We start from the raw sequence: 47,428 nt of genomic DNA on the forward strand, positions 1-47,428 counted from the left end.
ATGCTGCCCGCCCTCCCTTCTCGACTGTCGCTCTTCCTCGCCGCAGCCATCGCGCTGCTGGCCCCCGCCTGGGCCCAGGCCGCCCCCCAGGCGCCCCTGCCGATCCGCATCGGCGTGTACGGCCCCTTCACCGGCGGCTCCAGCCCCATGGGCCTGTCCATGCGCGACGGCATCCGCCTGGCGACGGCGGAGATCAACGCCGGCGGCGGCCTCCTGGGGCGCCCCCTGCAACTGGTGGAGCGGGACGACGAGGCCAACAACCAGCGGGGCAGCCGCATCGCCCAGGAGCTGGTGCAGATGAAGGTGACCGCCGCCGTGGGCATCGTCAATACCGGGGTGGCCCTGGCCAGCCAGCATTACTTCCAGGATGCCCGCATTCCGGTACTCACCGCCGTGGCCACCGGCTCCATCATCACCAAGCAGTTCCTGCAGCCCCACTACGCCGAGAACTATGTCTTCCGCGTCTCCAACAGCGACGCCATCCAGGCGGCCATGATCGTCGAGGAGGCGGTGGAGCGGCGCCGCTTCAAGCGCCTGGCCATCATCCACGACACCACCAACTACGGCCAGCTGGGCCGGGAGGACCTGGAGAAGGCCCTCACCGCCAAGGGCCTGAAGCCGGTCAGCATCGAGCATTTCAACCTGGGCGAGATCGATCTGACCCGCCAGCTGCAGCGGGCCCGGGAGGCGGGCGCCGAAGCCATCCTGGCCTACGGCATCGGTCCGGAACTGGCGGCCCTGGCCAACGGCCGCGCCAAGCTGCACTGGGAGGCGCCCCTCATCGGCGGCTGGACCCTTTCCATGTCCTCCTTCATCGACAACGCCGGCCCCAATGCGGAAGGGGCACGCATGCCCCTCACCTTCATCGACGAGGGCACCTCCCTGAAGCGACGCCAGTTCCTCGACGCCTACCTGAAGGCCAGCGGCGCCCCCCGCATCCCGGTGCCTTCGGCCGCGGCCCAGGGCTACGACGCCATGCTGCTGCTGGCTGCCGCCATCCGCCAGGCCGGCAGCACCGACGGCCCGCGCCTGAAGGCGGCCCTGGAGAACCTGCGGGACAAGGTGGAAGGGGTGGTGCAGATCTACGAGCGCCCCTTCAGCCCCAACGACCACGAAGCCATTGACCGGCTCGACACCCCGGTCATGGGCGAGGTCCGCGGCGGCCGGGTGGTCCATGCCTACGGCGTACGCCTGCGCCACGTGCCCTGAGCCACCCTCACCGGGGCCACCAGCCCGCCGAGGAGACTGCCAGGCCCCCCAGGCCCAGTCCTGCTCTATGTTGCAGTGCAATGTTGCACAATACGAACTGTGTTTTTACAATGTGGAAATTCGCTAGGCGAAGCTATCGTTTCGGTCTAAGCTAGGTGTTGCCGCCCCACCCGGTGCGCAACAAAAAAACGTCCTTCCAAATAGGAGACAAACCATGGCAGCACTGCCCGAAGTTCCCCAATCGGTTGATGCCGATCCCCAGGAAACCAAGGAATGGGTCGACGCCCTCGAAGGCGTGATCGAGAAGGAAGGCCCGGACCGGGCCCACTACCTGATCGAGAAGCTCATCGGACAGGCCCGTGAGGAAGGCGTGGACATTCCCTACAGCGCCACCACCGAATACATCAACACCATCCCCGCCGAGAAGCAGCCCAACTACCCGGGCAACCCGGACCTGGAAGAGCGCATCCGCTCCTACATCCGCTGGAACGCCATGGCCATGGTGGTACGGGCCAACAAGCACACCAACGTGGGCGGCCACATCGCCTCCTTCGCCTCCTCCGCCGTACTCTACGACGTGGGCTTCAACTGGTTCTGGAACGCCGCCTCCGACGACCATGGCGGCGACCTGATCTTCTTCCAGGGCCACTCCGTGCCCGGCGTCTACGCCCGTGCCTTCATGCTCGGCCGCCTGACCGAGGACCAGATGGACAACTTCCGCCAGGAAGTGGACGGCAAGGGCATCTCCTCCTACCCCCACCCCTGGCTGATGCCGGATTTCTGGCAGTTCCCCACCGTCTCCATGGGCCTGGGCCCCCTGCAGGCCATCTACCAGGCCCGCTTCATGAAGTACCTGCAGTGCCGCAACCTGGTGCAGACCGAAGGCCGCAAGGTGTGGGCCTTCCTCGGCGACGGCGAGGTGGACGAGGTGGAATCCCTCGGCGCCATCGGCATGGCCGCCCGGGAAAAGCTGGACAACCTGATTTTCGTCATCAACTGCAACCTGCAGCGCCTGGACGGCCCGGTGCGCGGCAACGGCAAGATCATCCAGGAACTGGAAGGCGACTTCCGCGGCGCCGGCTGGAACGTCATCAAGCTGATCTGGGGCACCCACTGGGACGCCCTCTTCGCCCGCGACAAGAAGGGCATCCTGAAGAAGCGCATGATGGAATGCGTGGACGGCGAGTACCAGACCTTCAAGGCCAAGGACGGCGCCTACGTGCGCGAGTACTTCTTCAACACGCCGGAACTGAAGGAACTGGTGGCCGACTGGACCGACGACGAAGTGTGGGCCCTGAACCGGGGTGGCCACGACATGTTCAAGATCTTCACCGCCTTCAAGGCCGCCACCGAACACAAGGGCAAGCCCACCCTGATCCTGGCCAAGACCATCAAGGGCTTCGGCATGGGCGAGGCCGGCGAGGCCCAGAACACCACCCACCAGACCAAGAAGATGGGCCACGAGGCCCTGCGTCGCATGCGCGACCGCTTCAACCTGCCGGTGCCGGACGACAAGATCGACGAGGTGCCCTACCTGAAGTTTGAGGAAGGCTCCCCCGAACTGACCTACATGCGGGAACGCCGCCTGGCCCTGGGCGGCTACCTGCCCCAGCGCCGCGAAAAGGCAGCCCCCCTGGCGGTGCCCGAGCTGGCCGCCTTCGAGGGCCTGCTCAAGGCCACCGGCGAAGGTCGGGAAATCTCCACCACCATGGCCATCGTGCGAGTCCTGTCCACCCTGCTCAAGGACAAGAACATCGGCCGCCACATCGTGCCCATCGTGCCGGATGAGTCCCGCACCTTCGGCATGGAAGGCATGTTCCGCCAGGTCGGCATCTGGAACCAGGAAGGCCAGAAGTACGTGCCCCAGGACCACGACCAGCTGATGTTCTACAAGGAATCCCAGGACGGCCAGATTCTGCAGGAAGGCATCAACGAGGCCGGCGCCATGGCCGACTGGATCGCCGCCGCCACCGCCTACAGCACCCACGGCGTGCAGATGGTGCCCTTCTACATCTGCTACTCCATGTTCGGCCTGCAGCGCACCATGGACCTCTGCTGGGCTGCCGGCGACCAGCGCGCCCGGGGCTTCCTGGTGGGCGGCACCGCCGGCCGCACCACCCTGAACGGCGAAGGCCTGCAGCATGAGGACGGCCATTCCCTGATCCTCTCCGGCCTGATCCCCAACTGCGTCTCCTACGACCCCACCTTCGCCTACGAAGTGGCCGTGATCATGCAGGACGGCCTGCGCCGCATGTTCAAGGAGCAGGAGGACGTCTATTACTACCTGACGGTGATGAACGAGAACTACGAGCACCCCGAAATGCCGGCCGGTGCCGAAGCCAACATCGTCAAGGGCATGTACCAGTTCAAGAAGGGCGCCGCCTCCGACGCTCCCCGCGTGCAGCTGCTGGGCTCCGGCACCATCTTCCGCGAAGTGATGGCCGCCGCCGAGCTGCTGAAGAACGACTGGGGCGTGGAAGCCGACCTGTGGTCCTGCCCCAGCTTCAACGAACTGGCCCGCAACGGCCAGGACACGGCCCGCTGGAACCTGCTGCACCCCCTGGAAAAGCCGAAGAAGAGCCACGTGGAAGAATGCCTGGACGACACCCGCGGTCCGGTCATCGCCTCCACCGACTACGTGCGCCTTTACTCCGAGCAGATCCGTCCCTTCATCAACCGCCGCTACGTCACCCTGGGCACCGACGGCTTCGGCCGCTCCGACACCCGGGAGAAGCTGCGCCACTTCTTCGAGGTGGATCGCCACTGGGTCGTCCTGGCCTCCCTCAAGGCCCTGGCCGACGATGGCCAGATCGAGCGCGAGAAGGTGGCTGCGGCCCTGGTCAAGTACGGCCTGGACCCCGAAAAGCTGAATCCCCAGACCTGCTAATCGCCTGACGGAGAAGAACAATGAGCCAAACCATTGAAGTGAAGGTCCCGGACATCGGCGATTTCAAGGATGTGCCGGTCATCGAAATTTTCGTCAAGCCGGGCGACACCGTGAAGGTGGAAGACCCCCTGTGCTCCCTGGAGTCCGACAAGGCCACCATGGACGTGCCCTCCTCCGCCGCCGGCGTGGTCAAGGAAGTGCGCGTCAAGGTCGGCGACAAGGTTTCCGAAGGCAGTGTGGTGGTGGTGCTGGAAGGCGCCACCGGTGCCGTGGCCGCCGTGGCTGCAGCCCCTGCGGCTGCCGCACCGGCACCGGCCGCCCCCGCGGTCATCCCGCCGGAGCTGGACGGCCCCGCGCCCACCAAGCCCTTCACCCCGGCCCCCACTGCCGCGCCCTACGGCCTGGCCCTGGGCGGCAAGGTGCACGCCTCTCCCTCGGTACGCGCCTTTGCCCGGGAACTGGGCGTGGATCTCTCCAAGGTCACCGCCACCGGCCCCAAGAGCCGCATCCAGGCCGAAGACGTGAAGGCCTACATCAAGGGCGTCATGTCCGGCCAGACCGTGGCCCCCACCCAGGTGGGCGGCGGCGGCATCACCGGCGGCGGCTCCCTGGACCTGCTGCCCTGGCCCAAGGTGGACTTCGCCAAGTTCGGCCCCATCGAAGCCAAGCCCCTCTCCCGCATCAAGAAGATTTCCGGCGCCAACCTGGCGCGCAACTGGGTGATGATCCCCGCCGTGACCTACCACGAGGACGCGGACATCACCGACCTGGAAGCCTTCCGGGTGCAGTTGAACAAGGAAAACGAAAAGAGCGGCCAGAAGCTGACCATGCTGGCCTTCATCATCAAGGCCTGCGTCAAGGTGCTGCAGCAGTTCCCCGAACTGAACACCTCCCTGGATGGCGACAACCTGGTGTACAAGAAGTACTACCACATCGGTTTCGCCGCCGACACGCCCAACGGCCTGGTGGTGCCGGTACTGAAGGACGCCGACAAGAAGGGCGTGCTGGAGATCGCCAAGGAAACCGGCGAACTGGCCAAGCTGGCCCGGGACGGCAAGCTGAAGCCCGCCGACATGCAGGGCGCCACCTTCACCATTTCTTCCGTCGGCGGCATCGGCGGCACGGCCTTCAGCCCCATCGTCAATGCGCCGGAAGTGGCCATCCTGGGCGTTTCCAAGTCCAGCATGAAGCCGGTGTGGAACGGCAAGGAATTCGTGCCGCGCCTGATCGTGCCCCTGTCCCTCTCCGCCGACCACCGCGTCATCGACGGCGCCCTGGCGACCCGCTTCAACGCCGAACTGGCCAAGCTGCTGGCGGATTTCCGCCGGGTCATGCTGTAAGGGAGAGAGAACATGAGCCAACTGGTTGAAGTGAAAGTACCGGATATCGGCGACTTCAAGGACGTGCCCGTCATTGAAGTGTTCGTCAAGGTCGGCGACACGGTGAAGGTGGAAGACCCCCTGGTCTCCCTGGAGTCGGACAAGGCCACCATGGACGTGCCCTCGTCGGCTGCCGGCGTGGTCAAGGAAATCAAGGTCAAGCTGGGCGACAAGGTGGCCGAAGGCACGGTGATCGTGGTGGTGGAAGCCGGCGCGGCTGCCGCAGCCCCGGCACCCCAGCCCGCCGCCCCGGCGGCAGCGCCCGCTCCTGCAGCAACTCCTGCCCCCGTGGCTGGAAGCCACAGCGGCGGTGCCGACGTCGAATGCGACATGCTGGTGCTGGGCGCCGGCCCCGGCGGCTACTCCGCCGCCTTCCGCTCTGCCGACCTGGGCCTCAAGACCGTGCTGGTGGAACGCTACCCGACCCTGGGCGGCGTCTGCCTCAACGTCGGCTGCATTCCCTCCAAGGCCCTGTTGCATGTGGCCGCGGTACTGGAAGAAGCCCAGCACCTGGCCGACTGCGGCGTCACCTTCGCCGCCCCCCAGGTGGATGTGGACAAGCTGCGCGCCCACAAGGAAAAGGTCGTCGGCAAGCTCACCGGCGGTCTCGCCGGCATGGCCAAGGGCCGCAAGGTGCAGCACGTGCAGGGCGTCGGGGCTTTCATCGACCCGCACCACATCGAAGTCACCGCGGCCGACGGCAAGAAGCAGGTGGTGAAGTTCAAGAACGCCATCATCGCCGCCGGCTCCCAGCCCGTGGCCCTGCCCTTCATGCCCAAGGACGATCCCCGGGTCATCGACTCCACCGGCGCCCTGGAACTGCGCTCGGTGCCGAAGAAGATGCTGGTCATCGGCGGCGGCATCATCGGCCTGGAAATGGCCACGGTGTACAGCGCCCTGGGCGCCCGCATCACCGTGGTGGAACTGGGCCCGGGTCTGATGCCCGGCGCCGACCGGGATCTGGTCAAGGTCTGGGAGAAGAAGAACGCCCAGCGCTTCGACCGCATCCTGCTGGCCACCGGCGTCACCGCCGCCGAAGCAAAGGCCGAAGGTATCGAGGTCACCTACTCCACCGGCGAGAAGGAAGCCTTCGACCTGGTGCTGGTGGCGGTCGGCCGTACTCCCAACGGCAAGAAGATCGCCGCCGACAAGGCCGGCGTCGCCGTCACCGACCGGGGCTTCATCAATGTCGATGCCCAGATGCGCACCAACGTGCCCCACATCTTCGCCATCGGCGACATCGTCGGCCAGCCCATGCTGGCCCACAAGGCAGTGCATGAAGCCCACGTCGCCGCCGAAGTCGCCGCCGGCGAGAAGGCTGCCTTCGACGCCCTGCAGATTCCCAGCGTGGCCTACACCCATCCGGAAATCGCCTGGGCCGGCAAGACCGAAGACCAGCTCAAGAACGATGGCATAAAGTTTGAAAAAGCCGTGTTCCCCTGGGCGGCCAGCGGCCGGGCCATCGCCAACGGCGCCGAGGAAGGCTTCACCAAGCTCTTGTTCGACGCCGAAAGCCATCGCCTGCTGGGCGGCGGCATCGTCGGCATGAACGCCGGCGACCTCATCGGCGAAGTCTGCCTGGCCGTGGAAATGGGCTGCGATGCAGTGGATATCGGCAAGACCATCCACCCCCATCCGACCCTCTGCGAATCCATCGGCATGGCGGCGGAAGTGGCCCACGGCAGCTGCACCGACCTGCCGCCGATGAAAAAGAAATAAGCCGGCCGCCACCTGCCGGCAAGCATCACCCCGCAAGGCCGCCCACCCCGGGCGGCCTTTTACTTTTTGCGCAAAACCGGGGGGAACCCCGAGACTCCTTAATTTTCAAAGAAAAAAGGAATAGACTCCTCCCCTTATTGCACCTGCGTGACAGACCATCATGCTTAACTGGATCACTTCCCGATTCAAGAACTCCGGCAGCGACCACCCCCTGGGCAGCGACAAGGGCATCGACGAGTATCTGGCCCAGATACCCCGCGCCAATCCCCAAAGTGCCCTACAGGATGTGGATCAGTGGCTGGAGCAGGTTGAGCAACTCACCATCGAGATATCCCCCGAGGGCGCCGCCCATGCCATTGAGCGGCTGGACGAATCCATCCGCTCATCTCGAGACGAGGCGTGGGACAACTATTTCAACGACAACCGTCAAGACTACCTGGCGGACCGGCTGCTGAAAGCCCTGGAGCTGCACTACCGCCACCTGCACCGGGCCTACCGCCAATCCCTCGCAGCACTGCTCCAGCAGGCAGCCCAATCCGGCAAGGAAGGCGACCGGGTCCAGCTGACCCGGCTGGCGGTACGCGCCATGCAAGCCCTGGTGCTGGGTAAAAAAATCGGCCAGTTCAATTATGTCGGGCCGGATGCCCAGTGGTGGCAGACCTGCCACGAGCTGCTTTTCATGGCGCGAAACCAAGGCATCCTCCATGGCAAGGTCAATGCCTATCCCGACAGCCCCGAAGCCACCAGCGTCTGGCGGGAGTACCTGGTCGGCGTACTGTTCGAGGCCATTCCCCTGTCCAACCTGACGCCGCCCCAAATGGAGGCCATCGAGCGCACCATCCGCAAGGTGGAAAGCCATTGCCTGTTCATCGACACCTTCACCTCCCAGACACCATTCCGCATCAACCTGGAGGCCACTGATGGCCCCAGCCGCTGCGCTCCCGGTCAGGAGACAGGCCCGTCCTGGCGATATTTCGGTCCCGGACCAGCCCAGATGCAGTTGATGAAATTACGGGCCAGCATTCAGAGTACCGGTCGCATTCCCGAGTGGCTGGCTAACTGCCCCTGCAATGCCCGCACCCTTCTGGATTTGCTGCACCTGCTGATCCAGCATTGGTCCCTGACGCCCCCGTCACGGCAGCAGGAACGCATCCCGCTCGCCAGCAACCTGCTGGTAGTCAGTGGGCTGACCCTGGCCCGACGCGCTGTCGCTGCAGCCGAATTTGCCCGCTCCGGCCGCAGTCTGGACTACAAGGGGCATGTGCGCATCCTGGATCTGTACCGGGTCGAAGGCGGTGCCCGCCCGGAAGACGCGGAGGCGCCCGCCGCCCCCAAAACGCCCCTGGAAACCCTAGCAGCCCTGGAAAGCACCGGCATCCAGCAGGTCGCTGACACCTGGGAAGGCCTGGACATCAGTGCAGCCGGCCTGGGCGCACGGCTGCCCTTCCGCCGTCCCTGGCACAGCATCGGCGCCCTGCTGGGCTACCGTATCGAGAACGAAATCGACTGGAGGGTTGGCATCATCCGCCGTCTCGGCCGCAGTCATGGCCGGCCCAATGCCGGCCTGACCGTCTTCCCGGGCATTCCGGCCTGCGCCCAGGTGCAGCTGGCAGACAAGAATGCCGAATGCCCCTGGGGCGAGCAGATCCCCGAAGCCATGGGCCTGGGGCTGCTCGATGCCATCTTGGTGTCCCGGGAGGAGCGCCTGTTGCTGGTGCCCCCAGACACCTACACCCCGGACCGCCGGGCCGACCTCATCATCGGCGGCAAGCGCCAGCCCATCCGCCTGGCCGGCATCCAGGAGAGCGGCCCCGACTACCAGCTCATCCTCTACCGGGAAAATGAGGCCTGAGTCCGCCGGCGGCCAATCCCTCCGGTAAAATAGGGCTTTTCCAGCCCCCCCACCGGATTCCCCCATGACCCAGGACGAACTCAAGCAGGCAGTGGCCCGTGCCGCTGCCGATTACGTGGCCAGCCGCGTCGCCGAAGATGCCATCATCGGCGTCGGCACCGGCTCCACCGCCAACTGTTTCATCGACGCCCTGGCCGCCATGAAGGGCCGCTTCCGGGGCGCCGTGGCCAGCTCCGAAGCCACGGCCGCCCGCCTCAAGGGCCACGGTATCCCGGTGCTGGACCTCAACGACGTCAGTACCATGCCCGTGTATGTGGATGGTGCCGACGAGGTGACGCCCAAGCTGCACATGATCAAGGGTGGCGGTGGCGCCCTGACCCGGGAGAAGATCGTGGCCGCCGTGGCCGAAACCTTCATCTGCATCGCCGACGGCTCCAAGCTGGTCCAGGCCCTGGGCAAGTTCCCCCTGCCGGTGGAAGTGATCCCCATGGCCCGGGCCCAGGTGGCGCGGGAGCTGGCCAAGCTGGGGGGCACGCCGAAGCTGCGCGAGGGCTTCCTCACCGACAACGGCAACATCATTCTCGATGTACACGGCCTCTCCATCGCCGATCCGGTGGATCTGGAAAGCCGCATCAACCAGATCGTCGGCGTCGTGACCAACGGCCTCTTTGCCCGTCGCGGTGCCGACATCCTGCTGCTGGGGACCCCGGAAGGGGTCAAGACACTTAGCGCTTGACCGGAACGGCGGGGGCACTGAAACTTCCCTGTCACATTAGCCTGCTAACGTTGCCGGTTCTGACCCCAACAGGACCGCGACCATGGAAGCCATGAGCGAACATACCTACAAGCAATTCGATATCGAGCTGGAAAGCCTGCGCACCCGTGTGCTGCAGATGGGCGGACTGGTCGAGCAACAGGTGAAGAAGGCCATGCAGGGCCTCTACGCTGCCGATACCAGCCTGCTCGAAGCGGTGGTCCGGGAGGATGCCCGGGTGAACCAGCTGGAAATCGAACTGGACGAAGCCTGCAACCAGGTCATTGCCAAGCGCCAGCCCACCGCCATCGACCTGCGCATGATCACCACCGTGATCAAGGCCATTTCCGATCTGGAGCGCATCGGCGACAAGGCCCACAAGATCGGCCGCCTGGGCCTGGCCCTCAACGCCCAGCACACCTCCTTCACCCCGGACGTGGAACTGCGGCACATGGCCGACCTGTCCCTGGAGATGCTGCACACGGCCCTGGACGCCTTTGCCCGCCTCAACGTCACGGCTGCCGCCGAAGTGGTGCACCAGGACGAGGCGGTGAACGTGGAATACAGCTCCGTGGTGCGCCAGCTCATCACCTACATGATGGAAGACCCCCGCACCATCTCCCGCTCCCTGGACATCATGTCCATCGCCAAGGCCATCGAGCGGGTCGGCGACCACGCCAAGAACATCGCCGAATACGTGATCTACATGGTCAAGGGCCTCAACGTGCGCCACGCCACCCTGGAAGAGATCGACCGGGAAATCGCCAACAGCTAATTCCTTACTCCCCGGCCATGCCCCGGCCAACAAAAAGGCCGCAGATCGAAGGATCTGCGGCCTTTTTGTTGGGGGTGCTGCCGGGAATCAGGCGGCCGGCGGCACGTAGCCCTGCACCTGTTCGGCGCCTTCGCCGAAGAAGTGCTTTTCCAGCTGCTCGGCCAGGTACTGGCGATGGCGCTGGTCGGCCAGGTTGAGACGGTTCTCGTTGATAATCATGGTCTGCAGGCGAATCCACTGCTGCCAGGCTTCCTTGGAGACGTTCTCGAAAATGCGTTTGCCCAGTTCGCCCGGATAGGGGGCGAAATCCAGGCCTTCGGCCTCCCGGCCCAGCTTGATGCAGTTGACGGTTCTTGCCATGGTGCTTCCTCCAGAAATTGGTTGGGGATGATTATATCGCGAGGCCGCCGCCGTACCGCCAAAGCCCCCAGTCACTGTGGGGCCATGGGGCGCGAGGTCTACTTGCCCAGACTCTTCATCAGCACCTTGGAGCGGCGCTGCAGGTTGTACATGTGGCGCTTTTCTTCCGGCAGCTCGTCCACCGAGGCCAGGGCAAAGCCCCGTTCGATGAACCAGTGGGTAGTGCGGGTGGTGAGCACGAACAGCCGCTTCACCCCGGCCGCCTTGGCCTTGACCTCGATGTGCTGCATCAGGCGTTCGCCGTAGCCCCAGCGGCGATGTTCCGGCGAGACTGCCAGGCAGGCCAGCTCCGCCGTCTTTGCCTTCTGCCCGTCTTCCGCGTAGGGGTAGAGGGCGGCGCAGCCGACGATGACGCCATCGTGCTCCACCACCGAGAAGCGGCCGATTTCCCGCTCCAGCAGCTCCCGGGGCCGGTGCACCAGGGTGCCGTCCTCTTCCAGGGGGGCGATCAGGCCCACCAGGCCGCCGATGTCGTCGGGCTTGGCATCCCGCAGGGTATCCAGGGGGTCCCGGGTGACCACGGTACCGACGCCGTCGTGGGTGAACAACTCGTGCAGGACGGCGCCGTCCAGTTCATAGCCGATGATATGCACCCGGCCCACGCCCCGCCGGCTGGCGCGCACGGCACAGGGCAGGTAGCGCTTCAGGTCCGGCGACAGCCATTCGCCGACCCGGGCCAGCTGTTCCGCCGCATCGGCAGTCAGCTCGTCCAGCAGATTGCCCTCCGCATCGGTGGCGCCCTGGCTGTCGGTGAGGAAAATCAGCTTGTCCGCCCCCAGGGCCTTGGCCGCCTCCTCCGCCACTTCCTCCATGGAAAGGTTGAAGATTTCGCCGGTGGGACTGGCCCCCAGGTTGGAGAGCAGGACGATGTTGCCCAGGCCCAGCTGGGCCTTCAGCCCTTCCGCGTCGATCTTGCGCACGGCGCCGGTGTATTGCAGGTCCACCCCGTCCAGCACCCCCATGGGGCGGGCGGTGATGAAGTTGCCGCCCACCACCCGGATGGTGTTGCCGGCCATGGGCGTGTTGGGCAGCCCCTGGGAAAGGAGGGCCTCCACTTCCAGGTACACGCTGCCGACGGCATCGATGACGCAGTCCAGGGTATCCGCATCGGTGATGCGCTGGCCGGCGTGGAAGCGGCTTTCCAGGCCCTTCTCCTGCAACTCTTCCTCGATCTGGGGGCGGGAGCCATGCACCAGCACCAGGCGCACCCCCAGGTTGGCCAGCAGGCTGACGTCGTAGGCGAAGGTGCGGGCCAGGGGGCCGGAGATGGACTTGCCGCCGAAAGCGACGACGAAGGTCTTGCCGCGGAAGGCATTGACGTAGGGCGCGACGGAACGGAACCAGGCGACGAACTGGGCGGCGTTGGGCAGGGCGTTATCGGTCATGGGCGGGCTGTTCTGAGGGCAAGCGCACGATGGGCAAGGGGAGACTTTACGACAGTCTCATTTCTTTTTCCCGCTCTTGGCAGGGTCTTTTTTCAACGACCTTTCCAGATGCTCGCACAGCGTGCGCAAGACATGGATGCGGGCGTAGTTCTTGTCGTTGGCCGGCACCAGGGTCCAGGGGGCGATTTCGGTGCTGGTGCGGTCCACCATGTCGCACACCGCCTGCTCGTAGTCGTCCCACTTTTCCCGGTTGCGCCAGTCTTCGTCGGTGATCTTGAAGCGCTTGAAGCGGGTGTCCTCCCGCTCCTTGAAGCGGCGGTACTGCTCGTCCTTGCTGATGGCCAGCCAGAACTTGGCGACCACGGCACCGTCCCGCACCAGCTGGTCCTCGAAGTCGTTGATCTCGGCGTAGGCCCGCATCCAGTCGGCCTCGCCGCAAAAGCCCTCGACCCGCTCCACCAGCACCCGGCCGTACCAGGAACGGTCGAAGATGGTGACCCGGCCGTGACGCGGCACCTGGCGCCAGAAGCGCCACAGGTAGGGCTGGGCCCGCTCTTCCTCGGTGGGAGCGGCGATGGGCACGATGCGGTACTGGCGGGCATCCAGGGCGCTGGTGATGCGGCGGATGGTGCCGCCCTTGCCGGCGGCGTCGTTGCCCTCGAAGACGGCGATGAGGGAACGGCCCTGGAAGCGCTCGTCCCGGCACAGGGCGTTGAGCCGGCCCTGCCACTCGGCCAGCTCGCTTTCGTACTTCTTCTTGGCCAGGGCCTTGGACATGTCCAGGGCGGTGAGCAGATTCTCCCCGGGCACCGGCCGCTGAAAGGGGGCGGCGGCGATGCGCAGGTTGCTGTCCGGCCGGGCCAGGCGGCGGCGCATGGCATCCAGCACGATGCGGCCCACGGCCAGGGAACGGTAGCGCTCGTCGAAGCCGTCCACCACCACCCAGGGGGCATTGCCGGTGCTGCTGTGGCGCAGGGCGTGTTCGGAGACTTCCCGGTATTCGTCGTAATGCTCGTAGCGCCACCAGTCCTGCTCGCTCACCCGCCAGCTCTGCTTGGGGTCCTTGGAGAGGGCCTTGAGACGCTTTTTCTGGTCGTTCTTGGAAAGGTGGAACCAGAACTTGATGAGCAGGGCGCCTTCGTCGGTGAGCATCTTCTCGAAGCGGACGATCTCCTCCAGGCGCTGGTCCAGCTCGGAAGCCTTGAAGGTGCCGTTCACCCGGCCCTGGATGGGGTCGGTGTACCAGTTGCCGAACATGATGCCGACCCGGCCCTTGGGCGGCAGGGAACGCCAGAAGCGCCACATGGGCGGCCGCTCCCGCTCCTCGTCGGAGGGTGGCGGGAAGGCGTGGGTATCGATGTGACGCGGGTCCATCCAGGAGTTGAGCAGATTCACCGTCTCGCCCTTGCCGGCCCCGTCCACGCCGTTCACCAGGATGATCACCGGGAAGCGCTTGGCCTGCAGCACGTCGTACTGGGCATCCAGCAGGTCTGCCCGCAGCTGGGGCACCTGGGCGTCGAAATCCTTCTTGTCGACCCGGTGTTCCAGTTCCGCCGATTCAAACATGACTCAACCTCCCCTGAAATCGCCCCACAGGGCCTGAATCGCTGCCAGGGCCGCCAGGCCCGCCGTTTCGGTACGCAACACCCGGGGGCCCAGGCTCACCGGAGTGAAGCCGGCGGCCACCGCCGCCTCCGCCTCCTCCGGCGCCAAGCCGCCTTCGGCCCCCACCAGCAGGGACACGGGACCATCCGGCGGCGCCATGGCCGCCAGGGACACGGCGGCGCCGGGCAGCAGCACCAAGCGCCGGGAAGCGCTCTCCGCCTGGCCCAGGGCCCGCTCCAAAGGCAATAGGGGCGCCACTTCCGGCAGCCGGTTGCGGCCGCACTGTTCACAGGCGGAAACAGCGACGCCACGCCAGTGCTCCAGGCGCTTGGCCGCCCGCTCGCCATCCAGGCGCACCACGCTGCGCCGGCTGGAGACCGGCTGGAAGCGGCTGACGCCCAGCTCCACCGCCTTCTGCAGGGTGAAGTCCATCTTGTCCCCGCCCTGCAGGGCCTGGATCAGGGTCAGGGCCAGGGGCGACTCGCATTCCCGGGGCTGGTGCTCGCCCAGGCGCACCCGCACCCGGTCCTTGGCCACGGCCTCGATGCAGGCGCCGTACTCGCCGCCCCGGCCGTCGAAGAGGATGAGGCCGTCGCCGGCCTGCAGGCGCAATACCCGGGCGGCATGACGGGCCGGACCTTCGGGCAGGTCCACGGAGGCCCCGGGACTCAGGCTGAGGGCCTCGGGGGAGCAGAAAAAGCGGGGATCGGTCATCGTGCTATTATAGGCGCGCGCGCCCTTACGTCGCCCATTCCCGTGCATCCACGGGGCTTGCGGGCCAGTTCCAGAGAATCGGGGCCGCTCTGCCATACCCTGACAGAAAGCGAGTTTCCCCATGGTCAGCCTCACCACGCCGCTCTGCGACTTCGGTTGGCAAGCGCCGGATTTCCTCCTCCCCGGCACCGACGGCCGCCAGCACGGCCCGGCCAGCGCCCGGGGTCCCCGGGGCCTGCTGGTGATGTTCATCTGCAACCACTGCCCCTACGTCAAAGCCATTCTCGAGCGCCTGGTGCGGGACTGCCGGGAACTGCGCGACCACCACGGCATCGGCAGCATTGCCGTCATGAGCAACGACACGGCGGCCTACCCGGAAGACGGCTTTGCCCAGATGCAGGCCCTGGCCAGCCAGTGGGACCTGCCCTTCCCCTATGTGCTGGACGACAGCCAGGCCGTGGCCCGGGCCTACGGCGCCGTGTGCACCCCGGATTTCTTCGGCTTCAACGCCGACCTGCAACTGCAGTACCGGGGCCGTCTGGACGACACGGGCCGCAATGCCCCCCGCCCCGATGCCCGCCGGGAGCTGTTCGAGGCCATGACCCTGGTGGCCGCCGGCGGCCGCGGCCCGGCGGAGCAGACGCCGAGCATCGGCTGTTCCCTGAAATGGCGTGACACCTGAGCCGGAGCCGTTCCATGCGCTACGCCGACAACGCCAACCGGCACACGGTTGAAACGGTCATCGCAGCCGTACACCAGGTGGCCCGGGAAGCCATCGTGCCCCGTTTTATGAAGGCCATCCACCACCGCAAGGATGACGGCACCCTGCTCTCGGAAGCGGACCTGGCGTGCCAGAGCTTTCTCCTGCAGCGCCTGCCGGAAATCGTGCCCTGCCCGGTGATCGGCGAGGAAATGAGCCGGGCCGAACAGGAAGCCGCCCTGGAGGCAGGCAACGGGGACGTGTGGTGCATCGATCCCATCGACGGCACCACCAACTTCGTCAATGGCCTGCCCGTCTTCGCCGTCTCCATCGCCCTGCTGCGGGAGCGCAAGCCCCGCCTGGGCATCACTTACAACCCCATCACCAACGAACTGTTCTATGCCTGGGAGGGCGGTGGCGCCTACGTGAACGGCAAGCGCCTGCCCCTGCGCCGGGTGGCCGGCAGCCTGGACCAGGCGGTGGCCAATGTGGACCTGAAACGCCTGCCCCGAGAACTGGCCGTCCGCATCGCCACGGCACCGCCCTTCTTCTCCCAGCGTAATTTCGGCAGCAGCGCCCTGGAGTGGTGCCAGGTGGCCGCGGGCCGCATCGACGTGGCGGTGCACGGCGGCCAGATGCTGTGGGATTACGCCGCCGGCTGTCTGATCCTGAAGGAAGCGGGCGGCCAAATGTGCACCCTGGAGCAGGACGACTTCCACGCCGACGACCTGTGGCGCCGGCGCATCGTCGCCGCCCTGGACCCCGGCGTCTTCGCCGCCTGGCGGGACTGGCTGCGGGCCGGCCTCTAGGCCGCCGGCCCGCCCCGTGCTCAGGCGGGCTTGCGGATTTCCCGGTCGGGACGACCGATGTAATAGCCCTGGGCCATGTCCATGCCCATGCGCTTCAACTCGTCCAGTACCTCGCCGGTCTCGACGAATTCGGCAATGACCTGGATGCCCAGTTCGTGGGCCAGGGACTGCATGCTCTGGACGAAGGCCCGATCCTTGGTGCTGTGCAGGATATTGACCACGAAGTCCCCCTCCACCTTGAGGAAATCCACCGGGAAGCGGCGCAGGTAGTGGAAGGAGGAGAAGCCTGAACCGAAGTCGTCGATGGCCAGCTTGAAGCCGTCGAACTTCAGGTCGTTGAGGAAGCGCTCCATCAGGGCCAGGTTCTTCACCGTATCCCGCTCGGTGATCTCGAAGACGATGCGCTCCGGCGGAATACCGGAATCGGCCACGATCTGGCGCAGGGAGCGGGCGAACTCGTTGAGCACCATGGCCCGGGGCGAGAGGTTGAGGAAGATGTAGCCCTCGTGCCCTTCCGCCGCCAGCTTCTGCAGGGCCAGTTCGATCACCAGGCAGTCGAGGCGGTGGATGACACCGATTTTCTCGGCGATCTCGACGAACTCGTCGGCCCGCATGATTTCCCCGTCCACCTCGATGCGGGACAGCACTTCGTAGCCCACCACCACGCCGGCCTGGACATCCAGGATGGGCTGGAAGAAGGGAATCAGCCGCCGTTCGTCGATGGCCTTGAGGATGGTGACGCTCTTCTGGGAGATGTCGCGGAACACTTCCATGACGTCGTCCGCCGTGGGAATGGCGACCCGCTCCTTACCCTCCGCCTTGGCCTTGTACATCATGTTGTCGGCGAAGAGGAAGAGGTCCTTGGGCTCGGTGGCGTGGTCCGGATACACGGCCAGGCCGATGGAAGCAGTGCCGTGCACCACGTCGCCGTTGAAGGCGGTGACGCTGCTCTGCCGGGAGGCCTCGAGAATGCGCTGGGCGATGACGGAGGTCTGCTCCAGGTCGGCCTCGGGCAGGATCACCACGAACTCGTCGCCGCCGTAGCGGGCGAAGATGTCGCCGCTGCGCAGCACCTGCCGCACCTCCCGGGCGAAGGCCTGGAGGAATTTGTCGCCCACCGCATGGCCGTAGTTGTCGTTGACCAGCTTGAAGTTGTCCAGGTCGATCAGCAGCAGGCCGAAATGCTCGTCGTGGCGGGAGGAACGGTCGATCTCGTAGCCGATCATTTCCCAGAACACCCGCTGGTTGAAGAGGTCCGTCAGGGGGTCCCGGGTGGCGTAGTACTCCAGGTCCTTGGTGTACTTGTAGATGGCCTTCACCGACCCCACCACATTGAGCAGGGTGGACAGCACGGAATCGAGCACCAGGTGGCGGGTATCGTCCTCCAGTTCGTCAGCCTGGACGCCGATACCGACGATGCCGCCGATCTTCGGCGTATCGACGAAGAAGGACTTAACCCGCAGCTGCACCTCCTCCTCCGCCAGCTCCACCTTCTCGCCACCGGGCTTGGCCACGTGGTGGTTGATGGTGAAGGAGGTGATGACGGAGAAGCGGGGATTCTGCTTCAGCACTTCCCGGATGTGGCTCTCCACCCGCTGCTTGGTGGCGGCGGAGGGCTCCCGATACCAGAAAATCTCCAGGTCGAAGAGCTCGTCGTCGATCTGGAAGATGGAGAAAAGCACGTGGGCGTTCATCACCTTGTTGATGTCCACCACCAGGTGATTCACGTACTCGGTCCAGTCGCGGATGATGTCCGAGGTGATGACGAACTTCTCCAGCAGGCCGATCTCGAACTTGAGCATGTCCTTGTCCACCGCCACGGCCCGCAGCTTTGCCACCAGCTCCTCGACGGCGCAGACGATGCGGGTCAGCTCGGCGAAGCCGGGGCGGCTGCCGCGCAGTTCCAGCTTGCGCAGGTCCGATACCGCATTGACGCCGGCCACGCCCTCCTCCACATGGCGCAGGGCGCCTTCCAGCCGGTGGTTCACCCACCACACGGCTAGCAGCGCCAGCAGCAGGCCCAGGGGCATGAGAATGGCCAGGGACCAGGAAAATTCGGCCCGGGCCTGGTCCACCAGGCCGCCCACGTTCTGCCGCACTTCTATCAGGCCCAGCACGTCGCCCACGGCGGCGTTGTCGTGACAGCGCAGACAGCGGTTTTCCGCCTGCAGGGGATAGATGAAGCGGATGAAGGAGCCCTGCATGGACTCCTGGGGCTTGCCGGCGGAAAAACCCTGGCGCAGCAGTTCATCCAGGGGCGGCTGCTCGATGGCGCCGAAGAGGGCCTCGACCTTGGGGCCCCGATAGATTTCCACGGTGGCGTTGGAACCCCGGGTGGCGTCGCGCATGCCCTGGAGGAATTTTTCCACCTGGTCGCGGCGCCAGCCGGTGCTCATCAACTCGTACATGGAGACGAATGCCATGCGCGCCATGGTGTTGGCGCCTTCCCGGGCATGATCCCGTACGGTGCTGTCGAAGGAGCGGCTGACGGCCCAATAGCTGCCGCCAAAAAAGAGCAACCCAACCAGGATGGAGGTCGCCAGGACGAACGTTCGGATTTTCATGGGGTTCCCTGAGCCAAGCTTTATATTTGTATGACATCGAAGGAGGCACCCCCGTACCTCCCTATGCTGTCGGCAAATTACTATACCCCCCCGCCAGGAGCAAGCCGGAAAGCGCAAATCCGGCCCATGGAATCTGGGATAATGGCGCCTGTCCCCCCTGCCAGCACCCCGGCCCCAGCCATGTCCCTGCGCCGCGAAACCCACCTTCAGGCGACCGTTGTCGTCGTCTTCTTTTCCCTGGCCGTCAGCCTGGGGCTGGCCAACATCTATCTATCCCACAGCGAGGAGGCGGCGGTACGCGTCCGCACCTTCCAGGAACTGCGGGCCGTGGCCGACCTCAAGGCCCAGCAGGTGGCCGCCTGGCGCAGCGAACGGCAGGCCCAGGCAAAATCGTGGCAGGACAGCCTGCACCTGGAGCGCCTGCTCGAGGCCCCGGGCAAGGCGGCCGAGCTCCAGGCCAACCTGCAGAAGAGTCTGGGCCCCCTGGCCGAATTGCCGGAGAACCGGGCCTACCTGCTGCTCGACGACGACGGACGGGTGCGCTTCAGCACCGCCGCCCCACCCCAGGACAGCAGCGTCAGCGAAGCCACCCGGGACCTGCTGAAGGTCGCCGAATACAGCGACCAGCCCCAGCTAAGCGACCTGCAGCTGGACCCCCAGGGCCATGCCTTCATCGACCTGGCCGCCGTCATCCGCAGCCCCCGCAGCGGCCAGCGTCTGGCCTTCCTGGTGCAGCGGATCGACCCCGGCGCCGTCCTCTTTCCCCTCATCCAGGCCCGTCCGGTGCCCAGCGCCACCGCCGAGACCCTTCTGCTGCGCCAGGACGAAAGCGACTTCCTGGTGCTCAACGAACTGCGCCACCGCCAGGACACGGCCCTCAAGCTGCACCTGCGGCGGGAGGAAAGCATGCTCGGCGCCCCGGCCACGGCCGCGCCCCAGCAGGAGGGTGTCGACTACCGCCGCCAGCTGACCCTGGCCACCAGCCAGCAGGTGGCGGATACCCCCTGGATCCTGGTGACCAAGGTGGATGCGGAGGAAATCCTCTCCCCGGTGCGCCAGCGCAATTTCCTCACCTACGGCGTCTCCCTGCTGTTGCTGGCCGGGGGTGGCGCCTTCACCCTGTACCTGCTGCGCCAGCAGCGCAAGTTCTTCGCCGAGCGCCACGAACGGGAACAACTGGCGGCGGAGGAACTGCAGCGCACCCAGGACCGCCTGCTGGAAGCCCAGCGCATCGGCCACATCGGCAGCTGGGAGCGGGACCTGCGCAGTGGCCGCCTCTGGTGTTCCGAGGAAGCCTACCGCCTGGTGGGCCTGGACCCGAGCGAGCCCCTGACCTACGCCCACTTCCTGGAACTGGTGCACCCGGAGGACCGGGACAAGGTGCAACAGGCCACCGACCACAACGCGGCCAAGGAGGAAACCTTCGCCGTCGAGTACCGGGTGCTGCTGCAGGACGGTCGCCTGCGCCACTTCATCAACCGGGGCCGGCTCTTCTGGGACGCCCGGGGCCAGCCCCTGCGGGCCAGTGGCACCACCCAGGACATTACCGAACGCAAGCTGGCGGAAGAAGAATACCGGCGCCAGTCCACCCAGCTGCGGGCGGTGCTGCAGAACATGCCCCAGGGCATCAGCGTCTTCGACGAGCATCTGCGCCTGCAATTGTGGAACGAAGGCATGCGGGAAGTCCTGGGCCTGCCCGCCGAAGCCCTCTACCGCGGGGTGCCCTTCGAGGACCTGGTGCGCTATCCGGCCCAGCGGGGCGAGTACGGCCCCGGCGATCCGGAACAGCACGTGCAGGAACGGAAGGCCCTGGCCATGCAGTTCAAGCCCCACCGTTTCGAGCGTACCCGCCTGGACGGGCGCACCACCCTGGTCCAGGGAGAACCCCTCTTCGACGACGGCCAGCTCACCGGCTTCATCACCACCTACACCGACATCAGCGAAAGCAAGCGCAACGAACAGGCCCTGCGCAACCAGAACGCCATCCTGCAGAACATCCTGGAGAACCTGCCGGACGGCGTCAGCCTGTACGACCCGGAGCAGCGCATGATCGCCTGCAACGAGCGCTTCCGCACCCTGCTGGACCTGCCCGACACCCTCTTCGCCCAGGGCTACCCGACCCTGGAGGACATGGTCCGCTTCAACGCCCGCCGCGGCGAATACGGTCCGGGGGACGAAGAACGGCGCACCCGGGGCGTGCTGCGGGCCCTGCAGCGGCCCAACAACACCGCCGTCCTGCGGGAGCGGCCCGACGGCACGGTGCTGGAGATCCGCCAGGTCAACCTGGGGGACGGCAGCACCATCATCATCTACACCGACATCACCGCCCGCCACCGGGCCGAAGCCGAGCTGAAACTGGCGGAAAAGGTCTTCGCCAACAGCCCGGAAGCCATCATGATCTGCGACCAGGGCAACCGCATCATCTCGGTGAACCGGGCCTTCTGCGACATCACCGGCTACGCCCAGGAGGAAGTGCTGGGCCAGGATCCGCGCATGCTGGCCTCGGGCCGCCACGACAAGGACTTCTACCGGCAGATGTGGGAAATCCTGCGGGACACCGGCGCCTGGGCCGGGGAAATCTGGGACCGGCGCAAGAACGGTGAGATCTACCCAAAGTGGATGACCATCAACGCCGTGCACGACACCCAGAGCGGCGCCCTCACCCACTACATCACCCTCTTCTCCGACATCACCGAGCGCAAGGAGACCGAGGCCCGCATCCACCACCTGGCCCACCACGACCCCCTCACCGGCCTGCCCAACCGCTTCACCCTGGAAGCCCGCCTGGAGCAGTCCCTGGCCGATGCCCGGCGCCATGGCCACAAGGTGGCGGTGATGTTCATGGACCTGGACCGCTTCAAGACCATCAACGACTCCCTCGGCCACGCCGTGGGCGACTCCCTGCTCATGGAAATCGCCCACCGCCTGCGCTCCGCCGTGCGGGAATCGGACACGGTGGCCCGCCTCGGCGGCGACGAGTTCGTGGTGGTGCTGCCCGACGTGGAAGGGGCCAACGATGCGGCCCACGTGGCCGGCAAGATCATCGAGGACGTGGCCCGCAGCCTGCGGGTCGGCGCCCACGAGCTGCACACCTCCGCCTCCATCGGCATCAGCCTCTATCCGGACGACGGCGAAACGGTGCCGACGGTGATGCAGAACGCCGACACCGCCATGTACCACGCCAAGGCCATCGGCCGGAACAACTTCCAGTTCTTCGCCTCGGCCATGAACCGGGCCGCCACCGAGCGCCTGGAGCTGGAACGCAAGCTGCGCCAGGCCATGGTCAATGACGAACTGGAACTGCACTTCCAGCCCCAGTTCGCCCTCGCCGCCGACCGGGTCACCGGGGTGGAGGCCCTACTGCGCTGGCGCCATCCGGAGGACGGCCTGATCCCGCCGGACCGCTTCATCCCCATCGCCGAGGAAACCGGCCTCATCGTCGGCATCGGCGACTGGGTGCTGCAGGCCGCCTGCCGCCAGCTCAAGGCCTGGCTCGACCAGGGCCTGCCGCCCCTGCGCATGGCGGTGAACCTGTCCACCCGGCAACTGAAGGAAAAGGAGTTCCCCAGCCGGGTGGCCGCCATCCTCCAGGAAACGGGCCTGCCAGCCGTGCTGCTGGAGCTGGAGATCACCGAGAGCGGCGTCATGGAACGGCCGGAGGAGGCCATCACCACCCTGCAGGCCCTCAACGACATGGGCGTCACCCTGGCCATCGACGACTTCGGCACCGGCTACTCGTCCCTTTCCTACCTCAAGCTGTTCCCCATCGACCGGCTCAAGATCGACCGCTCCTTCGTGCGCGACATCGAGCGGGACCCGGATGACGCCGCCATCGCCCGCGGCACCATTGCCCTGGCCCACAGTCTGGGCCTGGAAGTGGTGGCCGAAGGGGTGGAAACCTCGGCCCAGCTCGACATGCTGGCGGCCGACGGCTGCGACGAGGTGCAGGGCTACTTCTTCAGCCGCCCCCTGCCGCTGGCGGCCGCCACCGCCTTCCTCGCCCAGCAGGCCGGTAGGGCGGGGTAGAATACCCCTCCGTATCGTCCCCGCCGGGGACCTCACCCATTTTCGCTGCAACCCGCTGCAAGGAATTCCATGTCCCGTACCACCCTTTCCCGCTACCTGATCGAAGCCCAGCGCGACAACCACATCAACGCCGACCTGCGCTTCCTCATCGAAGTCGTCGCCCGGGCCTGCAAGGCCATTTCCATCTCCATCGGCAAGGGCGCCCTCTCCGGCGTGCTGGGGGAGGCCGGCAGCGACAACGTGCAGGGCGAGGCCCAGAAGAAGCTGGATGTCATCTCCAATGAAATCCTGCTGGAAGCCAACGAATGGGGCGGCCACCTGGCGGCCATGGCCTCCGAGGAAATGGACCATCCCCATCCCATTCCCCACCGCTACCCCAAGGGCGAATACCTGCTGATGTTCGACCCCCTGGACGGCTCCTCCAACATCGACATCAACGTCTCCGTCGGCACCATCTTCTCCGTGCTGCGCTGCCCCGAGGGCATGGAGCCCACCGAACAGGCCTTCCTCCAGCCCGGCACCCAGCAGCTGGCTGCCGGCTACGCCCTCTACGGCCCCAACACCCTCCTGGTGCTGACCATCGGCCAGGGCGTGCATTGCTTCACCCTGGACCGGGAAGTGGGCTCCTTCGTCCTGACCCAGGAGAACCTCCGCATCCCCGAGGACACCAAGGAATTCGCCATCAACATGTCCAACCAGCGCTTCTGGGAAGCCCCGGTACAGCGCTACGTGGGCGAACTGCTGCAGGGCAAGGAAGGCGTGCGCGGCAAGGACTTCAACATGCGCTGGGTCGCCTCCATGGTGGCCGACGTGCACCGCATCCTCACCCGCGGCGGCCTCTTCATGTATCCCCTGGACAGCAAAACCGTGGAGAAGGGCGGCAAGCTGCGCCTGCTCTACGAAGCCAATCCCATGAGCCTCATCGTCGAACAGGCCGGCGGCGCCGCCACCACCGGCCGCCAGCGCATCCTGGACCTGCAGCCCACCCAGCTGCACCAGCGGGTGCCGGTGGTCCTGGGTTCGAAGAACGAGGTGGAACGGGTCACCGCCTACCACCTGGAATCCTGAGATATCAGGAGAGGAGGAGCATGTCGGCCAAACACCCCATCATCGCCGTCACCGGCTCCTCCGGCGCCGGCACCACCACGGTCCGGAAAACCTTCGAATCCATTTTCCGCCGGGAAAAGATCAACGGCGCCATTGTCGAAGGCGACGCCTTCCACCGCTACACCCGGACGGAAATGGGCCAGAACATCGAGGCCGCCGAGCGTGAGGGACGCAAGCCGCCCTCCCACTTCGGCCCCGAGGCCAATCTGCTGGCCGAGCTGGAAACCCTCTTCCGCGAATACGGCGAACACGGCACCGGCAAGATCCGCCAGTACATCCACGGTGCCGCCGAGGCCCGCCGCTGGGGTCTGCCCGAGGGCTATTTCACCCCCTGGGAAGCCATCGCCCCGGGCACCGACCTGCTCTTCTACGAAGGCCTGCACGGCGCCTATCAGGACAAGCAGATCGACGTGGGCCGCCATGCGGACCTGCTCATCGGCGTGGTGCCCATCATCAACCTGGAATGGATCCAGAAAATCCACCGGGACACCCGCAGCCGGGGCTATTCCCTGGAAGCGGTGACCCACACCATCCTGCGGCGCATGCCCGATTACGTGCATCACATCACGCCCCAGTTCTCCCGCACCCACATCAACTTCCAGCGGGTGCCGGTGGTGGATACCTCCAACCCCTTCATCGCCCGGGACATCCCGAGCAACGACGAGTCCTTCGTCGTCATCCGCTTCCGCGACCCCCGGGGCGTGGATTTCCCCTACCTGCTCAACATGATCGGCGACGCCTTCATGTCCCGCCCCAACACCATCGTGGTCCCCGGCGGCAAGCAGGACCTGGCCATGCAGCTGATCCTGACGCCCCTCATCTGGCAACTGGTGGAAGACCGCAGCCGGGGCGCCTGAGCCCGGCAGCTTTCCCGTGAAAAAGGCCGCCGCAACCCCGGACGGGCCGGGACCGGCTGCCGCCATTGCCCTATCCCAGCGGAATTACCCCACCGCGGCAGCCCTTGTGCTGCGGTGAATCTGGAAAAACCCCAGCATTTGGCGGATAATTCCGCCTCTTTCCCGCCTCCCCCCTTCCGGTGACCATGCAATTCAATCCCCTCACCAGCGCCATCCGTGCCCTCGCCATGGATGCGGTCCAGAAAGCCAATTCCGGTCACCCCGGCATGCCCATGGGCATGGCCGAAATCGCCGAAGTCCTGTGGCGGCGCCACATGAAGCACAATCCGGCCAACCCCCGGTGGGCCGACCGGGATCGCTTCGTGCTATCCAACGGCCACGGTTCCATGCTGCTCTACAGCCTGCTGCACCTGACCGGCTACGACGTCTCCATCGACGACCTGAAGAACTTCCGCCAGCTGCACAGCAAGACCCCTGGCCACCCGGAAGTGGGCTACACCCCCGGCATCGAGACCACCACCGGCCCCCTGGGCCAAGGCATCACCAACGCCGTGGGCCTGGCCCTGGCGGAAAAGATTCTGGCGGCTGAATTCAACCAGCCCGGCCACGACATCGTGGACCACCACACCTACGTCTTCCTCGGCGACGGCTGTCTCATGGAAGGCGTCTCCCACGAAGCCTGTTCCCTGGCCGGCACCCTGGGCCTGGGCAAGCTGATCGCCTTCTACGACGACAACGGCATCTCCATCGACGGCCACGTCGAAGGCTGGTTCACCGACGACACCCCGAAGCGCTTCGAAGCCTACGGCTGGCAGGTCATCCCCAACGTGGACGGCCACAACGCCACCGCCATCGAGGCCGCCCTGCTGCAGGCCAAGGCCGAAGGCAACAAGCCCACCCTGATCTGCTGCAAGACCAAGATCGGCATGGGCTCCCCCAACAAGGCCGACAGCCACGACGTGCACGGCGCCCCCCTGGGCGATGCGGAAATCGCCGCCACCCGGGCTGCCATCGGCTGGAACCACGCCCCCTTCGAAATCCCAGCCGACGTGTACACCGCCTGGGACGGCAAGGCCAAGGGCCAGACCGCCGAAGGCCAGTGGAACGAACGCTTCGCCGCCTACGCTGCCGCTTTCCCGGCCCAGGCCGCCGAATTCCAGCGCCGCATGGCCGGCAAGCTGCCCGCCAACTGGCAGCAGGTGGTGGATGCCTACATCGCCGACACTGCAGCCAAGGCCGAGAACATCGCCACCCGCAAGGCCAGCCAGAACGCCATCGCCGCCCTGGTGCCCAACCTGCCGGAAGTGGTGGGCGGCTCCGCCGACCTGGCCGGTTCCAACCTGACCCTGTGGAAGGCCGCCAAGGGCGTCACCCGCAAGGACGGTGGCAACTACGTCTATTACGGCGTGCGCGAATTCGGCATGACCGCCATCGCCAACGGCCTGGCCCTGCACGGTGGCCTGATCCCCTACACTGCCACCTTCCTGGTGTTCTCCGACTACGCCCGCAACGCCATCCGCATGGCGGCGCTGATGAAGCAGCGCCAGATCATGGTCTACACCCATGACTCCATCGGCCTGGGCGAGGACGGCCCGACCCACCAGCCGGTGGAACACGTGCCTTCCCTGCGCCTGATCCCCAACCTGGACGTGTGGCGTCCCGCCGACTCCACCGAGACCGCCGTGGCCTGGGCCAATGCCGTGGAACGCCATGACGGTCCTTCCGTCCTGGCCCTGTCCCGCCAGAACCTGCCCAATGTCACCGCCGGCATCAGCGCCGAGACCATCCGCCGCGGCGGCTACGTGCTGTCCGAGGCCAAGGGCGAAGCCCAGGTGGTGCTGATCGCCACCGGCTCCGAGATCAAGCTGGCCCTGGATGCCCAGAAGGCCCTGGGCGACGAGGGCATCGCCGCCCGTGTCGTCTCCATGCCCTGCGTCGAAGCCTTCGAACGCCAGGACGCCGCCTACCGGGAACAGGTGCTGGGCACCTGCCGCAAGCGCGTCGCCATCGAAGCCGCCCACTCCGGCCTGTGGCACAAGTACGTGGGCCGTCACGGCGCCGTGGTCAGCATCGACCGCTTCGGCGAGTCCGCCCCCGCCGGCAAGCTGTTCGAGATGTTCGGCTTTACCGTGGCCAACGTGGTGAAGACCGTCAAGGAAGTGCTGGAATAAAAGGAAGGGGTGCCCCGGCCACGGGGCGCGTCAGGTTTTTTAGATAGAGGAGAGAAGTGCCATGGCTATCAAGGTTGCCATCAACGGTTTCGGTCGTATCGGTCGCTGCACCCTGCGGGCGATCTACGAGCAGGGTCTGCAGAATGAGTTCGACGTGGTTGCCATCAACGCCTCCGGCGACCTGGCCACCAACGCCCACCTGCTGAAGTACGACACCACCCACGGCCGCTTCGGCACCTCCGTGGAGACCGAGGGCGAGAACTGCATCATCATCGATGGCAAGAAGATCCCCTTCTACTCCACCAAGAACCCCAAGGACATCGACTGGTCCAAGCACGGCGTGGAAGTGCTGCTGGAATGCACCGGCGCCTACACCACCAAGGAAAAGGCCCAGGCCCTGCTGCAGCAGGGTGCCAAGCGGGTGCTGATCTCCGCCCCCGGCGGCGACGACGTGGACACCACCATCGTCATGGGCGTTAACGAAGGCGTGCTCAAGGCCGACATGACCGTGGTCTCCAACGCCTCCTGCACCACCAACTGCCTGGCCCCCGTGGCCAAGGTGCTGGCCGAGAGCGTCGGCATCAAGCAGGCCCTGATGACCACCGTGCACGCCTACACCAATGACCAGGTGACCGTGGACGTGCGCCACAAGGATCTGCGCCGCGCCCGTGCCGCCGCCGCCAACATCATCCCCACCAAGACCGGCGCCGCCAAGGCCGTCGGCCTGGTGCTGCCCCAGCTGGCCGGCAAGTTCGACGGCTTCTCCCTGCGCGTGCCCACCATCAACGTCTCCCTGGTGGACCTGACCTTCACCGCCGAGCGCGCCACCACCAAGGAAGAGATCAACGAGCTGATGACCGCCGCTGCCAATGGCCCCCTGAAGGGCATCATGGCGGTGAACAACGAGCCCCTGGTTTCCTCCGACTTCAACCACACCACCGTCTCCTCCACCTTCGATGCCACCCAGACCCGGGTCATCAAGGGTGCCGACGGCTCCGTGCTGGTGAAGGTGCTGGCCTGGTACGACAACGAGTGGGGCTACTCCTGCCGCATGCTGGACGCCGCCCGCGCCTGGATGGCTGCCAAGTAAGCGCAATCCTACCCAAGGCAAAAAAAGCCGCCGGTTCCCGCAAGGGGCCGGCGGCTTTTTCATTGGACCCCCACCCGCTAATCAATAGAAATAGGGGACCGCTCTTAGGTCGACGTACGCTGGTTGATGGTGGCCCGCAGCAGTTCGAAATCAGGCATACCGGCCGGAGAAACACCCCCCTCCTGAACTTGGGCCTGATATTGGCTCACAGCTCGAGCAGCCCGAATCTGGCCCATCTGTTCCTGGGAAGCTGGATTTTCCTCTTCCTTCTTCGCCAGTAAGCGCTCCCTCATGCGCTGTGCGATTTCCGACTCCAGGGCCTCCCGTTTCTCTGCCGGCATGGCGGCCAGGTCATCTTCGGTCAGGCCCATCTCCTTCAATATCGCATCCCGCATATGCTCTGCCGGAGACTTGCTCAGGTAATCATCCAGTTCCTTGCGCAGGGAATCCCGCTCTGCTTTGGCCGCAGCCGCCTTTTCTTCAGCCTTCTGGGCCGCACTTTTGGGAGCCTCTTGGGTCCCGGCCACACTGCCGGAGGAAGCACCGCTGGCAGCCACGTCGTCGATGCTAGTCTTGCCGCCTCCTGCCTCCACGGAATTACGATTGGCGCCGAGGCGCCCCACGTTTTGCACGTGGCTGAAGATGCTGCCGATCTGCATGATAGGCTCTCCCAAAAAGTAACGACCTCGCCATGCAAACGGCGTACCAGAATGTAAATTCCCTTTGAGAACAACGGACTTTGCCGATCTGGCGAATATTTGCCGCCTGCCCAGGGCAAAAAAATGACGGCAAGGTTGGCCGCCAGCGGCCATCCTTGCCGGGCAAAACCCTGTCCGCCTCTCGGATTTAGGGCCGCAACCCTGTAAAATCACGGCCTTCATCCATTTCCTCCCTGGCCCCCCGTGTCCGGCTCCCTCCCCCCCCTTCGTCTCGCCATCAACGGCTACGGCCGCATTGGTCGCTGCTTTCTGCGGGCCCTGCATGAACGGGGACTGGCAGAGCGTTTCCAGGTGGTAGCCATCAACGAGCCGGCCAACAGCGAGAGCATCGCCTACCTGACCCGTTTCGACTCCACCCACGGCCGCTTCCCTGCCCCGGTAGAACTGCAGGACGGCACCCTGGTCATCGACGGCCGCAGCATCCAGCTGACCCACGCCGACACCCCCGAGGGAGTGGACTGGCGCAGCCTGAAGGTGGATCTGCTGGTGGAATGCTCCGGCCAGTACAGCAACCGGGCCGGCCTGCGCCGCTTTCTCGAGGCCGGCTGCCCCCGGGTGCTGCTCTCCCACCCGGCCAACAGCGCCGCCGACGTGGATGCGACGGTGGTCTACGGCCTCAACCACGGCCGCCTCAACGGCGACGAGCGCATCGTCTCCAACGCCTCCTGCACCACCAACGCGGTGGTGCCTGTGCTGGAGCTGCTGGACCGGGAGCTGGGCCTGGAACAGGTGCTGCTGACCACCCTGCATTCGGTGATGAACGACCAGCCCCTGGTGGATGGCTACCACCACAGCGACCTGCGCCGCACCCGCTCCGCCATGCAGTCCATGATCCCGGTCTCCACCGGCCTGGCCCGGGGCGTGGAGCGCCTGCTGCCGGGCCTCAAGGGCAAGGTGCTGGCCAAGGCCATCCGGGTGCCCACCCTCAACGTCTCGGCCATCGACCTCACCGTGACCCTGGCCCAGGATGCAGACGTGGCGGGCCTCAACGCCCTGCTGCAGATCGCTTCCAACGGCCCCTGGAAGGGCGTGCTGACCACCTCCGCCGCCCCCCACGCCTCCATCGATTTCAACCACGACCCCCATTCCGCCATCGTGGACCTGAGCCAGACCCGGGCCGGCGGCGCCCGCCTGTTCAACCTCTTCATCTGGTTCGACAACGAATGGGGCTTCGTCAATCGCATGGTGGACGTGGCCCAGCGCTGGCACGCCGGCTGGTCCCAGTCCTGAACACCCCATTCACCGCACCGCGCCTCATCACCAAATTCAACGCAAGGAGACTTCCATGAACGTTCTCAAACTCGCCGACCTGGATGTGAAGGGCAAGCGCGTCTTCATCCGCGCCGACCTCAACGTACCCCAGGACGAGACCGGCCGCATCACCGACGACACCCGCATCCGCGCTTCCGTGCCGGCCATCCAGATGGCCCTGGAAAAGGGCGCCGCGGTCATGGTCACCTCCCACCTGGGCCGTCCCACCGAAGGCGAGATGAAGCCCGAGGACAGCCTGGCCCCCATCGCCCACCGCCTGGCCGAGCTGCTGGGCCGCAAGGTGCCGGTGATCGACAACTGGGTGGACGGCGGCTTCGAAGTGAAGCCCGGCGACGTGGTGCTGCTGGAAAACTGCCGCGTGAACAAGGGCGAGAAGAAGAACAACGACGAGCTGGCCCAGAAAATGGCCAAGCTGTGCGACGTCTATGTGAACGACGCCTTCGGCACCGCCCACCGGGCCGAGGCCACCACCCACGGCATCGCCAAGTACGCTCCCGTGGCCTGTGCCGGCCCCCTGCTGGGCGCCGAGCTGGACGCCCTGGGCCGGGCCCTGGAAAACCCCAAGCGCCCCCTGGTGGCCATCGTCGCCGGCTCCAAGGTCTCCACCAAGCTGACCATCCTCAAGTCCCTCGCCGGCAAGGTGGACCAGCTCATCGTCGGCGGCGGCATCGCCAACACCTTCATGGTGGCCGACGACCTGCCCATCGGCGAATCCCTGGCCGAGCTGGACCTGGTGGAAGAAGCCCGCAACATCATGGACATGATGGACGAGCGCGGCGCCTCCGTGCCCATCCCCGAAGACGTGGTGGTGGCCAACGAACTGTCCGTCCATGCCCGCGCCAACCGGGTGGACGCCAACGACGTGCAGCCCGACGACATGATCCTGGACATCGGCCCCAAGACCTCCGCCAAGCTGGCCAGCATCATCGCCCACGCCGGCACCATCGTCTGGAACGGCCCGGTCGGCGTCTTCGAATTCGACCAGTTCGGCGGCGGCACCAAGATGCTGGCAGCCGCCATCGCCCACTCCCCGGCCTTCTCCATCGCCGGCGGCGGCGACACCCTGGCCGCCATCGCCAAGTACGGCATCGAGAAGCAGATCGACTACATCTCCACCGGTGGCGGCGCCTTCCTGGAATTCCTCGAAGGCAAGAAGCTGCCCGCCGTGGAAGTGCTGGAGCAGCGCGCCAACGGCTGATCCTGCAGCCCGGCACCTGCCATGGAAAGGCGGCCTCCGGGCCGCCTTTTTACATTTTGCAACGTTTGCCCCGGCCGGGGCCCGGGGTGGCGATGGAGTAGAATTGCCCGCTGCCAAATTGCCGCCGCCCTTTCGCCTGCGGCCCTGTCGCCCGCCGCCGCGCCACGCCGGCGGCAGGCCGGAACCACGAGACTCCGCCATGCCCCACCGCAAACACCGCTACGCCGTCATCGCCCTTGCCGCCGCCGGAATCGTCGGCCTGGGATGGGTCGCCTACAACGCCAACCGGGCTCCCGGCGGGCCCCTGGCCCCGGCTGCGGCCGGCGCCAAGGCGGGCGGCGCCGGCGCCCCGGCAGCGCCCCTGCCGGTGGAAACGGCGCTGGCGGCACCCCAGAGCATCACCGACGAGGCGGCGGCGGTGGGCACCCTGCGCTCCAACGAATCCGTGGTGCTGCGGCCGGAAACGGCGGGACGCATCGCCAGCATCGGTTTCAAGGACGGCGTGCCGGTGGCCAGGGGCACGGTGCTGGTGGCCCTGGATGCGGCCACCCAGGAGGCGGAACTGCAACAGGCCAAGGCCAACCACGCCCTGGCCGTGACCAATTTCAAACGCACCGAGGAACTGCTGACGAAGAAGTTCATCAGCCAGCAATCCCTGGACACCACCGCCGCCAACCTCAAGGTGCAGGAGGCGGCGGTCGCCCTGGCCGAGGCCAAGCTGGCCAAGACCCGCATCCGGGCGCCCTTTGCCGGCGTCGTCGGCATCCGGGAAGTGAGCGTCGGCGACTACGTCAAGGAAGGGGCGGACCTCATCAACCTGGAGGACATCCGCACCCTGAAGCTGGATTTCCGCCTGCCCGAGCTGTACCTGAGCCGCCTGCAAAAGGGCCAGGCCGTGGAAGTGAGCGTGGACGCCTTGCCCAACCAGGCCTTCAAGGCGGTGCTGGACGCGGTGGATCCCCTGGTGGATGCCAACGGCCGTGCCATTTCCCTGCGCGCCCGCCTGGACAACCCGGAGCTCAAGCTGCGCCCCGGCATGTTCGCCCGGGTGCGCCTGCTTTTCGGCAACCGGGACGGGGTGCTGATGATCCCAGAGCAGGCCATCGTCTCCGGCGGCGGCAAGCAGACCGTGTTCCGCATCGAGGAGGGCAAGGCGAAGAAGGTGGAAGTGAAGACCGGCCTGCGCCGCAACGCCCAGGTGGAAATCCTCTCCGGCCTGGCGGCGGGGGACCGCATCATCACCGCCGGCCAGCTCAAGGTGCAGGACGGCAGCCCGGTGAAGGCCGTGGATGCTGCCCCCCAGCCGGCCCAGGAGGCAGAGGGGACGGGCGTCTCCAAGCCCCCCGCCGCCACCGCCTCGCCCCAGGCCGCCCCCGGGCCGGCCGCCGCGCCGGCCAAGCAGGGATAAGCCGCCATGCTGCTGTCCGACATCTGCATCCGCCGCCCGGTGTTCGCCACCGTGCTCTCCCTGGCGGTGATGCTCATCGGCCTGGTCTCCTACCAGCGCCTCTCGGTGCGCGAATACCCGAAGATCGACGAACCGGTGATGACCGTCACCACCACCTACCGGGGCGCCTCGGCGGAAATCGTCGAATCCCAGATCTCCAAGCCCCTGGAGGATTCCCTGGCCGGCATCGAGGGGGTGGATGTGCTGACCTCCATCTCGCGCCAGGAAAGCAGCCAGATTTCCGTACGCTTCCGCCTGGAACGCAATCCGGATTCCGCCGCCTCGGACGTGCGCGACCGGGTCTCCCGGGTGCGCAACCGGCTCCCCGACGACATCGACGAGCCGGTCATCGCCAAGGTGGAGGCCGACGCCAGCCCGGTCATCTGGCTCGCCTTCTCCTCCGAGAAGCATTCGCCCCTGGTGGTCACCGACATCGCCAACCGGGTGGTCAAGCCGCGCCTGCAGACCCTGCCCGGGGCCGCCGACGTGCGGGTCTTCGGCGAGCGCAAGTTCGCCATGCGCATCTGGCTCGACAAGGACCGCCTGGCGGCCCACCAGATCACCGCCCAGGAGGTGGAGGACGCCCTGCGCACCCAGAACGTGGAAGTGCCCGCCGGCCGCATCGAGAGCCGCCAGCGGGAATTCGCCGTGCTGGCCCAGACCGACCTGAAGGAACCGGAACAGTTCGCCGCCATCGTGGTGAAGACGGTGAACGGCTACCCGGTGCGCATCCGGGACCTGGGCCGGGTGGAAATCGGCGCCGCCGCCGAGCGCACCAACGTCCGCTTCGGCGGCAAGCCGGCGGTGAGCCTGGGCCTGATCAAGCAGTCCACCGCCAATCCCCTGGACCTGTCCCGGGCCCTGCGGGCCGAGTTGCCGAAGATCGCCGCCGAGCTGCCCGACGGGCTGAAGGTGGAAATCGCCTACGACTCCTCGGTCTTCATCGACCGCTCCATCGAATCGGTGTTCTCCACCATCGGCGAAGCGGTGATCCTGGTGCTGCTGATCATTTTCTTCTTCCTGCGCAACCTGCGCGCCACCCTCATTCCCCTGGTCACCATCCCGGTGTCCCTGATCGGCGCCTTCGCCCTCATGTTCGTCCTCGGCTTCACCATCAATACCCTGACCCTGCTGGCCCTGGTGCTGGCCATCGGCCTGGTGGTGGACGACGCCATCGTGGTCCTGGAGAACATCTACCGCCACATCGAGGAAGGCATGCCGCCGATCCAGGCCTCCCTCCAGGGGGCCAAGGAAATCGGCTTTGCCGTGGTGGCCATGACCATCACCCTGGCCGCCGTCTATGCCCCGGTGGCCTTCATGACCGGCCGCATCGGCAAGCTCTTCATCGAATTCGCCCTGACCCTGGCCGGTGCCGTGCTGGTCTCCGGCTTCGTCGCCCTGACCCTGTCGCCCATGATGTGCTCGGTGCTGCTGCGGCACGAGGAAAAGCACGGCAAGGCCTTCGTCGCCATCGAGAACTTCCTCAACTGGCTCAACGCCGGCTACCGCCGCATCCTCGGCGCCGCCCTCGACCGGCGCTGGATGGTCCTGGTGGGTTTCGCCGCAGTGGCCCTGGCCTGCGTCGGCATGCTCAAGCTGCTCAAGTCCGAGCTTTCCCCCATCGAGGACCGGGGCGTCATCTTCGGCATCTTCAACGGCCCCGAGGGCGCCACCCTGGAATACACGGACAAGTACGCCCGCCAGATCGAGAAGATCTACGCCGGCATTCCCGACGCCGCCAACTACTTCGTCGTCTCCGGCAATCCCATCGTCTCCCAGGGCTCCGCCATCCTGCGCCTGAAGGACTGGAAGGAGCGCCAGCACAGCTCGCCGGAAATCGCCAAGCAGCTGCTGCCCCGCTTCCGGGACATCCCCGGCGTCATGGCCTTCCCGGTGACGCCGCCCTCCCTCGGCCAGAGCGCCCGGGAGCGGCCGATCAACTTCGTCATCGTCAGTTCCGCCTCCTACCAGGAGCTGCAGGCCACCACCACCAAGTTCCTGGCGGCAATGGCCAAGAGCCCCCTGTTCCTCAATGTGGATACGGACCTCAAGCTCAACCTGCCCCAGCTCTCCGTGGCGGTGAACCGGGACAAGGCGGCGGACCTGGGGGTGCCCGTGGAAACCGTCGGCCGCACCCTGGAGACCATGCTCGGCGGCCGCCAGGTGACCCGCTTCAAGCGGGACGGCGAGCAGTACGACGTGATCGTCCAGGTCAGCGACGCCGACCGCGCCAATCCCCGGGACATCAGCGACATCTACGTGCGCGGCAAGAGCGGCGAGATGATCCCCCTGGCCAACCTGGTGCAGGTGGACGAGACCATCAGCCCCCGGGAGCTGAACCACTTCGGCCAGCGCCGCGCCGTCACCATCACCGCCAACCTGGCCCCCGGCTCCACCTTGGGCGAGGGCCTGGCGGCCATGGAAGGAATCGCCGGAGAGGTGCTGCCGGCCGGCTACGCCGTCGATTACAACGGCCAGTCGCGGGAGTTCAAGACCTCCACCGCCTCCCTGGCCCTCACCTTCATCCTCGCCCTGGCCTTCATCTACCTGGTGCTGGCGGCCCAGTTCGAAAGCTTCCGCGACCCCTTCATCATCATGCTGACGGTGCCCCTGTCCATGGCCGGCGCCCTGCTGGCCCTGCTCCTCAGCGGCGGCACCCTCAACGTGTACAGCCAGATCGGCCTGGTCACCCTGGTGGGCCTGATCACCAAGCACGGCATCCTCATCGTCGAATTCGCCAACCAGCTGCAGGAGCAGGGGCGCAATGTCAGGGAAGCGGTGATCGAGGCAGCGGAACTGCGCCTGCGCCCCATCCTCATGACCACCGGCGCCATGGTGCTGGGCGCCATTCCCCTGGCCCTGGCCCGGGGTGCCGGCGCCGAATCCCGCTCCCAGATCGGCTGGGTCATCGTCGGCGGCCTGCTCCTGGGCACCTTCTTCACCCTCTTCGTGGTGCCCACGGTCTATACCCTGATGGCCCGGCGCAAGGGCATGGACCGGGTGGCGGCGGAACAGGCCCGCCACGGCCTGCCCACCTGAGCCGCCCCGGTCCCGGACGGCCCCGGGCCGTCACCCCGAAAAAGCCGCTGCCCAGCGGCTTTTTTTTCGCCTCCGGAATGCCGACTGGATCAAGAATGGCGACAAAATCCCTGGGGACGGACATGCCATTGAGTTAGCATAAACCCCGCTTTGCCAATGACTTGGCGCCACCTGCCTTCGCCACCGGACCCGCCCATGAGCCTCAAGCACAAAATCTGGCTGCTCACCTCCGCCATCATCCTGGGCATCATGGCGGCCGACTTCGCCGTCGGCTACCGCAGCATCGAGGCCGGCATCCGCGACGAGCTGACCCGGGACGCCCAGAACATCCGCGGCATGCTGATGGCCACGCGCCGGGTGTACCACCAGCAGTTCATGGCCAGCGGCCTGCCCATCAACGCCGACACCGTGGGCTTCCTGCCGGCCCACGCCCTCTCCCGCATCTCCGCCGACTTCAAGGAATGGAGCGACAGCGGCCTCTTTTTCAACAACGTCTCCGACCGGCCGCGCAATCCGCAGAACCAGGCCGACGCCGACGAGATGGCGGCCATCGCCTGGTTCCGCGCCAATCCCAAGGCCCCCGACCGGCTGGTGGAAATCCGGGGCCAGGACAACCGCAGCTTCTACCACTACACCGCCCCCATCTGGGTCGAGGCCTACTGCCTGGCCTGCCACGGCGAGCGCAGCCAGGCCCCCGGCTCCATCGGCAACGACTACGACCAGGCCTACGGCTACCAGGTGGGCGACCTGCGCGGCGTCATGAGCATCAAACTGCCAACGGAGCAGCTGCGCCAGCGGGAATACGGCGCCTGGCTGCACAACTTCCTCATCCGCCTGGGCGGCTACCTGATCCTGCTGCTGACCCTGGGCAGCTACCTCAACCGGGCCTTCGTCGGCCGCCTGGCCCGGCTGCAGCGCAGCGTCGGCGACATGGCCGCCGGCAACTACGACACCCGCAGCGACGATGCCGGCGGGGACGAAATCGGCGCCCTGGCCCAGGATTTCAACCGCATGGGCGAGGAAATCCGCCTCCGCACCGAAGCCCTGCAGCAGAGCGAGGCCCGCTTCCGCCGCCTGTTCCAGGAAGCCCCGGTGGGCCTGGCCTACGTAGACCAGGCCGGCACCATCGTGGACCGCAACCGGCGCTGCCTGCAGATGTTCGGCTACTCCGTCGAGGAAATGCCGAGCCTGGAACAGTGGTGGCTGCGGGCCTACCCGGACCCGGACTACCGGGCCCAGGTCATGGCCGACTGGCAGCAGGCGTTGGCCGCTGCCGCCAACCACGACGGCGACATTGCGCCCATCGAGTGCAACGTCACGGTGCGCAGCGGCGAGGAGCGCATCGTCCTCGTTTCCGGCATTTCCCTGGGCGACGACTTCCTCGCCTGCTTCTACGACGTCACCGAGAGCCGCCAGGCCGAACGCATCGCCCGGCAGTACGAGGCCATCGTCCGTTCCTCGGACGACGCCATCCTCAGCAAGACCCTGGACGGCATCGTCACCAGCTGGAACCGGGGGGCCGAGGAGCTGTTCGGCTACAGCGCCGCCGAAATGGTGGGCCGCTCCGCCCTGCACCTGTTCCCGCCGGAGTGCCTGGCGGAGGAACGGGACATCCTGGAACGCCTGCGCCGCGGCGAGACGGTGAAGCACTTCGACACCCGCCGCATCCGCAAGGACGGCCGCATCGTCGACGTCTCGGTCACCATCTCCCCCCTCCTGGACGGCGAGGGCCGGGTTCTGGGCATCTCCAAGATCGCCCGGGACATCACCGCGCGCAAGGCCGCCGAGGCCGAGCTGCAGCGGCACCGCCAGCGCCTGGAGGAGCTGGTGCAGGAGCGCACCCGCCAGCTGGAGGAGCTGAAGGATGCGGCGGAATCGGCCAACGTGGCCAAGAGCGCCTTCCTGGCCAATATGAGCCACGAAATCCGCACCCCCCTCAACGCCATGACCGGTCTCACCCATCTGATCCGCCGGGCCGGCCTCAAGCCCCAGCAGGCCGAGCACATGGACAAGCTGGAGGCGGCCGCCCAGCACCTGCTGGGGGTGATCAACGCCATCCTCGACCTGTCCAAGATCGAGGCCGGCAAGTTCGCCCTGGAGGAGGCGCCCGTCCGCGTCGAAAGCCTGCTCGGCAACGTCGCCTCCTTCCTGCAGGAGCGGGTCCAGGCCAAGGGCCTGGTGCTGCGCACCGAAGCCCAGCCCCTGCCGCCCCACCTGCTGGGGGACCCCACCCGGTTGCAGCAGGCCCTGCTCAACTACGCCGGCAATGCCCTCAAATTCACCGAACAGGGCAGCATCACCCTGCGGGTGCACACCCTGGAAGAAGGCGAGGCGGACGCCCTGCTGCGCTTCGAGGTGCAGGACACGGGCATCGGCATCCCGCCCGAGGCCATGCACAAGCTCTTCGCCGCCTTCGAGCAGGCCGACAACAGCACCACCCGCCGCTACGGCGGCACCGGCCTGGGCCTGGCCATCACCCGCAAGCTGGCCCAGCTCATGGGAGGCGAGGCAGGTGCCAGCAGCGAGCCGGGCCGGGGCAGCACCTTCTGGTTCACCGCCCGCCTGAAAAAGGGCAAGGAGCGCTACGGCAACGGCGCCCCCCTGGCCGGCGGCAACGCCGAACAGCGGCTGCGCCAGGAGTTCGCCGGCCGCACGGTGCTGCTGGCCGAGGACGAGCCGATCAACCAGGAAATCACCAAGTTCATGCTGGAGGACGTGGGCCTGCGGGTGGAACTGGCGCCGGACGGCAAGGTGGCGGTGGAAAGGGCCCGCGGCAACGACTACGCCCTGATCCTGATGGACATGCAGATGCCCCTCATGGACGGCCTCGACGCCACCCGGGAAATCCGCCAGCTGCAACGCCACCGCCAGACCCCGATCCTGGCCATGACCGCCAATGCCTTCGCCGAGGACAAGGCCCGCTGCCTGGGAGCCGGCATGAACGACTTCATCGCCAAGCCGGTGAACCCGGACGTGCTCTACGCCACCCTGCTGCAATGGCTGCTGCAGGACCATTAGGCGCGGCGCCGGGGCAAACAAAAAGCCGCCCTCCGGGCGGCTTTTTCATGGCGCTGCCGGACTAGGCCGGCGGCTTACGACGCGGCGGGCGCCTGCGGCCTGCAAGGTCACGCCCCCGCAGGGCTGCGGCAAAGGCGCTGCGGGCCCAGGGCAGGAGGGCATGGGGCGCATCCAGGGCCTCATCCGGGGCCCGGTAGTAGCTCAAGGCAGTAAGCTTGCCCTGGCGCGGATAGGTGAAGGGCGGCAGGTCCAGGGCGGCGAATTCGCCCCGGTTGAGGTCGTCCGCCTTCAGCCACAGCTGGTCGTCGATGACGATGGCGAACATGAGGCCGTCGAGAAAGAGGCCGACGCCGCTGAACATGCGCTTGCCCACCACCGGCCCCAGGGGCGCCAGGCTTTCCAGGAGGTAATCCACGTACTCCCGGCTGGCGGCCATGTCAGACCTTCTGCTGTTCCAGAAAGCGGGCCACCCGGGTTTCCACCCGGGCAATCAGGTCCGGCGCCAGGCAGTCGAACACTTCCGCCGTGGGGTCGGAACGCAGCCAGGTGATCTGGCGCTTGGCCAGCTGGCGGGTGGCGAAGATGCCCCGGTCCAGCAGCTCGGCGGCGGGGGCCTCGCCCTCCAGCACCTCCCAGGCCTGGCGGTAGCCGACGCAGCGCATGGAAGGCAGGCCGGCATTGAGGCGGTACTTGGCGCGCAGGGCCTGCATCTCATCCATGAAACCCTGGGCCAGCATCTGGGCGAAACGCTCGGCGATGCGCTGGTGCAGCACCGCCCGGTCGGAGGGGGCCAGGGCCAGGGGCAGCAGGTTCCAGGGCAGGGGTTCCCGCTGCTGCTCGGCCAGCAGGGCGGACATGGGCCGACCCGTCAGCTGGCAGATTTCCAATGCCCGGGAGACCCGCTGGGAATCGGTGGGGTGCAGGCGGGCGGCGGTGACCGGGTCCAGCTGCGCCAGTTCGGCGTGCAGGGCCGGCCAGCCGTAGGCCGCCGCCTTCGCTTCCAGTTCGGCACGCAGGGCCGGGTCGGCTTGCGGCAGGTCGGAGAGTCCCTCCCGCAGGGCCTTGTAATAGAGCATGGTGCCGCCCACCAGCAGAGGCACCTTGCCCCGGGCGGTGGCCTCGGCCATGGCGGCCAGGGCTTCGTCGCGGAAGCGGGCGGCGGAGTAGGCCTCCTCCGGCGAGATCACATCCACCAGCCGGTGCGGGTAGCGGGCCAGGGTGGCCCGGTCCGGCTTGGCGGTGCCGATGTCCATGTCACGGAAGACCAGGGCCGAATCGACGCTGATGAGTTCTACCGGGAAGCGGTCGAACAGGTGCAGGGCCGCCGCGGTCTTGCCGCTGGCGGTGGGGCCCATGAGCAGGATGGCGGGGGGATGGGCGCTCATGCCGCCATCCCGACGATTCCTGCCCGGTGCCCGGGACGGGACCTGAAGCCGTAAGCCGAGGGAGCCATCACTGCCCCCGCAGGAAGAGCTTGTCCAGGTCCGCCAGGGACAGCTCGGTCCAGGTGGGGCGGCCGTGGTTGCACTGGTCGGCCCGTTCGGTCTCTTCCATCTGGCGCAAGAGGGCGTTCATTTCCGGCACGGTGAGCAGGCGCCGGGCGCGCACGGCGCCGTGGCAGGCCAGGGTGGCCAGGAGTTCGTTGCGCCGGGCGGTGGATACCTGGGAAGCCCCGTGTTCCATCAGCTCGGCCAGCAGGCTGCGGGCCAGGTTCACCGGATCGCCGCCAGCCAACAGCTGGGGCACGGAACGCAGGGCCAGTTCGTTGGGGCCCAGGGGCGCCAGTTCGAAGCCCAGTTCGGCCATGGTGGCGCCGTGTTCCTCCACCGCCGCCACCTCGTGGGCGCTGGCGGAGAACACCGCCGGAATGAGCAGGGCCTGGGTCGGCACCGCCTTGCTGTCGTAGGCGGTCTTCAGCTTTTCGTAGAGGATGCGCTCGTGGGCGGCGTGCATGTCCACCAGGATCAGGCCCCGGGCATTCTGGGCCAGCACGTAGATGCCGTGCAGCTGGGCCAGGGCATAGCCCAGGGGTGGCGCCTCCTGGCCGGTGGCATCGGCGGCGGCCGCTGCCGGGGCGAAGCTGCCGCCACCGGGAAAGGCGCTGCCAGGGCCCGGCCCCTGCCGGGCCGCTGCGGCGAAAGCCAGGTAGGACGTGGCAGACGGCTCGGCCACCCCCAGGCTGCCCTGGCGGGGCGGGTTCCAGGCCGGCATGGCCGATGAACGTTGCCCATAGCCGCTGTCGGCATGGACAGGGCCGGGCGCCGCACCGACATTGCCGCCCAGGGCTGCCAATCCGGGGGAAGCGGTCTGCACTTCCCGGCTCGGGTCGCTGATGACCTGGGAGAGGGCCTTATGCACCGCGTGATAGACGAACTGGTGCACCGCCCGGCCATCGCGGAAGCGCACTTCGGTCTTGGCCGGGTGCACATTCACATCCACCGCCGCCGGGTCGATCTCGATGAACAGGGCGTAGCCCGGGTGGCGACTGCCGTGCAGCATGTCCTGGTAGGCCTCGCGCAGGGCGTGGGCCAGCAGCTTGTCGCGGACGAAGCGGCCGTTCACGAAGACGTACTGGGCATCCCGCCCGGGGCGGGACCAGGCGGGTTGGGCGGCGTAGCCGACAATCGACAGCCCGTTGATGGAGGCCTCGACGCGGCGGCATTCGGTGAGAAAATCCTGGCCCAGGATGGCGCCGACCCGGCCGGCCAGATCGGCTTTGGGCAAAGACAGGCTGACCCGGCCGTTGTGGGCCAGGGAAAAGGCCACGCCCGGATGAGCCAGGGCGACGCGCTTCACCGCATCGGCGCAGTGGGCGAATTCGGTGCCTTCGGACTTCAAGAATTTGCGCCGGGCCGGGGTGTTGTAATAGAGGTCCCGCATTTCCACCACGGTACCGGCGGCCAGGGCGGCCGGTTCCGCCTCGCCGCTGCCGTGGGCCGCCAGCTTCCAGGCATGGCCGGCGCCGGCGGCGCGGCTGGTGAGGGTGAGGCGGGCCACCGCCGCCACCGAGGCCAGGGCCTCGCCGCGGAAGCCCAGGGTGGCCACCTGTTCCAGGTCTTCCAGGCTGGCGATCTTGCTGGTGGCGTGGCGGGTCAGGGCCAGGGGCAGTTCTTCCTGGGGAATGCCGCAGCCGTCGTCGCTGACCCGGATCAGCTTCACCCCGCCCTCTTCCAGCTGGATCTGGATGGCCTGGCTGCCTGCGTCCAGGGCGTTTTCCAGCACTTCCTTGAGGACCGAGGCGGGCCGTTCCACCACCTCGCCGGCGGCGATCTGGCTGATGAGAAGGTCGGGCAGGAGGCGGATGGGCATGGCGGCAACGGAGTCGGGAACAAACGGCGAGGGGGCATTATAGCCCCTGCCGAAGTCGGCTCCGGGCGCGGCGTTGCGGCCGCCATGCGGGGCTACCGCCGGTAGCGGAAGTCGCTATAATCGTCCCACACCTGTCATACAACGGCGCCATACCCCATGCCCGTATCGCCTGAGTCTGCACTGCCCCTGCGCGTCCTCTTCGTCGACGACTCCGAACTGGATGTGGAGCTGGCCGCCCGTGCCCTGCGCCAGAGCGGCCACCGCATCGAGTGGACACGGGTGGAGACCGGCGCCGCCATGGAGGAGCAACTGGCCCAGGGCGGCTGGGACGTGGTCATCTGCGACCACAACATGCCCGAGTTCGACTCAGTCTCGGCCCTGGCCCTGCTGCAGTCCCGGGGGGGCGACCTGCCCTTCGTCATCGTCTCCGGCATGATCCCCGACGACATCGCCATCGAGGCCATGCGCCGCGGCGCCCGGGACTTCGTCAGCAAGGACAACCTGAGCCGCCTGGCTCCGGTGGTGGAGCGGGAGATCCGGGAGGCCGGCAACCGGGCTGCCCTGCGCCAGGCCCAGGCCAGCCTGGAACACCTGCTGCGCTTCGACCCCCTGACCGGCATCGCCAACGTGGATTTCCTGCTGGAACACCTGGAACACCGCAGCGCCCCCGAACAGGCCCCCTTCCTCCTGCTGCTGGTGGACATCAACCGCTTCCGCAAGATCATGCACGGCATGGGCATGGTCCTGGCCAACCGGGTGCTGCGGGCCGTGGCTCGGCGCCTCTCGGCCCTCATCGGCGAGGACGATTTCGTCGCCCGGGCCTCCTCCGACCGCTTCGCCCTGGTGCTCTCCGGCATCGCCGACCCGGCCGGAGCCGAGGCCTGGTTCGAGCGCCTGCGGGAAGCCTTCGCCGCCGGCTTTTCCATCCAGGGCCAGGACCTGTACCTGACCTGCAGCATCGGCGCCGCCCTCCACCCCCGCTCCGCCGACAAGGAGAACGAAGGCCTGGACCTCATGCAGCACGCCGAAGCGGCCCTGGAAACGGCCAAGCGGGCCGGCCCCGGCCAGGCCCGCCTCTTCCACGAGCGCATGGCCCAGCCGGAAAAGGGCCGCCTGGTGCTGGAAGCGGCCCTCTACCACGCCCTGGTCAATCACGAATTCGTGCTGCACTACCAGCCCCAGGTGGACCTGGCCACGGGCCGCATCACCGGGGTCGAGGCCCTGCTGCGCTGGCGGAGCCCGGAACGGGGCCTGGTCTCGCCCCTGGAATTCATTCCCCTGCTGGAGGAAACGGGCCTCATCGTCCCCGTCGGCGAATGGGTGCTGGGGGAAGCCTGCCGCCAGAGCGTCAAATGGGCCCAGGCCGGCCACCACGACCTGCGGGTGGCGGTGAACCTCTCCGCCCTGCAGTTCCAGCAGCCCCGCCTGGCCGAATCGGTGGCCATGGTGATCCAGCGCTCCGGCGCCGATCCGCGCAACATCGAGCTGGAGATCACCGAAAACATCGCCATGAACCAGGAGGAGGAAGTCCTGGACACCCTGCAGCAGCTGCGGGACATCGGCGTCTCCCTGGCCATCGACGACTTCGGCACCGGCTACTCCTCCCTTTCCTATCTGCAGCAGTTCCCGGTGAACCGGCTGAAGATCGACCAGTCCTTCGTCCGCGGCCCGGCCGCCGGCAGCGACCTCTCCATTGCCCGGGCCATCGTCGCCATGGGCACCAGCCTGGGCCTGGAGGTCATCGCCGAGGGCGTGGAAACCGCCGACCAGCGCAGCCGCCTTCAAGAGTGCGGCTGCAGCGAGGGCCAGGGCTACCACTTCGCCCGCCCGGCCCTGCCCGAAGACCTGGCACCGGCCCTGGCCCAGTGGCGCTGAAGCGGTCATGGCGCTGCCTTCGCTTCTCGCACTCCCCGGCCGGCTGCGGCGCCTCCTTTCCCTTTTTTCCTTCCGCTTCTCCTTCCTGCTGCTGATCCTGGGCCTGCTGTCGAGCCCCCTGGCCCGGGCCCAGAATTATTCCCCCGAGCAGCGCCAGTGGCTGGCCCAGCACCCGGAAATCCGGGTCGGCGCCACGGAAATGCCCAACCTGCTGATGCGGGACTTCCGCAGCGGCAGCTACTCGGGCCTCTCGGTGGACATGCTGAAGCTCTACGAGCAGCGCCTCGGCGTGCGCTTCCAGATGGTCTATTACGGCAGCCTGGAAGACATGCACGACGGCATCCGCAACCGGGAGGTGGACCTGCTCTTCGCCGCCGTGCACACCCCGGGACGGGAAACCTACCTGAGCTTCCCCAAGCCCTACGCCGAGCTGGAAACCAAGATCATCGTGCGCCAGGAGACCCTGGGCACCGGCCCCCTCACCCTGGACCAGCTGGAAGGACGCAAGGTGGCGGTGCTGGCCGGCAGCGCCCTGGAGGACCGCCTGCGGCGGGAGTATCCCGGGCTGCACCTGGCCCCCAGCCGGGACGAGCTGTCGGCCCTGACCAAGCTGGCCTTCAGCGAGGTGGATGCGGCGGTCACCGACCTGGGCCGGGTCACCTACTACGTGCAGAAGGAAGGCCTGGTCAATCTGGCCGTAGGCGGCAACACCGGCATCAACTACGCCTTCACCTTCGGCGTGCGCGGCGACTGGCCCGAGCTGACCGCCCTCATGGACCAGACCGCCGCCGCCATTCCGGCCCAGGAAAAGGAACAGGTGCTGCAGCGCTGGCTGCGGGTGGGCAACACCGGCCCCTGGAACAACCCCAATTTCTGGTGGGTGGCGGGCGGCCTGCTGACCCTCGTCGCCGCGGCCCTGGGGGTGATCCTCTTCTGGAACCGGACCCTGCGCCAGGAAGTGGCGACCCGCACCGCCCAGCTGGACGCCCAGATGGCCGAACTGCTGGAGGTGGACCGGGACCTGCGGGAGAGCGAGGCCCGCTTCCGCGACCTGGCCGAGCTGTCCTATGACTGGTACTGGGAGCAGGACGAGAACTGCCGCTTCACCATGATGTCCGGCGGCGCCTTCCAGAAGGGCCGCCTGCCCCTGGAGCAGTACCTGGGCAAGACCCGCTGGGAACTGCCCCTGCTCGGCGTCACCCCGGAGCAGATGACCGCCCACCGGGCCCAGCAGGAAGCCCACCTGCCGTTCCGGGACTTCACCTACCAGATCGTCGCCGGCGACGGCGAAATCCACTGGTACGTCAGCAACGGCCGCCCGGTCTTCGACGAGCGGGGCCAGTTCCGCGGCTACCGCGGCACCGGCCAGGACATCACCGCCCGCATGCGCACCCAGCAGGCCCTCATCGACAGCGAACAGCGCATCCGGGGTCTGCTCGACAGTACCTTCTCCTTCGTCGGCCTGATGGACCCCCAGGGCACCCTGCTGGAGGCCAACCGCACCTCCCTGGAGTTCGCCGGCGCCGCCAAGGAAGAGGTGGTGGGCCACCCCTTCTGGGACACCCCCTGGTGGGACCGGGACAGCGACAGCCGGGAAACCCTGCGCCAGGCCGTGGCCCGGGCGCGCCAGGGCGAGACGGTGCGCTTCGCCGCCAGCCACCGCACCGCCCAGGGCATCCTGCACTGGATCGACGTCAGCATCACCCCGGTGCGGGACGAGCACGGCCGCGTCATCTACCTCATTCCCGAAGGCCGGGACGTGACCGAGATGCGCCGCACCCAGGAAGCCCTGCGGGCCCTGGTGGAAAACACCGCCACGGTCTATGGCGAAGCCTTCCTCGATTCCCTGGTGCAGCACGTGGCCACCCTCTTCGACGTGGCCTACGCCTTCGTCGGCGAAGTGGACCCGGACGGCTGCCACATCCGCACCCTCTCCAGCTGGACCCACGGCGCCCCCTCCACCAATTTCGCCTACGCCCTGGATGGCACGCCCTGCCAGGTCATGCTCGGCTCCGGCCCGACCCTCTTCCCCCGGGGCATCACCGAGCTGTTCCCGGACAACCGGGCCCTGAAGGAAATGAAGGCGGAAAGCTACATGGGCGCCCCCATCACCGGCAACGGCGGCAAGATCCTGGGCCTGCTGGTGGTGATCGACGACAAGCCCCTGCCCGAGGCCAGCGGCTACCTACCCATCATCAGCCTGTTCGCCCTGCGGGCCGGCATGGAAATGGAGCGCATGGCCCAGGAACGGGCCATGCGCAGCCTCAACCAGGAACTGGAACGGCGGGTGGCCGAACGCACCGACCAGCTGGCGGTGGCCAACAAGGAGCTGGAAGCCTTCTCCTACTCCGTCTCCCACGACCTGCGGGCGCCCCTTCGCCACGTCTCCGGCTTCGTCAGCCTGCTCGAGGCCGATGCGGACAACCGGCTGTCGGAGGCCAGCCGGCGCTATCTCAACATCATCACCGAGGCCGCCAACCGCATGGGCGACCTCATCGACGGCCTGCTGGCCTTCTCCCGCATCGGCCGGGCCGAAGTGCACAAGACCCCGGTGGACCTCAACAAGCTGCTCCAGGAAGTGATCGACGACCTGGCCCAGGAGCCCCGCGCCCCGGCGGTGGATTGGGCCATCGGCAGCCTGCCGCAGGTGCTGGCGGACCGCACCCTGATCCGCCAGGTGCTGGCCAATCTGGTGGGAAACGCCCTCAAGTACTCGCGCAAGCGGGAGCGGGCCCAGATCCACATCGCCGCCGAGAGCGGGGAGCACGAAGGGCGGCCCGAGTGGGTGATCCGCATCGCCGACAACGGCGTCGGCTTCAACATGAAATACGTGGGCAAGCTGTTCGGCGTCTTCCAGCGCCTGCACGGCGCCGCCGATTTCGAGGGCACCGGCATCGGCCTGGCCAACGTGCGTCGGGTGGTGGAGCGCCACGGCGGCCGCACCTGGGCCGAGGCCGAGCCCGACCGGGGCGCCACCTTCTACTTCAGCCTGCCCCGGGACGAATGATGCATAAAGACAATAAGGAGATTCCATGGAACTGAAGCGCATCCTCCTGGCGGAAGACGATCCCCGGGACGTGGAACTGGCCCTGGAAGGCCTGGGTGCCAGCCACCTGGCCAACGAGGTGGAGGTGGTGAACGACGGCGAGCAGGCCCTGGACTACCTCTACCGCCGCGGCCCCTTCGCCGACCGGCCGGCGGGCAACCCGGCCCTGATCCTGCTGGACCTGAAGATGCCCCTGGTGAGCGGCCTGGAAGTGCTGCGGGAGATCAAGCAGGACGAGGAGCTGCGCCACGTGCCGGTGGTCATGCTGACCTCCTCCCGGGAGGAGCGGGACCTGGACGAGGCCTACGACCTGGGCTGCAACGCCTACGTGGTGAAGCCGGTGAATTTCCGCGACTTCATCGACGCGGTGAAATCCCTGGGCCTGTTCTGGGCCGTGCTCAACGAGCCGCCGCCGGGCTGCGTGCACAAGTAGGCTAGAATCCGGGCCTGGCGGCCCCGCCCGGAGCCGCCCCATCCGCCCC

At 67.0% G+C, this 47,428-nt stretch carries 31 protein-coding genes; 22 read left to right on the forward strand and 9 right to left on the reverse strand.

The genetic code is table 11. The annotated features are described in order from the left end of the window. The 7 genes from AC1RTA_RS09320 to phoU all read left to right on the forward strand — a co-directional run. Nucleotides 1–1,209: ABC transporter substrate-binding protein (locus AC1RTA_RS09320; RefSeq protein WP_492784572.1), on the forward strand; the 1,209-nt coding region annotated here is incomplete at its 5' end. 214 nt (nucleotides 1,210–1,423) lie between these two features. Beyond that, the gene (gene aceE, locus AC1RTA_RS09325; protein ID WP_492784573.1) at nucleotides 1,424–4,096 is read left to right on the forward strand and encodes a pyruvate dehydrogenase (acetyl-transferring), homodimeric type; all 2,673 of its coding nucleotides are present in this window, start codon (nucleotides 1,424–1,426) and stop codon (nucleotides 4,094–4,096) included. A 20-nt stretch (nucleotides 4,097–4,116) separates the two neighbouring features. Continuing rightward, complete coding sequence (gene aceF, locus AC1RTA_RS09330) at nucleotides 4,117–5,436, forward strand: dihydrolipoyllysine-residue acetyltransferase (protein ID WP_492784574.1); 1,320 nt, start codon at nucleotides 4,117–4,119, stop codon at nucleotides 5,434–5,436. A gap of 12 nt (nucleotides 5,437–5,448) precedes the next feature. Beyond that, complete coding sequence (lpdA, locus tag AC1RTA_RS09335) at nucleotides 5,449–7,194, forward strand: dihydrolipoyl dehydrogenase (protein ID WP_492784575.1); 1,746 nt, start codon at nucleotides 5,449–5,451, stop codon at nucleotides 7,192–7,194. Nucleotides 7,195–7,354: 160 nt separating this feature from the next. Beyond that, on the forward strand, nucleotides 7,355–9,046 hold the full coding sequence (locus AC1RTA_RS09340; protein WP_492784576.1) for a cyclic-di-GMP receptor FimW-related protein: 1,692 nt from the start codon (nucleotides 7,355–7,357) through the stop codon (nucleotides 9,044–9,046). A gap of 64 nt (nucleotides 9,047–9,110) precedes the next feature. Next, nucleotides 9,111–9,782, forward strand: a complete 672-nt coding sequence (gene rpiA, locus AC1RTA_RS09345; RefSeq protein WP_205230835.1) for a ribose-5-phosphate isomerase RpiA — start codon at nucleotides 9,111–9,113, stop codon at nucleotides 9,780–9,782. Nucleotides 9,783–9,864: 82 nt separating this feature from the next. Beyond that, entirely contained in the window at nucleotides 9,865–10,575 is a 711-nt protein-coding gene (phoU, locus tag AC1RTA_RS09350) for a phosphate signaling complex protein PhoU (protein ID WP_014236661.1), read from the forward strand. Between the two features lie 87 nt (nucleotides 10,576–10,662). Here phoU and AC1RTA_RS09355 read toward each other — a convergent pair whose 3' ends face one another. From AC1RTA_RS09355 to AC1RTA_RS09370, 4 genes are all read right to left on the reverse strand, one after another. Then, a complete protein-coding gene (locus AC1RTA_RS09355; RefSeq protein ID WP_152090640.1) occupies nucleotides 10,663–10,935 on the reverse strand; it encodes an oxidative damage protection protein in 273 nt (90 codons plus the stop codon). Nucleotides 10,936–11,033: 98 nt separating this feature from the next. Next, complete coding sequence (gene argA, locus AC1RTA_RS09360) at nucleotides 11,034–12,380, reverse strand: amino-acid N-acetyltransferase (protein ID WP_205230837.1); 1,347 nt, start codon at nucleotides 12,378–12,380, stop codon at nucleotides 11,034–11,036. A 57-nt stretch (nucleotides 12,381–12,437) separates the two neighbouring features. After that, entirely contained in the window at nucleotides 12,438–13,946 is a 1,509-nt protein-coding gene (pap, locus tag AC1RTA_RS09365; protein ID WP_014236657.1) for a polyphosphate:AMP phosphotransferase, read from the reverse strand. A gap of 3 nt (nucleotides 13,947–13,949) precedes the next feature. Next, a complete protein-coding gene (locus AC1RTA_RS09370) occupies nucleotides 13,950–14,699 on the reverse strand; it encodes a 16S rRNA (uracil(1498)-N(3))-methyltransferase (protein WP_205230854.1) in 750 nt (249 codons plus the stop codon). A gap of 121 nt (nucleotides 14,700–14,820) precedes the next feature. On the opposite strand from AC1RTA_RS09370, the gene AC1RTA_RS09375 reads away from it, so the two are divergent. Next, nucleotides 14,821–15,381: a thioredoxin family protein gene (locus tag AC1RTA_RS09375; RefSeq protein WP_152090638.1), complete on the forward strand. Its 561-nt coding sequence runs from the start codon at nucleotides 14,821–14,823 to the stop codon at nucleotides 15,379–15,381. 14 nt (nucleotides 15,382–15,395) lie between these two features. Further along, the gene (locus AC1RTA_RS09380; protein ID WP_492784577.1) at nucleotides 15,396–16,208 is read left to right on the forward strand and encodes an inositol monophosphatase family protein; all 813 of its coding nucleotides are present in this window, start codon (nucleotides 15,396–15,398) and stop codon (nucleotides 16,206–16,208) included. A 20-nt stretch (nucleotides 16,209–16,228) separates the two neighbouring features. Here the strand turns inward: AC1RTA_RS09380 and AC1RTA_RS09385 are convergent, their stop codons facing one another. Then, nucleotides 16,229–18,772 (reverse strand): putative bifunctional diguanylate cyclase/phosphodiesterase, encoded by a 2,544-nt coding sequence (locus tag AC1RTA_RS09385; RefSeq protein ID WP_014236653.1) that lies wholly within the window; start codon nucleotides 18,770–18,772, stop codon nucleotides 16,229–16,231. 180 nt (nucleotides 18,773–18,952) lie between these two features. Here AC1RTA_RS09385 and AC1RTA_RS09390 point away from each other — a divergent pair, with 180 nt between their 5' ends. From AC1RTA_RS09390 to gap, 5 genes are all read left to right on the forward strand, one after another. Then, on the forward strand, nucleotides 18,953–22,798 hold the full coding sequence (locus AC1RTA_RS09390; RefSeq protein ID WP_014236652.1) for an EAL domain-containing protein: 3,846 nt from the start codon (nucleotides 18,953–18,955) through the stop codon (nucleotides 22,796–22,798). Between the two features lie 69 nt (nucleotides 22,799–22,867). Next, the gene (locus AC1RTA_RS09395; RefSeq protein WP_492784578.1) at nucleotides 22,868–23,866 is read left to right on the forward strand and encodes a class 1 fructose-bisphosphatase; all 999 of its coding nucleotides are present in this window, start codon (nucleotides 22,868–22,870) and stop codon (nucleotides 23,864–23,866) included. A 20-nt stretch (nucleotides 23,867–23,886) separates the two neighbouring features. Further along, on the forward strand, nucleotides 23,887–24,762 hold the full coding sequence (locus tag AC1RTA_RS09400) for a phosphoribulokinase (protein ID WP_014236650.1): 876 nt from the start codon (nucleotides 23,887–23,889) through the stop codon (nucleotides 24,760–24,762). Nucleotides 24,763–24,947: 185 nt separating this feature from the next. Continuing rightward, nucleotides 24,948–26,933, forward strand: a complete 1,986-nt coding sequence (tkt, locus tag AC1RTA_RS09405) for a transketolase (RefSeq protein WP_492784579.1) — start codon at nucleotides 24,948–24,950, stop codon at nucleotides 26,931–26,933. A 61-nt stretch (nucleotides 26,934–26,994) separates the two neighbouring features. Then, nucleotides 26,995–28,023, forward strand: coding sequence for a type I glyceraldehyde-3-phosphate dehydrogenase (gene gap, locus AC1RTA_RS09410; protein ID WP_205230841.1), 1,029 nt, complete (start codon nucleotides 26,995–26,997; stop codon nucleotides 28,021–28,023). 104 nt (nucleotides 28,024–28,127) lie between these two features. Here gap and AC1RTA_RS09415 read toward each other — a convergent pair whose 3' ends face one another. After that, entirely contained in the window at nucleotides 28,128–28,682 is a 555-nt protein-coding gene (locus AC1RTA_RS09415; protein ID WP_492784580.1) for a hypothetical protein, read from the reverse strand. 243 nt (nucleotides 28,683–28,925) lie between these two features. On the opposite strand from AC1RTA_RS09415, the gene AC1RTA_RS09420 reads away from it, so the two are divergent. The 5 genes from AC1RTA_RS09420 (at nucleotide 28,926) to AC1RTA_RS09440 (ending at nucleotide 38,716) form a co-directional block, all read left to right on the forward strand. Next, nucleotides 28,926–29,972, forward strand: a complete 1,047-nt coding sequence (locus AC1RTA_RS09420) for a type I glyceraldehyde-3-phosphate dehydrogenase (RefSeq protein ID WP_130460074.1) — start codon at nucleotides 28,926–28,928, stop codon at nucleotides 29,970–29,972. 55 nt (nucleotides 29,973–30,027) lie between these two features. Continuing rightward, on the forward strand, nucleotides 30,028–31,212 hold the full coding sequence (locus tag AC1RTA_RS09425; RefSeq protein ID WP_492784581.1) for a phosphoglycerate kinase: 1,185 nt from the start codon (nucleotides 30,028–30,030) through the stop codon (nucleotides 31,210–31,212). Nucleotides 31,213–31,411: 199 nt separating this feature from the next. Further along, nucleotides 31,412–32,620 (forward strand): efflux RND transporter periplasmic adaptor subunit, encoded by a 1,209-nt coding sequence (locus tag AC1RTA_RS09430; RefSeq protein ID WP_492784582.1) that lies wholly within the window; start codon nucleotides 31,412–31,414, stop codon nucleotides 32,618–32,620. A 6-nt stretch (nucleotides 32,621–32,626) separates the two neighbouring features. Beyond that, the gene (locus AC1RTA_RS09435) at nucleotides 32,627–35,698 is read left to right on the forward strand and encodes an efflux RND transporter permease subunit (RefSeq protein WP_492784583.1); all 3,072 of its coding nucleotides are present in this window, start codon (nucleotides 32,627–32,629) and stop codon (nucleotides 35,696–35,698) included. A 195-nt stretch (nucleotides 35,699–35,893) separates the two neighbouring features. Next, nucleotides 35,894–38,716: a PAS domain S-box protein gene (locus AC1RTA_RS09440; RefSeq protein ID WP_492784584.1), complete on the forward strand. Its 2,823-nt coding sequence runs from the start codon at nucleotides 35,894–35,896 to the stop codon at nucleotides 38,714–38,716. A gap of 61 nt (nucleotides 38,717–38,777) precedes the next feature. On the opposite strand, the gene AC1RTA_RS09445 is transcribed toward AC1RTA_RS09440, so the two are convergent. The 3 genes from AC1RTA_RS09445 to mutL all read right to left on the reverse strand — a co-directional run bounded on the left by AC1RTA_RS09445 (nucleotide 38,778) and on the right by mutL (nucleotide 42,025). Then, nucleotides 38,778–39,152: a TfoX/Sxy family protein gene (locus tag AC1RTA_RS09445; protein WP_492784585.1), complete on the reverse strand. Its 375-nt coding sequence runs from the start codon at nucleotides 39,150–39,152 to the stop codon at nucleotides 38,778–38,780. Nucleotide 39,153: 1 nt separating this feature from the next. Then, nucleotides 39,154–40,101 carry a tRNA (adenosine(37)-N6)-dimethylallyltransferase MiaA gene (gene miaA / locus AC1RTA_RS09450; protein WP_492784586.1) on the reverse strand — a complete coding sequence of 316 codons (948 nt, stop codon included), beginning with the start codon at nucleotides 40,099–40,101 and terminating at the stop codon, nucleotides 39,154–39,156. A gap of 67 nt (nucleotides 40,102–40,168) precedes the next feature. After that, nucleotides 40,169–42,025, reverse strand: a complete 1,857-nt coding sequence (mutL, locus tag AC1RTA_RS09455; protein ID WP_492784587.1) for a DNA mismatch repair endonuclease MutL — start codon at nucleotides 42,023–42,025, stop codon at nucleotides 40,169–40,171. A gap of 156 nt (nucleotides 42,026–42,181) precedes the next feature. On the opposite strand from mutL, the gene AC1RTA_RS09460 reads away from it, so the two are divergent. The 3 genes from AC1RTA_RS09460 to AC1RTA_RS09470 are packed head-to-tail and all read left to right on the forward strand — an operon-like array spanning nucleotide 42,182 to nucleotide 47,379. Beyond that, a complete protein-coding gene (locus tag AC1RTA_RS09460) occupies nucleotides 42,182–43,900 on the forward strand; it encodes a putative bifunctional diguanylate cyclase/phosphodiesterase (RefSeq protein WP_492784588.1) in 1,719 nt (572 codons plus the stop codon). Between the two features lie 7 nt (nucleotides 43,901–43,907). Continuing rightward, entirely contained in the window at nucleotides 43,908–46,907 is a 3,000-nt protein-coding gene (locus tag AC1RTA_RS09465; RefSeq protein ID WP_492784589.1) for a PAS domain S-box protein, read from the forward strand. A gap of 25 nt (nucleotides 46,908–46,932) precedes the next feature. Then, entirely contained in the window at nucleotides 46,933–47,379 is a 447-nt protein-coding gene (locus AC1RTA_RS09470; RefSeq protein ID WP_014236636.1) for a response regulator, read from the forward strand. Nucleotides 47,380–47,428 lie beyond the last annotated feature (49 nt).

It is taken from the genome of Azospira sp. MPR-E4 (genome assembly GCF_058809645.1).

Excerpts from the sequence above, each read along its gene's own strand:
- aceE (WP_492784573.1), top strand. The coding sequence starts at position 1,424 with ATGGCAGCACTGCCCGAAGTTCCCCAATCGGTTGATGCCGATCCCCAG.
- aceF (WP_492784574.1), top strand. The coding sequence starts at position 4,117 with ATGAGCCAAACCATTGAAGTGAAGGTCCCGGACATCGGCGATTTCAAG.
- lpdA (WP_492784575.1), top strand. The coding sequence starts at position 5,449 with ATGAGCCAACTGGTTGAAGTGAAAGTACCGGATATCGGCGACTTCAAG.
- AC1RTA_RS09340 (WP_492784576.1), top strand. The coding sequence starts at position 7,355 with ATGCTTAACTGGATCACTTCCCGATTCAAGAACTCCGGCAGCGACCAC.
- rpiA (WP_205230835.1), top strand. The coding sequence starts at position 9,111 with ATGACCCAGGACGAACTCAAGCAGGCAGTGGCCCGTGCCGCTGCCGAT.
- phoU (WP_014236661.1), top strand. The coding sequence starts at position 9,865 with ATGGAAGCCATGAGCGAACATACCTACAAGCAATTCGATATCGAGCTG.
- AC1RTA_RS09355 (WP_152090640.1), bottom strand. The coding sequence starts at position 10,935 with ATGGCAAGAACCGTCAACTGCATCAAGCTGGGCCGGGAGGCCGAAGGC.
- argA (WP_205230837.1), bottom strand. The coding sequence starts at position 12,380 with ATGACCGATAACGCCCTGCCCAACGCCGCCCAGTTCGTCGCCTGGTTC.
- pap (WP_014236657.1), bottom strand. The coding sequence starts at position 13,946 with ATGTTTGAATCGGCGGAACTGGAACACCGGGTCGACAAGAAGGATTTC.
- AC1RTA_RS09370 (WP_205230854.1), bottom strand. The coding sequence starts at position 14,699 with ATGACCGATCCCCGCTTTTTCTGCTCCCCCGAGGCCCTCAGCCTGAGT.
- AC1RTA_RS09375 (WP_152090638.1), top strand. The coding sequence starts at position 14,821 with ATGGTCAGCCTCACCACGCCGCTCTGCGACTTCGGTTGGCAAGCGCCG.
- AC1RTA_RS09380 (WP_492784577.1), top strand. The coding sequence starts at position 15,396 with ATGCGCTACGCCGACAACGCCAACCGGCACACGGTTGAAACGGTCATC.
- AC1RTA_RS09385 (WP_014236653.1), bottom strand. The coding sequence starts at position 18,772 with ATGAAAATCCGAACGTTCGTCCTGGCGACCTCCATCCTGGTTGGGTTG.
- AC1RTA_RS09390 (WP_014236652.1), top strand. The coding sequence starts at position 18,953 with ATGTCCCTGCGCCGCGAAACCCACCTTCAGGCGACCGTTGTCGTCGTC.
- AC1RTA_RS09395 (WP_492784578.1), top strand. The coding sequence starts at position 22,868 with ATGTCCCGTACCACCCTTTCCCGCTACCTGATCGAAGCCCAGCGCGAC.
- AC1RTA_RS09400 (WP_014236650.1), top strand. The coding sequence starts at position 23,887 with ATGTCGGCCAAACACCCCATCATCGCCGTCACCGGCTCCTCCGGCGCC.
- tkt (WP_492784579.1), top strand. The coding sequence starts at position 24,948 with ATGCAATTCAATCCCCTCACCAGCGCCATCCGTGCCCTCGCCATGGAT.
- gap (WP_205230841.1), top strand. The coding sequence starts at position 26,995 with ATGGCTATCAAGGTTGCCATCAACGGTTTCGGTCGTATCGGTCGCTGC.
- AC1RTA_RS09415 (WP_492784580.1), bottom strand. The coding sequence starts at position 28,682 with ATGCAGATCGGCAGCATCTTCAGCCACGTGCAAAACGTGGGGCGCCTC.
- AC1RTA_RS09425 (WP_492784581.1), top strand. The coding sequence starts at position 30,028 with ATGAACGTTCTCAAACTCGCCGACCTGGATGTGAAGGGCAAGCGCGTC.
- AC1RTA_RS09430 (WP_492784582.1), top strand. The coding sequence starts at position 31,412 with ATGCCCCACCGCAAACACCGCTACGCCGTCATCGCCCTTGCCGCCGCC.
- AC1RTA_RS09435 (WP_492784583.1), top strand. The coding sequence starts at position 32,627 with ATGCTGCTGTCCGACATCTGCATCCGCCGCCCGGTGTTCGCCACCGTG.
- AC1RTA_RS09440 (WP_492784584.1), top strand. The coding sequence starts at position 35,894 with ATGAGCCTCAAGCACAAAATCTGGCTGCTCACCTCCGCCATCATCCTG.
- AC1RTA_RS09445 (WP_492784585.1), bottom strand. The coding sequence starts at position 39,152 with ATGGCCGCCAGCCGGGAGTACGTGGATTACCTCCTGGAAAGCCTGGCG.
- miaA (WP_492784586.1), bottom strand. The coding sequence starts at position 40,101 with ATGAGCGCCCATCCCCCCGCCATCCTGCTCATGGGCCCCACCGCCAGC.
- mutL (WP_492784587.1), bottom strand. The coding sequence starts at position 42,025 with ATGCCCATCCGCCTCCTGCCCGACCTTCTCATCAGCCAGATCGCCGCC.
- AC1RTA_RS09460 (WP_492784588.1), top strand. The coding sequence starts at position 42,182 with ATGCCCGTATCGCCTGAGTCTGCACTGCCCCTGCGCGTCCTCTTCGTC.
- AC1RTA_RS09465 (WP_492784589.1), top strand. The coding sequence starts at position 43,908 with ATGGCGCTGCCTTCGCTTCTCGCACTCCCCGGCCGGCTGCGGCGCCTC.
- AC1RTA_RS09470 (WP_014236636.1), top strand. The coding sequence starts at position 46,933 with ATGGAACTGAAGCGCATCCTCCTGGCGGAAGACGATCCCCGGGACGTG.